The sequence below is a fragment of the Microbacterium sp. bgisy189 genome, assembly GCF_057707225.1.
Genome location: NZ_JBYIPT010000001.1, coordinates 1 through 54,757, shown reverse-complemented (window position 1 = coordinate 54,757; position 54,757 = coordinate 1). Strand labels below are relative to the sequence as shown.

General features: G+C 70.1%; 59 protein-coding genes (1 of these 59 cut by a window edge). 26 read left to right on the top strand and 33 right to left on the bottom strand.

All coding sequences use genetic code 11. The features are described from left to right. From resB to AC3ENX_RS00275, 5 genes are all read right to left on the bottom strand, one after another. Positions 1-342, bottom strand: partial view of a cytochrome c biogenesis protein ResB gene (gene resB, locus AC3ENX_RS00295; RefSeq protein WP_434809834.1) — the start only. 1,341 nt of this gene lie to the left of the window's left edge; only the first 342 of its 1,683 coding nucleotides appear in the window; it begins with the start codon at positions 340-342; its stop codon lies beyond the left edge, outside the window. A 1-nt stretch (position 343) separates the two neighbouring features. Then, a complete protein-coding gene (locus AC3ENX_RS00290; RefSeq protein WP_434809833.1) occupies positions 344-1,186 on the bottom strand; it encodes a cytochrome c biogenesis CcdA family protein in 843 nt (280 codons plus the stop codon). Further along, positions 1,183-1,779, bottom strand: a complete 597-nt coding sequence (locus tag AC3ENX_RS00285; protein WP_434809832.1) for a TlpA family protein disulfide reductase — start codon at positions 1,777-1,779, stop codon at positions 1,183-1,185. The genes AC3ENX_RS00290 and AC3ENX_RS00285 overlap by 4 nt, the downstream gene beginning before the upstream one ends. Continuing rightward, on the bottom strand, positions 1,779-2,408 hold the full coding sequence (locus AC3ENX_RS00280) for a histidine phosphatase family protein (RefSeq protein WP_434809831.1): 630 nt from the start codon (positions 2,406-2,408) through the stop codon (positions 1,779-1,781). Before AC3ENX_RS00280 ends, AC3ENX_RS00285 begins: the two co-directional genes overlap by 1 nt. A 64-nt stretch (positions 2,409-2,472) precedes the next feature. Next, a complete protein-coding gene (locus AC3ENX_RS00275; RefSeq protein WP_434809830.1) occupies positions 2,473-3,486 on the bottom strand; it encodes a DUF368 domain-containing protein in 1,014 nt (337 codons plus the stop codon). Positions 3,487-3,565: 79 nt separating this feature from the next. On the opposite strand from AC3ENX_RS00275, the gene aspS reads away from it, so the two are divergent. Then, entirely contained in the window at positions 3,566-4,924 is a 1,359-nt protein-coding gene (aspS, locus tag AC3ENX_RS00270; protein ID WP_434809829.1) for an aspartate--tRNA(Asn) ligase, read from the top strand. A gap of 26 nt (positions 4,925-4,950) precedes the next feature. Here the strand turns inward: aspS and AC3ENX_RS00265 are convergent, their stop codons facing one another. From AC3ENX_RS00265 to AC3ENX_RS00245, 5 genes are all read right to left on the bottom strand, one after another. After that, on the bottom strand, positions 4,951-5,250 hold the full coding sequence (locus AC3ENX_RS00265; protein WP_434809828.1) for a Dabb family protein: 300 nt from the start codon (positions 5,248-5,250) through the stop codon (positions 4,951-4,953). Then, complete coding sequence (locus AC3ENX_RS00260; RefSeq protein WP_434809827.1) at positions 5,247-5,501, bottom strand: glutaredoxin family protein; 255 nt, start codon at positions 5,499-5,501, stop codon at positions 5,247-5,249. The genes AC3ENX_RS00265 and AC3ENX_RS00260 overlap by 4 nt, the downstream gene beginning before the upstream one ends. An 87-nt stretch (positions 5,502-5,588) precedes the next feature. Beyond that, on the bottom strand, positions 5,589-5,687 hold the full coding sequence (locus AC3ENX_RS00255) for a 30S ribosomal protein bS22 (protein ID WP_003792170.1): 99 nt from the start codon (positions 5,685-5,687) through the stop codon (positions 5,589-5,591). An 83-nt stretch (positions 5,688-5,770) separates the two neighbouring features. Beyond that, entirely contained in the window at positions 5,771-5,962 is a 192-nt protein-coding gene (locus tag AC3ENX_RS00250; RefSeq protein ID WP_203189579.1) for a helix-turn-helix domain-containing protein, read from the bottom strand. A gap of 155 nt (positions 5,963-6,117) precedes the next feature. Then, on the bottom strand, positions 6,118-6,522 hold the full coding sequence (locus AC3ENX_RS00245; protein WP_434809826.1) for an ArsR/SmtB family transcription factor: 405 nt from the start codon (positions 6,520-6,522) through the stop codon (positions 6,118-6,120). A gap of 80 nt (positions 6,523-6,602) precedes the next feature. Between AC3ENX_RS00245 and AC3ENX_RS00240 the strand changes: the two genes are divergently transcribed. Both AC3ENX_RS00240 and AC3ENX_RS00235 read left to right on the top strand, forming a co-directional pair. After that, the gene (locus AC3ENX_RS00240; RefSeq protein WP_434809825.1) at positions 6,603-8,045 is read left to right on the top strand and encodes a TrkH family potassium uptake protein; all 1,443 of its coding nucleotides are present in this window, start codon (positions 6,603-6,605) and stop codon (positions 8,043-8,045) included. After that, the gene (locus tag AC3ENX_RS00235; RefSeq protein ID WP_434809824.1) at positions 8,038-8,709 is read left to right on the top strand and encodes a potassium channel family protein; all 672 of its coding nucleotides are present in this window, start codon (positions 8,038-8,040) and stop codon (positions 8,707-8,709) included. Before AC3ENX_RS00240 ends, AC3ENX_RS00235 begins: the two co-directional genes overlap by 8 nt. A 117-nt stretch (positions 8,710-8,826) precedes the next feature. Here AC3ENX_RS00235 and proC read toward each other — a convergent pair whose 3' ends face one another. After that, positions 8,827-9,660, bottom strand: coding sequence for a pyrroline-5-carboxylate reductase (gene proC / locus AC3ENX_RS00230; protein ID WP_434809823.1), 834 nt, complete (start codon positions 9,658-9,660; stop codon positions 8,827-8,829). 120 nt (positions 9,661-9,780) lie between these two features. On the opposite strand from proC, the gene AC3ENX_RS00225 reads away from it, so the two are divergent. Next, the gene (locus AC3ENX_RS00225; RefSeq protein ID WP_434809822.1) at positions 9,781-10,893 is read left to right on the top strand and encodes an alpha/beta hydrolase; all 1,113 of its coding nucleotides are present in this window, start codon (positions 9,781-9,783) and stop codon (positions 10,891-10,893) included. Positions 10,894-10,945: 52 nt separating this feature from the next. Here the strand turns inward: AC3ENX_RS00225 and AC3ENX_RS00220 are convergent, their stop codons facing one another. Further along, positions 10,946-11,860 carry a DUF808 domain-containing protein gene (locus AC3ENX_RS00220; protein WP_434809821.1) on the bottom strand — a complete coding sequence of 305 codons (915 nt, stop codon included), beginning with the start codon at positions 11,858-11,860 and terminating at the stop codon, positions 10,946-10,948. An 86-nt stretch (positions 11,861-11,946) separates the two neighbouring features. Continuing rightward, the gene (locus tag AC3ENX_RS00215; protein WP_434809820.1) at positions 11,947-12,420 is read right to left on the bottom strand and encodes a nucleoside deaminase; all 474 of its coding nucleotides are present in this window, start codon (positions 12,418-12,420) and stop codon (positions 11,947-11,949) included. A 50-nt stretch (positions 12,421-12,470) separates the two neighbouring features. Between AC3ENX_RS00215 and upp the strand changes: the two genes are divergently transcribed. Continuing rightward, positions 12,471-13,103, top strand: coding sequence for a uracil phosphoribosyltransferase (upp, locus tag AC3ENX_RS00210; RefSeq protein WP_434809819.1), 633 nt, complete (start codon positions 12,471-12,473; stop codon positions 13,101-13,103). A 35-nt stretch (positions 13,104-13,138) separates the two neighbouring features. Here the strand turns inward: upp and AC3ENX_RS00205 are convergent, their stop codons facing one another. Next, positions 13,139-16,621: a TM0106 family RecB-like putative nuclease gene (locus AC3ENX_RS00205; RefSeq protein WP_434809818.1), complete on the bottom strand. Its 3,483-nt coding sequence runs from the start codon at positions 16,619-16,621 to the stop codon at positions 13,139-13,141. 90 nt (positions 16,622-16,711) lie between these two features. Here AC3ENX_RS00205 and AC3ENX_RS00200 point away from each other — a divergent pair, with 90 nt between their 5' ends. Continuing rightward, the gene (locus AC3ENX_RS00200; RefSeq protein ID WP_434809817.1) at positions 16,712-18,802 is read left to right on the top strand and encodes an NAD(+) synthase; all 2,091 of its coding nucleotides are present in this window, start codon (positions 16,712-16,714) and stop codon (positions 18,800-18,802) included. A gap of 131 nt (positions 18,803-18,933) precedes the next feature. Here the strand turns inward: AC3ENX_RS00200 and AC3ENX_RS00195 are convergent, their stop codons facing one another. Both AC3ENX_RS00195 and AC3ENX_RS00190 read right to left on the bottom strand, forming a co-directional pair. Beyond that, positions 18,934-20,112: a carbohydrate-binding domain-containing protein gene (locus AC3ENX_RS00195; RefSeq protein WP_434809816.1), complete on the bottom strand. Its 1,179-nt coding sequence runs from the start codon at positions 20,110-20,112 to the stop codon at positions 18,934-18,936. A gap of 139 nt (positions 20,113-20,251) precedes the next feature. Then, complete coding sequence (locus tag AC3ENX_RS00190) at positions 20,252-20,794, bottom strand: 4'-phosphopantetheinyl transferase family protein (protein ID WP_434809815.1); 543 nt, start codon at positions 20,792-20,794, stop codon at positions 20,252-20,254. A gap of 97 nt (positions 20,795-20,891) precedes the next feature. Here AC3ENX_RS00190 and AC3ENX_RS00185 point away from each other — a divergent pair, with 97 nt between their 5' ends. Both AC3ENX_RS00185 and AC3ENX_RS00180 read left to right on the top strand, forming a co-directional pair. Continuing rightward, positions 20,892-22,361 (top strand): phytoene desaturase family protein, encoded by a 1,470-nt coding sequence (locus AC3ENX_RS00185; protein WP_434809814.1) that lies wholly within the window; start codon positions 20,892-20,894, stop codon positions 22,359-22,361. 4 nt (positions 22,362-22,365) lie between these two features. Beyond that, complete coding sequence (locus AC3ENX_RS00180; protein ID WP_434809813.1) at positions 22,366-22,926, top strand: phosphorylase family protein; 561 nt, start codon at positions 22,366-22,368, stop codon at positions 22,924-22,926. On the opposite strand, the gene AC3ENX_RS00175 is transcribed toward AC3ENX_RS00180, so the two are convergent. From AC3ENX_RS00175 to AC3ENX_RS00165, 3 genes are all read right to left on the bottom strand, one after another. Next, a complete protein-coding gene (locus AC3ENX_RS00175) occupies positions 22,927-23,106 on the bottom strand; it encodes a hypothetical protein (RefSeq protein ID WP_434809812.1) in 180 nt (59 codons plus the stop codon). Between the two features lie 109 nt (positions 23,107-23,215). Beyond that, positions 23,216-23,710 carry a hypothetical protein gene (locus AC3ENX_RS00170; protein WP_434809811.1) on the bottom strand — a complete coding sequence of 165 codons (495 nt, stop codon included), beginning with the start codon at positions 23,708-23,710 and terminating at the stop codon, positions 23,216-23,218. 61 nt (positions 23,711-23,771) lie between these two features. Beyond that, positions 23,772-24,893 (bottom strand): phosphotransferase, encoded by a 1,122-nt coding sequence (locus AC3ENX_RS00165; RefSeq protein ID WP_434809810.1) that lies wholly within the window; start codon positions 24,891-24,893, stop codon positions 23,772-23,774. A 90-nt stretch (positions 24,894-24,983) separates the two neighbouring features. On the opposite strand from AC3ENX_RS00165, the gene AC3ENX_RS00160 reads away from it, so the two are divergent. Together AC3ENX_RS00160 and AC3ENX_RS00155 are read left to right on the top strand one after the other, a co-directional pair. Further along, entirely contained in the window at positions 24,984-26,474 is a 1,491-nt protein-coding gene (locus tag AC3ENX_RS00160; protein ID WP_434809809.1) for a sensor histidine kinase, read from the top strand. A 1-nt stretch (position 26,475) separates the two neighbouring features. Then, positions 26,476-27,135 (top strand): response regulator transcription factor, encoded by a 660-nt coding sequence (locus AC3ENX_RS00155; protein ID WP_434809808.1) that lies wholly within the window; start codon positions 26,476-26,478, stop codon positions 27,133-27,135. Between the two features lie 8 nt (positions 27,136-27,143). On the opposite strand, the gene AC3ENX_RS00150 is transcribed toward AC3ENX_RS00155, so the two are convergent. From AC3ENX_RS00150 to AC3ENX_RS00135, 4 genes are all read right to left on the bottom strand, one after another. Continuing rightward, positions 27,144-30,125: an AAA family ATPase gene (locus AC3ENX_RS00150; RefSeq protein WP_434809807.1), complete on the bottom strand. Its 2,982-nt coding sequence runs from the start codon at positions 30,123-30,125 to the stop codon at positions 27,144-27,146. Beyond that, the gene (locus AC3ENX_RS00145; RefSeq protein WP_434809806.1) at positions 30,122-31,270 is read right to left on the bottom strand and encodes an exonuclease SbcCD subunit D; all 1,149 of its coding nucleotides are present in this window, start codon (positions 31,268-31,270) and stop codon (positions 30,122-30,124) included. Before AC3ENX_RS00145 ends, AC3ENX_RS00150 begins: the two co-directional genes overlap by 4 nt. 69 nt (positions 31,271-31,339) lie before the next feature. Then, positions 31,340-31,732: a (deoxy)nucleoside triphosphate pyrophosphohydrolase gene (locus AC3ENX_RS00140; RefSeq protein WP_434809805.1), complete on the bottom strand. Its 393-nt coding sequence runs from the start codon at positions 31,730-31,732 to the stop codon at positions 31,340-31,342. 26 nt (positions 31,733-31,758) lie between these two features. Then, on the bottom strand, positions 31,759-32,046 hold the full coding sequence (locus AC3ENX_RS00135) for a DUF2277 domain-containing protein (protein WP_434809804.1): 288 nt from the start codon (positions 32,044-32,046) through the stop codon (positions 31,759-31,761). 53 nt (positions 32,047-32,099) lie between these two features. Here AC3ENX_RS00135 and AC3ENX_RS00130 point away from each other — a divergent pair, with 53 nt between their 5' ends. Both AC3ENX_RS00130 and AC3ENX_RS00125 read left to right on the top strand, forming a co-directional pair. After that, a complete protein-coding gene (locus AC3ENX_RS00130; RefSeq protein WP_434809803.1) occupies positions 32,100-32,510 on the top strand; it encodes an alpha/beta fold hydrolase in 411 nt (136 codons plus the stop codon). Beyond that, entirely contained in the window at positions 32,511-32,996 is a 486-nt protein-coding gene (locus AC3ENX_RS00125) for an alpha/beta fold hydrolase (protein ID WP_434810364.1), read from the top strand. Positions 32,997-32,998: 2 nt separating this feature from the next. On the opposite strand, the gene AC3ENX_RS00120 is transcribed toward AC3ENX_RS00125, so the two are convergent. Beyond that, positions 32,999-33,298, bottom strand: a complete 300-nt coding sequence (locus AC3ENX_RS00120; RefSeq protein WP_434809802.1) for a GNAT family N-acetyltransferase — start codon at positions 33,296-33,298, stop codon at positions 32,999-33,001. Positions 33,299-33,719: 421 nt separating this feature from the next. On the opposite strand from AC3ENX_RS00120, the gene AC3ENX_RS00115 reads away from it, so the two are divergent. The 4 genes from AC3ENX_RS00115 (at position 33,720) to AC3ENX_RS00100 (ending at position 36,233) form a co-directional block, all read left to right on the top strand. After that, positions 33,720-34,433 carry a winged helix-turn-helix domain-containing protein gene (locus AC3ENX_RS00115; RefSeq protein WP_434809801.1) on the top strand — a complete coding sequence of 238 codons (714 nt, stop codon included), beginning with the start codon at positions 33,720-33,722 and terminating at the stop codon, positions 34,431-34,433. A 72-nt stretch (positions 34,434-34,505) separates the two neighbouring features. Next, entirely contained in the window at positions 34,506-35,471 is a 966-nt protein-coding gene (locus tag AC3ENX_RS00110; protein WP_434809800.1) for a DNA-3-methyladenine glycosylase family protein, read from the top strand. A 25-nt stretch (positions 35,472-35,496) separates the two neighbouring features. Beyond that, positions 35,497-35,970 carry a VOC family protein gene (locus AC3ENX_RS00105; protein ID WP_434809799.1) on the top strand — a complete coding sequence of 158 codons (474 nt, stop codon included), beginning with the start codon at positions 35,497-35,499 and terminating at the stop codon, positions 35,968-35,970. Between the two features lie 38 nt (positions 35,971-36,008). Then, positions 36,009-36,233: a hypothetical protein gene (locus AC3ENX_RS00100; protein WP_434809798.1), complete on the top strand. Its 225-nt coding sequence runs from the start codon at positions 36,009-36,011 to the stop codon at positions 36,231-36,233. Positions 36,234-36,258: 25 nt separating this feature from the next. Here AC3ENX_RS00100 and AC3ENX_RS00095 read toward each other — a convergent pair whose 3' ends face one another. The 4 genes from AC3ENX_RS00095 to AC3ENX_RS00080 all read right to left on the bottom strand — a co-directional run bounded on the left by AC3ENX_RS00095 (position 36,259) and on the right by AC3ENX_RS00080 (position 40,130). After that, positions 36,259-37,014: an iron ABC transporter ATP-binding protein gene (locus tag AC3ENX_RS00095; protein WP_434809797.1), complete on the bottom strand. Its 756-nt coding sequence runs from the start codon at positions 37,012-37,014 to the stop codon at positions 36,259-36,261. Further along, positions 37,011-37,955 (bottom strand): iron chelate uptake ABC transporter family permease subunit, encoded by a 945-nt coding sequence (locus AC3ENX_RS00090; RefSeq protein ID WP_434809796.1) that lies wholly within the window; start codon positions 37,953-37,955, stop codon positions 37,011-37,013. The genes AC3ENX_RS00095 and AC3ENX_RS00090 overlap by 4 nt, the downstream gene beginning before the upstream one ends. 79 nt (positions 37,956-38,034) lie before the next feature. Continuing rightward, a complete protein-coding gene (locus AC3ENX_RS00085) occupies positions 38,035-39,030 on the bottom strand; it encodes an ABC transporter permease (protein ID WP_434809795.1) in 996 nt (331 codons plus the stop codon). A 107-nt stretch (positions 39,031-39,137) separates the two neighbouring features. Beyond that, positions 39,138-40,130, bottom strand: coding sequence for a siderophore ABC transporter substrate-binding protein (locus tag AC3ENX_RS00080; RefSeq protein WP_434809794.1), 993 nt, complete (start codon positions 40,128-40,130; stop codon positions 39,138-39,140). Positions 40,131-40,233: 103 nt separating this feature from the next. On the opposite strand from AC3ENX_RS00080, the gene AC3ENX_RS00075 reads away from it, so the two are divergent. After that, a complete protein-coding gene (locus AC3ENX_RS00075; RefSeq protein WP_434809793.1) occupies positions 40,234-41,031 on the top strand; it encodes a siderophore-interacting protein in 798 nt (265 codons plus the stop codon). Positions 41,032-41,043: 12 nt separating this feature from the next. Here the strand turns inward: AC3ENX_RS00075 and AC3ENX_RS00070 are convergent, their stop codons facing one another. Continuing rightward, the gene (locus tag AC3ENX_RS00070; protein WP_434809792.1) at positions 41,044-41,850 is read right to left on the bottom strand and encodes a Cof-type HAD-IIB family hydrolase; all 807 of its coding nucleotides are present in this window, start codon (positions 41,848-41,850) and stop codon (positions 41,044-41,046) included. Between the two features lie 97 nt (positions 41,851-41,947). Between AC3ENX_RS00070 and AC3ENX_RS00065 the strand changes: the two genes are divergently transcribed. The 8 genes from AC3ENX_RS00065 (at position 41,948) to AC3ENX_RS00030 (ending at position 50,546) form a co-directional block, all read left to right on the top strand. Beyond that, positions 41,948-43,204: a sensor histidine kinase gene (locus AC3ENX_RS00065; protein ID WP_434809791.1), complete on the top strand. Its 1,257-nt coding sequence runs from the start codon at positions 41,948-41,950 to the stop codon at positions 43,202-43,204. After that, the gene (locus AC3ENX_RS00060) at positions 43,192-43,869 is read left to right on the top strand and encodes a response regulator (RefSeq protein ID WP_434809790.1); all 678 of its coding nucleotides are present in this window, start codon (positions 43,192-43,194) and stop codon (positions 43,867-43,869) included. The genes AC3ENX_RS00065 and AC3ENX_RS00060 overlap by 13 nt, the downstream gene beginning before the upstream one ends. Then, on the top strand, positions 43,866-44,708 hold the full coding sequence (locus AC3ENX_RS00055) for a DUF4097 family beta strand repeat-containing protein (RefSeq protein ID WP_434809789.1): 843 nt from the start codon (positions 43,866-43,868) through the stop codon (positions 44,706-44,708). The genes AC3ENX_RS00060 and AC3ENX_RS00055 overlap by 4 nt, the downstream gene beginning before the upstream one ends. Before the next feature lie 41 nt (positions 44,709-44,749). Further along, complete coding sequence (locus AC3ENX_RS00050) at positions 44,750-45,976, top strand: MFS transporter (protein ID WP_434809788.1); 1,227 nt, start codon at positions 44,750-44,752, stop codon at positions 45,974-45,976. A 9-nt stretch (positions 45,977-45,985) separates the two neighbouring features. Further along, a complete protein-coding gene (locus AC3ENX_RS00045; protein ID WP_434809787.1) occupies positions 45,986-46,606 on the top strand; it encodes a hypothetical protein in 621 nt (206 codons plus the stop codon). 222 nt (positions 46,607-46,828) lie between these two features. Continuing rightward, on the top strand, positions 46,829-48,532 hold the full coding sequence (pgi, locus tag AC3ENX_RS00040) for a glucose-6-phosphate isomerase (RefSeq protein WP_434809786.1): 1,704 nt from the start codon (positions 46,829-46,831) through the stop codon (positions 48,530-48,532). Positions 48,533-48,693: 161 nt separating this feature from the next. Next, positions 48,694-49,566, top strand: a complete 873-nt coding sequence (locus tag AC3ENX_RS00035; protein ID WP_434809785.1) for an aggregation-promoting factor C-terminal-like domain-containing protein — start codon at positions 48,694-48,696, stop codon at positions 49,564-49,566. Between the two features lie 2 nt (positions 49,567-49,568). Then, positions 49,569-50,546, top strand: a complete 978-nt coding sequence (locus tag AC3ENX_RS00030) for an aggregation-promoting factor C-terminal-like domain-containing protein (protein ID WP_434809784.1) — start codon at positions 49,569-49,571, stop codon at positions 50,544-50,546. A gap of 10 nt (positions 50,547-50,556) precedes the next feature. Here the strand turns inward: AC3ENX_RS00030 and AC3ENX_RS00025 are convergent, their stop codons facing one another. Then, the gene (locus tag AC3ENX_RS00025) at positions 50,557-51,264 is read right to left on the bottom strand and encodes an NRDE family protein (protein ID WP_434809783.1); all 708 of its coding nucleotides are present in this window, start codon (positions 51,262-51,264) and stop codon (positions 50,557-50,559) included. A gap of 43 nt (positions 51,265-51,307) precedes the next feature. On the opposite strand from AC3ENX_RS00025, the gene coaBC reads away from it, so the two are divergent. Further along, positions 51,308-52,513 (top strand): bifunctional phosphopantothenoylcysteine decarboxylase/phosphopantothenate--cysteine ligase CoaBC, encoded by a 1,206-nt coding sequence (gene coaBC, locus AC3ENX_RS00020; protein WP_434809782.1) that lies wholly within the window; start codon positions 51,308-51,310, stop codon positions 52,511-52,513. A 7-nt stretch (positions 52,514-52,520) separates the two neighbouring features. Here the strand turns inward: coaBC and AC3ENX_RS00015 are convergent, their stop codons facing one another. From AC3ENX_RS00015 to AC3ENX_RS00005, 3 genes are all read right to left on the bottom strand, one after another. Next, positions 52,521-53,186 carry a TetR/AcrR family transcriptional regulator gene (locus tag AC3ENX_RS00015; protein ID WP_434809781.1) on the bottom strand — a complete coding sequence of 222 codons (666 nt, stop codon included), beginning with the start codon at positions 53,184-53,186 and terminating at the stop codon, positions 52,521-52,523. Positions 53,187-53,404: 218 nt separating this feature from the next. After that, positions 53,405-54,052: a YdeI/OmpD-associated family protein gene (locus AC3ENX_RS00010; protein WP_434809780.1), complete on the bottom strand. Its 648-nt coding sequence runs from the start codon at positions 54,050-54,052 to the stop codon at positions 53,405-53,407. A gap of 195 nt (positions 54,053-54,247) precedes the next feature. After that, positions 54,248-54,526, bottom strand: coding sequence for a hypothetical protein (locus AC3ENX_RS00005; protein WP_434809779.1), 279 nt, complete (start codon positions 54,524-54,526; stop codon positions 54,248-54,250). Positions 54,527-54,757: the final 231 nt, after the last annotated feature.

The following is a 54,757-nucleotide window of genomic DNA, read 5'->3' as shown; positions in this document are numbered from 1 at the left end:
AATGACGCAGCCGATGAGCGAGATGAACAGCAGGATGTAGATCGCCGAGAACCATGCCGACGTGTACACGTCGAACAGCTGCATGGCGTCGAGGATCGGGAACAGGTCGGGATTGTCGCTGCGGTACTGGCTGACGCCGTTGGGATCGGCGCTGCGCTGCGGAACGATCGATCCGGGGATCGCAGCGATGGCCAGCAGCAGCAGCAGCACGAGTGCGGTGCGCATGCTGGTGAGCTGGCGCCACCCCCAGCGCAGCCATCCGACGAGACCGAGGCGCACCGGCGTGCCGGCGTCGTCGCCGGCACCGTCTGCGTGGTCGGACGGTCGCAGCGGATCGGTCACGTCAGAGCGGGAGCTGGACACTGCCGACCACCCCCGCCAGACGCGACATGAGCTCGGTCCACAGTCCCGTGACCATGAGCAGTCCGAGCACGATCAGCAGCACTCCTCCGACGATGTTGACGGCGCGGATGTGGCGCTTGAGGAACCCGACCGTGCGCGAGGCCCAGCCGAACCCGATGGCCAGCAGCAGGAACGGGATGCCGAGGCCGAGCGAGTACGCGATCGCGAGCACACCCGCCCGCCACGGGTCGGCCTGCGAGATCGCGATCGACAGGATCGCGGTAAGCGTCGGGCCGATGCACGGCGCCCAGCCGATGCCCATCGCGATGCCCAGCAGCGGTGCGCCCGCCAGCCCCAGGCCCTGCCGCAGCTGCGGCCGGAAGGTGCGCTGCGCGAAGCCGAAGACGCCGATGAAGACGAGCCCCATCGCGATGACGACGATGCCGAGGATGCGGGTGATCGCATCCTGGTAAGCGATGAACGCGCGGCCGAGGGTGGCACCGAACACGATCAGCACGAGGAACACAACGGTGAACCCCGCGATGAACAGTCCGACGCCCAGCAGCAGGCGACCCCGGGAGGCCGCCGCCGGCGTCACCGGATTCGGAGATTGTTCGCGGATTCGGATCGTGGAGCCCGCGGCATCCGAATCCGGCGACGATGTCCGAATCTGCGACGCCGAGGAACGGGCGGACGCCGGGGCGACGGCGCCGCTGATGAACCCGAGGTAGCCGGGGACGAGCGGCAGCACGCACGGAGACAGGAACGAAAGGAGCCCAGCGAGCACGGCGATCGGGATCGCGAGCCAGAGCGCACCGTCGAGGACGACGGATCCGGGGTTCACGAGTCCTCCGCGACGAGGTCGGTGACGACCGACCGCAGGATCGACTCGCTCTGCACGGCACCGATGAAGCGCGCGGCCACACGGCCCTGGGTGTCGAGCACGAGGGTCGTCGGCGCCGCCTGGATCGTCGTGAGCGACGCGAAGGTGAGCTTGAGGTCGGTGTCTTCACGCAGGAGCATCGACGGGTAGGTCACCCCGTACTTCTCCTCGAACGAGGTCGCCTGCTCGGGTCCGTCGTAGATGTTGACGCCGACGAAGTCCGCCCCGGCATCCTGCGTGGCCTGGAAGACGCTCTCGAGGATGGGCGCTTCGACACGGCAGGGGCCGCATGCGGCGTACCAGAAGTTGACGACGAGCACGTCTCCGGCGTAGTCGTCGCTCGAGATCGTCTCGCCGTCGACGCCGGTTCCGGTGAAGACGATGGGTTCCCCGCGGTCGGCGACCGCGATCTCTTCGACGGTGCCGTCGCCCGAGATGAAGCCCTGGTTGCTGCCCTCCCGATACTGGTCGGCGAGGTCGTCGTTCTCGCTCGTACACGCGGTGAGCGTGACGGCGAGCGCGAGCGCGGCGATGCCTGCGACGATGCGGCGCATCACACGGCTCCCACGTCGACGGCGCCGGCGGTCGAGGCCGGCTCGACGTATGACACTTCGCGCCACCGATCGCCAGACAGTTCGAAGCTCGTCACGGACGACAGCGCGCACCGGCGACGGCGCGGGTCGTGACGCAGCCGCTCCCCCTCGACCGCCAGGTGGGTGATCCAGATCGGCAGCTGGTGCGAGACGAGGACGACGTCGCCCGACGCCGCCGCGTTCCAGGCGTCGCGCATCGCCGCGTCCATCCGTGCGACGACGGCACGGTACGGCTCGCCCCAACTGGGCAGGTCGGGGTCTCGCAGGTGGAACCAGTTGACCGGGTTGCGCAGCGCGCGGGTCATCCGCTGCCCCTCGAAGACGTTGGTCGGCTCGATGACGCGATCTTCGGTCACAGGGTCGAGTCCGAACAGTTCGGTGAACGGCTCGGCCGACTCCTGGGCGCGCTGCAGCGGCGAGGCGTACAGCCCCGTCACGGGCCGGTCGAGATGCTGGATGTGCGCTGCTGCGGCGTGGGCCATGCTGCGGCCGTCGTCGGAGAGGCGGTACCCGGGGAGTCGCCCGTACAGCACGCGGCGAGGGTTGTGGACCTCTCCATGGCGGACGAGGTGGAGGCGATCGGCGGGCATACCTCGATCCTACGTGGGAGCCTCCTATGCATCGCCTGGATGCCGGGGCTCACCCCTGCACCGCTCAGACGGAGACGGGTACCGGCGGGTGCGCGGCGGCCGACCGCGCGTGCAGCCGCTTCTCGGCGAACACGAGCGCCGCGACGATCGCCGCACCGAGCAGGGCGAGCAGGATGGGGCCGAGGATGGGATCGGCCGGCGCCGCGAGCGCGCCGATGCCGTGTGACTCACCGGCCGGCATCGTCTGCCACGGCCACAGGGCGCGAAGCGACCCGAGCATGAGCCCCGCCATCGCGATGAGCGTGAGGCGCCGGTGGTGGTTGAGCAGCCACGTCATGACCTGCACGATCGTCACGAGCCCGACGAGGGCGCCCGCCGCGAAGACCGCGAGGTAGCCCAGATCGAGCTCATCGACGGCCCGCAACGTGGGCGAGTAAAGGCCGACCGCGAGGAGGAAGAACGACCCCGAGATGCCGGGAAGCACAAGCGCGCACACGGCGACCATCGCCGCCAGGAACACGGCCCACATCGGGGGCTCTGCCACGAGCGAACCGCTCGCCAGGTCGACGGCGAAGTATGCGGCGACCGCTGCCACGACGAACACGGCGACCCCGCCGATCCGGGCACCGACGCTGTGGCGTACGCGGGGCAGCATCATGAGGGGCACGGCGATGCTCGCGGCGACGAGGCCGAAGAACAGGCCGCGAGCCTGCTCCGGGTAGCTCGAGACGAGCCCTTCGACGATCCCTGCGAGGGTGAGCACCATGACCGCCATGCCGAGGATGAGTGGGATCACCAGCATCCATTCGACGCGGCGGATCTCGTCGCGGAAGCCGTCACGGCGGTCCGGTCCCGACGCGAGTCGACGCACCGCGCGCACGACGTGCGAGGCCGATCGGATGAGGCGCTCGTACACACCGGTGATGAGCGCGATCGTTCCGCCGGAGATGCCCGGAAGCAGCTCCGCGATGCCGATGAGCGCGCCGCGCAGGGCGTTCAGCAGGAGCGCGGGAAGGGTCCGCCAGGTGAGGGCGTGCCGAATCGGAGTGGTCGGCGGCGGCGTGGCGGGCGTCGTCATGGCTTCGACGTTACGGCGCGGAGATTTCCAGAACCTGTGCGTCGGCCATGAACAAGCACCCCACGTAGACTGGTCGATCGTGAGTGAACGCGTTCTCGTCAACCAGCTTCAGGGTCTCTCCGACGGACCGGTCTCTGTGTCCGGATGGGTCGAGACCGTCCGCGATCAGAAGAAGGTGCAGTTCGTCATCCTGCGCGATGAGACCGGCGCCGTGCAGCTCGTCAACCCGGCGACTCGTCCCGTGGAGACCTCCCCGGCGGTTGAGCCTGTTGAAACCCAGGATGCCGCGGCGCTCGCCCTCACCGACCTCATCTCGAACCTTTCGACCGGCACGTTCCTGACAGTGACCGGCGACCTCAAGCACGATGAGCGCGTCAAGCTCGGCGGCGTGGAGATCAAGATCGGCGCGCTCGACGTGTCGGCCGCAGCGCTCCCCGAGACGCCGATCGCTGCCGACAGCGGGCTCGACAAGCGCATGGACTGGCGCTTCCTCGACCTTCGTCAGCGTCGCAACAACCTCATCTTCCGCGTGCAGACCACCCTCGAGCACGCGATGCGCACCTACTGGATCGAGCGGGACTACATCGAGGTGCACTCCCCCAAGCTCATGGCCTCGGCATCCGAGTCGAACGCCGAACTGTTCGAGGTGCCCTACTTCGAGGAGCAGACCGCGTACCTCGCGCAGTCGCCGCAGTTCTTCAAGCAGATGGCACAGGTCGCCGGCTTCGGCAAGATCTTCGAGATCGCACCGGCGTTCCGCGCCGACCCCTCGTTCACGAGCCGCCACGCGACCGAGTTCACCTCGATCGACGCCGAGATCAGCTGGATCGACTCGCACGAAGACGTCGCCCGCATGCAGGAGGAACTGCTGCAGACGGCGATCCAGGCCGTCGCCGACAAGCACGGCGCCGAGATCGAAGAGCTCTTCGGCTTCGAGGTCGTCGTTCCGTCGATCCCATTCCCGCGCATCCCGCTGGCCGAAGCTCGCGAGATCGTCGCGGCACGCGGCTACGACATCCCCCGCACCGACGGCGACCTCGACCCCGAGGGCGAGCGGCAGATCGCCGCGCACGTGCAGGAGCAGTTCGGCCACCAGTTCGTGTTCATCACCGACTACCACCCCGAGATCCGCGCGTTCTACCACATGCGCGACGAGGCGACCGGGCTCACGAAGTCGTACGACCTGCTGTTCAAGGGCGTCGAGATCACGACCGGCGCGCAGCGCGAGCACCGCGTCGACGTGCTCATCGAGCAGGCCAAGGAGAAGGGGCTCGACCCCGAGCACCTCGACTTCTACCTCGACTTCTTCCGCTACGGCGCCCCGCCGCACGGTGGCTTCGGCATGGGTCTTGCGCGCGTCATGATGCTGCTGCTCGGTCAGGACTCGATCCGCGAGGTCACCTACCTCTTCCGCGGACCGACGCGTCTGGCCCCCTGACAACCGTCATCTGACCTCGCGCGAGGTCAGATGACGATGTCGACGGCGACGCGATCGCCGCGCACCGATCCGATGTAGGCGGCTGCGGCCTCGTGCGCGGGGTGGACGAGGTACGCGTTCAGGCCGTCCTCGTCGTCGAAGTCGGCGACGAGCGCGAGGTCCCAGTTCTGGCCGAGCGCCAGCACGTTGCCACCGGCCGTCATGGCGCGAAGGCTCGGCACGACACCGACGAGGGCGTTCAGCCGCGCAGCACCCTCGGCCGCGTGCGCGGCGCGCTCGGCGGCGTCATCGGATGCCATCGCGAACGCGACGATGTGGCGGATCATGCGGTGTGCTCCTTCAAGGCTGCGCGCAAGCGGTCGGGAGACACACGCCAATGCGCGTGCAGCCGGTCGTCGATCAGGACGACGGGGATCTTCTCCCACCACTGTTCGTACAGCGCGGGGTCGTCGAGGATGGAGGCTTCGCGCACGGCCACGGCGTCGTCCGGAAAGTCGGCGACGACAGCATCGACGATCTCTCGCGCCACGTCGCACAGGTGGCAGTCGGGCTTGCCGATGAGGGTCAGGGTCGTCACGATTCCATCCTTGCACCGGGCGAGGTCAGCGGGCGCACAGACACGAAGCGCCCATCCGGAAGGACAGGCGCTTGGTGTCGATGCCGCTTACTTCTTGTTGCGGCGCTGGTGGCGAGTCTTGCGAAGCAGCTTGCGGTGCTTCTTCTTCGCCATGCGCTTGCGGCGCTTCTTGATGACAGAACCCACGGAAAACCTCACTCAGTCGGGGGTCTGGACGCACAGGGTGCACGTCCGGGAACGGCCTCTACAGGAGAATGCCTCAGGAGAGTCTAGCCGACGTCGGCGATAGGGCGTTGCAGAGCCGCCGTCACAGCCGTCTCGGGTACGCGGTAGCTGCGACCGAAGCGCACCGCGGGCAGCTCGCCGGCGTGCACGAGTCGGTACACGGTCATCTTCGAGACGCGCATGAGGTCAGCGACCTCCGCGACCGTGAGAAAGCGCACGTCAGACAGTTCCGACATCGTGCCACCTACGTTCTTTCATGTTCCCCAGAAATGGTGGATCCAGCCTAGAGCCTGGCCGGGACGCGTGTAAACCTATGAGCCGCATGTGACTGACGTCAACGGCAGATCTCGCGAATTTCGACCGCCGCAGCGGTGCGCGCCGCTGAACGCGATCAGCGGCCGGGCAGCTTGCTCCACACGCTCGTCACGGCGTGCTTCGCAGACGCCGCCGCACGCCCGACGAGGTCGGCGGCGTGGACAGCCGAGTCGGGCAGCGATGCGACCACGGCATCCGTCTCGCCCTCGTCGATCAGGAACGGCACCAGCCAGTCGTCCACGGCATCCAGCGGCGCCGGCGACAGGCTGTAGTACCGGTGCTGGCCCTCCTCACGCACCGAGACGAGATCCGAATCCCGCAGCACCTTCAAGTGCTTCGACACGGTGGGCTGGCTGACCCCGAGCGAGCTGACGATCTGCGAGACGCTCGTGCCGTTCTGACCGCCCTGACGACGGGCAAGCAGCAGTTGCAGAATGTCCCGACGGGTACCGTCGGCGATCACGTCGAAGATGTCCGCCATGCCCATAGGTTAGCCGTGCCCGGTGCGGAGTACCATGACAACGGCCTGGCCGACAGGCGACGGCGACGAGAGGGGCGCGGATGACGGACGACTCCGTCCTCGCACGCGCGCGGCGCAGGGTCGTCGACATCTCCCACATCGTGCTCGCCGGGGCCCGCGATCTGGCGATGGCCTCCCCCTCGCGATTCGCGGTGCTCGTCTTCGTCACCCTCATTCTGGTCTTCACTGCCCTGCTGTCGTTGCCCGCGGCAGCGGCCGACGGACGACGCACCCCCCTGGCCGATGCCGTGTTCACCGCCGTGTCGACCATCTGCGTCACCGGACTCACGACCGTCAACATGGGGACGCACTGGTCACCACTCGGCCACGTCATCATCTACGTCGGGGTGAACGTCGGCGCGATGGGCGTGCTCACCCTTGCGTCGATCCTCGGCCTGGTGATCTCCAAGCGGTTGGGCCTGCGAGCGAAGCTCATCGCCGCGGGCGACACGAACCCGCTTCGCGCGCACGGTGGCCCGGTGAACGAGGGCCAGACCGTGCGGCTCGGTGAAGTCGGCCAGCTGCTGCGAACGGTCGCGCTGTCGACGCTGGTGATCGAGGCGGTCATCGCCGTCATGCTGTACCCGACGATGCTCGCCAGCGGCATCGCACCGCTCACGGCACTGTGGGAGGCGCCGTACTACGCGGCGATGGCGTTCACCAACACGGGCTTCACCCCGAACCCCGAGGGGCTCGAGCCGTTCGCGACGAACTACATCTTCTTGTCGATCCTCATGGTCGCCGTTTTCCTCGGCTCGATCGGCTTCCCCGTCATCTACACGCTCTGGCGGCACCAGTGGCGCTACCGGCTCTGGTCGCTGCACGCGAAGCTCACCATCATCACGACCGTCGTGCTGTTCTTCGCGGGAGCGATCGCCTTCCTCGCGCTCGAGTTCGACAACCCCGGGACATTCGGCTCGATGGATGCGTGGGACACGTTCTTCCAGTCCTTCTTCTTGTCGGCGATGACCCGGTCCGGGGGCTTCTCCGTCGTCGACATCTCCGAACTGCACGGCTCCTCACTCGTCGTGGGATCGATGCTGATGTTCGTGGGCGGCGGCTCCGCGTCGACCGCCGGCGGCATCAAGGTGACCACCCTCGCGATCCTCGCCCTCGCCGTCTGGTCGGAGGCCAAGGGACGCCAGTCGGTGCAGGCCTTCGGTCGACGCATCCCCTCCGACGTGCAGCGCGTCGCGCTGTCGGTCGTGGCGTGGGGCGCGACGATCGTCGCCCTGTCGACGATCATCATCGCCCAGATCACGAAGGCACCCATCGCCAACGTGCTGTTCGACGTCATCTCGGGATTCGGCACGGTCGGTCTGTCGACCGGGCTCACCGCGCAGCTGCCGGACCCCGCCGTGTACGTGCTGGCGTTGACCATGCTGATGGGCCGCGTTGGTACAGTGACTCTCGCCGCGGCGGTCGCCGCGACGAGCCGTTCGCAGCTGTATTCGCTGCCCGTCGAGAGGCCGATCGTTGGTTGAGCAGATCCGGGGCGACGCTCCCGTCCTCGTCATCGGCCTCGGTCGCTTCGGAGCCGCCTGCGCCGGCGAGCTCGATCGCCTCGACCGCGAGGTGCTCGCGATCGACGAGAGCCTCGATCTCGTACAGAAGTGGTCGGAGCGCGTCACCCACACCGTGCAGGCCGATGCCCGCAGCTTCGAGGCGCTCAAGCAGGTCGGCGCAGCAGACTTCCAGGTGGCCGTCGTCGCCGTCGGCTCCTCGATCGAGGCGTCGGTCCTCATCACCGCCAACCTGGTCGACCTCAAGGTGCCGCAGATCTGGGCGAAGGCGGTCTCGCAGTCGCACGGCAAGATCCTCGCCCGCGTCGGCGCGAACCACGTCATCTACCCCGAGCGCGAGGCCGGCGAGCGCGTCGCGCACCTCGTGAGCGGGCGGATGCTCGACTTCATCCGCTTCGACGACGACTTCGTGCTCGCGAAGATGTACCCGCCGCGGTTCATCCGCGGCGTCGGTCTGAACGAGTCGGGCGTGCGCACGAAGTACAACGTGACGGTCGTGGGTGTGAAGAGCCCCGGCAAGCCGTTCCGGTACGCCGAGGCGAACACGGTCGTCACCAACCACGACCTCATCATCGTCTCGGGCACCAACAGCGACATCGAACGCTTCGCTGGCCTCGACCGCTGAGCGGCGCGGAGGGCGCGGCCCCGGCATCCCACGCCGGCGTTTCGACTCAGCGCGCAGCTGGGCGAACGCCTCAACGCGCGCAAGTCCCCGCGTTCGTTGCGCCCTGGCGGGTGTGCGTCAGGCGCCGCGGGCGAGCTCGCGCGAACGGGCGAGGGCCGCGTCGGTCGCCGCGGCGAAGACCTCGTCGAGATGCGCGTCGTGCAACACGGCGATGGCGCGCTCGGTCGTGCCCCTGGGGCTCGTGACGCGGCGGCGCAGCTCGGCCGGATCCTCACCCGAAGCCTCCAGCAGTGCCGTCGCGCCGATGAAGGTCTGCTGCACCATGAGGCGCGCCTGCTCGTGGCTGAACCCCTTGCCGACGGCGGCCCGGGTGAGTTCCTCGATGAGCAGGAAGACATACGCCGGCCCAGATCCTGAGATGGTGCCCAGCGGGTCGATCTGCTCCTCCGGCACCTCGACGACCGCGCCGCACGTCTCGAAGACGGCGCGGACGAGCGCCATGACCTCGGCATCCGCATGTGTGCCCGCGGCGATCCCGGTGACGGCCTTGCCGACGACGGCCGGCGTGTTCGGCATGGACCGCACCACCGCGACACCCGCGGGCAGCACCGACTCGATCGTCGCGATCGTGACACCGGCCGCGAGGCTCACGACGACGGCGTCCGCTCGCAGGTCTCCGGCGATCTCGCGGAGCAGGTCCGGCACCATCGCGGGCTTGACGCCCACGAGCACGATACGGGCATCGCGCACCGCGGCACGGTTGCCGTTGGGCTCATCCTCGAGGGCGACCGAGTGCACGCCATCGAGACCGGCGAGCGTGTTCGCCTTCTCGCGCGTGCGATTCGTCACGACGACGGGGCCCGCAACGCCCGAAGCGACCAGGCCCTGGAGGATCGCACCGCCCATCGAACCGGCACCGAGGATGGCAAGAGCGGGAAGCGATTCGGTCATGCCCCCATCCTGTCACCCGAGGAGAACCTGAGAGTCGGTTCAGTTCGCTCAGGCTGCGGCGATATCATCGGGAGCACGGCGTGAGGACGCGCCGACGCACGCACCCGGAGGCACCCGCACATGACCCTCTTCGACGGAATCACCGCACGACTGGTCGAGACCGACCGACTCGGCGTGAACATCCTCGAGCGCGATCACGACGACCCGGCGACACCCGCCGACCGAACCGTCGTGCTGATCCACGGCAATGTGTCGTCGTCGCTGTTCTGGCAGGAGCTTATGGAGGACCTGCCGAGCGACCTTCGCGTCATCGCGATCGACCTGCGCGGGTTCGGCGGCAGCGAGCACCTCCCCGTCGACGCCACCCGCGGACTTCGCGACTTCAGCGACGACGTGCACGCGACCCTCACCACCCTGGGCATCGACGGCCCGCACCTGGTCGGCTGGTCGATGGGCGGCGGCGTCGCCATGCAGTACGCGATCGACCACCCGGTGCGTTCGCTCACGCTGCAGGCACCTGTGTCGCCCTACGGATTCGGCGGCACTCGACGTGACGGCAGCCGCCTCACCAACGACGACGCGGGCTGCGGCGGAGGCGGCGCGAATCCGGACTTCGTCCAGCGCCTCACCGACGGCGACACCAGCGCCGATGCGCCCACCTCACCCCGCTCGGTGCTGCGGTCGAGCTACGTCAATCCCGACTACGCGACCGAGCACGAGGACGTTTGGGTCGCGTCGATGCTCACCACCTCGACGGCCGAGGGCAACTACCCCGGCGACAGTGCGGCCAGCGAGCACTGGCCCGGCTTCGCGGCGGGCACCCGCGGCGTGTTGAACACGATGGCGCCCCGCTACTTCAACGCGTCGTCGATCGTCGATCTCGACCCGAAGCCTCCGGTGCTGTGGGTACGCGGCACGGCCGACGCGATCGTGTCGGATGCCTCGTTCTTCGATCTGAACCACCTCGGCGCGCTCGGCGTGATCCCGGGCTGGCCGGGCGAGGAGGTCGCACCGGCGCAGCCGATGATCTCGCAGACCCGCGATGTGCTCGACACGTACCGCGAGCGCGGCGGCGACGTGACCGAACTCGTCATGGAGGGCGTGGGGCACTCCCCGCACCTCGAGCGCCCCGCCGAGTTCCGGCGTGCGCTGCTGACCCGCATCGGCTACATCGGTCTCGCGCAGCACCCGGCGCCGCCGACCGAGGCGATCATCATCAGTTCGTCGGACTGACGCGGGTTCTCTCCGGTCGCCCGCGAGGAGCGCAGCGACGAGACGAAACGGCTCAGTGGTGCGCCGCTGCCGGCGATTCGCCGCCCTCGGTGAAGCTGGGACGCTTGCCGATGAGCTTGCCGATGAGCAGCACGACGCCGACGACCAGCAGCCCGAGCGCGAGTCCGGCGATCTCGGAGACGAGCGTGTCGCCGAGCCAGGCGACGAAGCCGCCGAGCGGTTCGAGCGCGTGTTCGATGGCGTGGATGAAGTCGCCGACCGGCGCGACCCCGACCTCGGCGAGGTTGTGTAGCACGAGGTGACCGCCGACCCAGAGCATCGCGACGGTGCCGACGACGCTGATCACGCGGAACACGGCAGGCATCGATCGGACGATACGCGCGCCGGTGTGACGCACCTTCGCCTCTCGGCTCTTGGCCATCTTCAGACCGATGTCGTCGATCTTCACGAGCAGGGCGACCGCGCCGTAGACGACGCCCGTCATCGCGAGGCCGATGACCGCGAGGACCGCGAGGGTCATCCAGATGCTCATGTCCTCGTCGAGGCTCGCGAGCGAGATGAGCATGATCTCGGTCGAGAGGATGAGGTCGGTGCGGACGGCACCGAGCACGAGCTTGCGCTCATCGCGGGCGCCCTCTTCGTGGCCGTGCGCGAACCCGAACCACTCCAGTACCTTCTCGGCGCCCTCGAAGCACAGGTAGGTGCCGCCGATGAGGAGCAGGAACGGCAGGATCCACGGAGCAAACGCCGTGAGCAGCAGTGCGATCGGAATGATGATCACGAACTTGTTCACGAGTGAGCCGAGCGCGATCTTGCCCACGACCGGCAGCTCACGCGCCGGGGTGATGCCCTGTACGTACTGCGGCGTCACGGCGGCGTCGTCGATGACGACGCCCGCGGTCTTGGCCGACGCTTTCATCGCCGCGCTGAGCACGTCGTCGACGACAGCGAGCAGTCCGACCGACATGGGGCCTCCTGGAGTGGGAACGGGATGCGAGAGTCCGCGGTGTCAGCGTACCGGCAGCCGCTCCGGCATCCGCTGATCGCGCCCGGTCAGGGGCGGCGGCGCGCGTCGAAGAAGGCCCGCAGGCGGGCGGATGCTTCGGCGTCGCGCACCCCGCCGACGACCTCGGCGCGGTGCGGCAGGCGCCGGTCGCGCAGCACGTCGTAGACAGATCCGGCCGCCCCTGCCTTGGCATCCCATGCCCCGAACACGACCCGATCGATGCGGGACTGCAGGATCGCTCCGGCGCACATGAGGCACGGTTCGAGTGTCACGATCAACGTGCAGTGCTCGAGGTTCCAGCCGTTGCCGGCGGATGCCGCGGCGCGCAGCGCGATGAGCTCGGCGTGCGCGAGCGGGTCGCCGTCGCGCTCCCGGAGGTTGCGACCTTCGCCGATGATGTTGCCCGCGAGGTCGGTGACGACGGCGCCGACCGGGATGTCGCCGTGCGCGGCGGCCTCGTCGGCGAGCTCGAGCGCGCGGGACATCGCGGCGACGTCGGTCTCGCGCGCGGGCAGGCTCACGCCCTCAGACTAGAGCAGGCGTTCGAGCCGCGCCCGGGTAGCCTTGACGCATGCGCGTGCACGTGGCCGACCACCCCCTCATCACCCACAAGCTCTCCGTCCTGCGTGACGAGGCGACCCCGTCGCCGGTGTTCCGTCAGCTGACCGAAGAGCTCGTGACCCTGCTGGCCTATGAGGCGACTCGCTCCGTGCGGGTGGAGCAGGTCGAGATCCAGACGCCGGTCACCACGACGATGGGCGTGAAGATCAGCGAGCCGCGACCGATCGTGGTGCCGATCCTGCGTGCCGGTCTCGGGATGCTCGAGGGCATGGTCAAGCTGCTGCCGACTGCCGAGGTGGGCTTCCTCGGCATGGCGCGCAACGAGGAGACCTTCGAGCCGACGACCTACGCCGAGCGACTGCCCGATGACCTCAGTGATCGGCAGTGCTTCGTGCTCGACCCGATGCTCGCGACCGGCGGTTCGCTGGGCGCGGCGATCGACTTCCTGTTCACGCGGGGCGCGCAGGACGTCACCGCCATCTGCATCCTCGCCGCCCCCGAGGGCGTCGCCGCGATCGAACGCCAGGTCGGCGACCACGATGTGACCCTCGTGCTGGGCGCCGTCGACGAGCGCCTCAACGAGAAGGGCTACATCGTGCCCGGCCTCGGCGACGCCGGCGACCGCCTCTACGGCACCGTCTGACGAAACTCGGCCCGCCGCGCATCCGGGCGTGACCGTCAGGCTGCGCCGACAAGGCGGGCGAAGGCGCTGAGGCGCACCACGCCGTCGGGCGTGCGGGGCAGGTCGTCGAGCAGGCCGGTGCCGTAGACGACGTAGGCAGTGTGCTTCGCGCGTGACACTGCGACGTTGAGCCGGTTCTGCAGCAGCAGGAACTCCAGCCCGCGAGGCGCGTCGCGACCCGAGGATGCCGCGAGCGACACGATCGACACCGCCGCCTCCTGCCCCTGGAACCGGTCGACCGTGCCGACGGCCACCTCGCCGAATCCCGCGGCGACCAGCGCCTCCTCCACGAGGAGCTGCTGCGCGTTGTAGGGCGTGACGACGATGATGTCGGACGCGGTCAGCGGTCTGGCATCCCCGTCGCCCGGATGCCAGGCACGACCGACGAGGCCCCGGACCAACTCGACGACCTGGGCCGCCTCTTCGGGCGACTGCGTGGCGTTGCCGGTGTGTGCGAGGGGCACCGTGACGATGCCCGCCGGGACGCCTTCGAGCACCCGATCACTCGTCGACGGGTACGCCGCGAGTCGTCCTTCATAGGACAGTTGCGAGACAGCTTCGGCGACCTCGGGACGCATGCGCCGGGTCTGCGCGAGGAAGTACCCGCGGTCGGCGTCGATCACCGATGCGCCGTCCATCACCCAGCCGAGCGCCGACGTGTCGACCGGCTCCGGGTGCGTGCCCTGCGAGACCTGCGGCAGCTGCTGCGGATCGCCGAGCAGCAGCAGACGGGGAGCGGCGACCGACACGGCGATGGTGGAGGCGAGCGAGAACTGGCCTGCCTCGTCGATGACGAGCAGGTCGAGTCCGCCGCGCGCGATGCGCCCCGGGTGACTGAAGTCCCAAGCGGTACCGCCGACGACGAACCCGGCCGACTGCGACCCGATGTACTCGGCCATGCCGTTCTTCGCGATCGGCGTGAACGACGGGTCTGCCGCGTCGCCGGTGGCCGACGACTTCGGCGCCTTGGCGACCTGCGCGCGCGGGACACCGGCATCCACGATCCGATCGAGCATGTGCTCGACGACGGCATGCGACTGCGCGACCACGCCGACGCGGAAGCCGCGTTCGGCGACGAGCCGCGCCACGACGTGCGAGCCGACGTAGGTCTTGCCCGTGCCGGGAGGCCCCTGCACGGCCAGGTAGCTGCGGTCGAGGGCGGCGAGGGATGCGGCGATGTCAGCGACGTCGTCTTCGCCGCCGCGCACGAGACCACCCGGCAGTCGGGGCGCACGGCGCAACAGCAGATCGGTCGCGGGGTCTTCGGGCAAGCCCGGGTCCGCAGCGATCACACCGTCGGCCCACTCGTCGATCGCCGCCTGCTGCGAACCGGCCTTCGGTGGCGCGGCCGGGGTGAGTGCGACGGGCAGCTCTTGCCACGTGAACCCCTGCACGGCGTACTCCTCGACGACGACACCGTCTTCGAGGACATCGACCACCTTGACCGTGCGTGGCACGTGGATCATGCGCGGATGCGGGGTCGCCGGGAACGGCGCAGGAATCTCGTACAGGGCGAACGGCTCCGCGCCATCGGAGAGCCGGGTGCCGGGCGCGAGCTGTCCGCGCAGCTCGACGACACGACGGTCGACCCTCGCGCCCTCGGGCCGATGCCAGTCGGTGAGGATGCGGCAGCGATCGCGATCGATGACGACGACGTCGCGGGTGTCTTCCCAGATCGACACGGGCTCACGCAGGCGCAAGAAGTGCGACGCCCAGAACGTCTTCGCCTCGCGGGGGTAGTAGTCGATCGCCGCCGAGCCGAGCCGGAGCGCCTGCGCCGAGATCTCGTCGTCGGTGGCCGTGGCGCGGCGGGCGAGGGTCTCGGCACGCACCGACGGCTCGTACGCGCCTTCCGGTGACTCGGGGTCGATCGAGGGCCGCAGGCCGGTCTCGCGGGCGCGCTCGACGAGCCAGTCCCGCAGTCGCCTCGTCGAGACGCAGTCGTAGCGGTTGTAGTCGGCGAGGTCATCGAGGATCGCGGCGCCGGCTGCCTCGTCGCCCGCCTCGAGCAGCGCCCGGGCCTCGACGTACTTCACGATCGAGTCGTCGCCGCGCTGCACGTCGCTCGTGCGCACGTCCTCGCCCATGTACAGCGGCTCGAGCTTCTTGATCGAATACGACCGCGACCCGACCCGCAGCGCGCGCCGCACGATCGGATACAGGTCCACGAAGACGCCGTCGGCGAGCAGCCGGTCGACCTCGGCTTCGCGCACACCGTGCCGCGCGGCCATCGCCAGCAGATGCGACGGCTCGTACGGCGCGTAGTGGTAGATGTGCATGCCGGGCTGCTCGCGGCGGCGCAGCGCGACGAGGTCGAGGAATCGTTCGAGCGCCTCGCGCTCCTCGGCGAACGAGTGCGCCCACAATGCCGAGTACGTGTCGCGGGTGTCGACCCAGCCGAAGAGGTAGTCGATCCCCCACTGCGTCGCCGGCCCCTCGGTGTACAGCGGGTCGCCTTCGAAGTCGAAGAAGATGTCGCCGTGGTCGGGGCGCGGCAGGGCGGCGATCGCCTGCGGCAGCACGACGTCGAAGGTCGGCACCGGGACCGGTTCGCCCTCGACGGCGGGCAGGACCCCACCAGCCGGGCTGTCGAGCTGCAGCCGGGCCTGCGTGCGGAGCCCGGCGAACGTGTCCCACGACATGCGCTCTGGCGCCTCGCGCGCGGCCGCGAGGTCGTCGACCGTGTGGATGCCGGCGGCCCGCATCCGCTCGCGCTGCACCGGCCGCATCCCCGCGACGAGCAGCAGATCGCGCTGCGCGACGACGTCGAGGTCGCATGTCGCGCATCGGCCGCACGCCATCACCCGCAGTGCGCCCCGCGCATCACCCCACGCGATCGGCGTGCCCGCGGAACCTGCGGACACATCACGGTCGGCGATGAGGGCGAGCAGGCGGGCGCGGCGCAGCCCGAACACCGGCAGCAGGTCACGCACCTCGTGGGTCGAGGTCGTGCCGTCTCCCAGGAGCAGTTCGACGCGGTCAGATCGGGGCACCCCGAGGCGGTCGAGCTGCGCGACGTATGCCGCGAGCTGCATGAGCGCCGTGACGCGGGCGTGACGGGCGAGTTTGGTGTCCTGCACGACCCACCGCTCCTGCTCGTCGCGCACGAGGAAGTCGGCGAACCCAACGAAGTCGTCGGTCGAGAACGCCGCCTGGAAGATGACGCGGGCATCCGACGCGAGCGCGTCGTTGGTCGCGGCGACGGCGGCCGCCAGTCCTTCGACGTCGGACGATCGGGTGTCGGGGATGACCACCACCCCGCCGCGGTGCGCCTGCTGGTAGGCCGCCAGCACCCTCAGCTCGTGCTGCGTGCCGAGCCGCCCGGCGCGCTCGAGCGTGAGGTCTTCGGGGTCGTCCACCGCGGGCACGCGCCCGAGCTTCGCGTCGATGGCGCGCAGCCAGGCGTACTCGCACTCGGCGGCGGCCTTCAGATCGCTCGCGCTCCAGACGATCCGGCCTTCGTCTTCGATGTATCGCATGGGTCCCTTCCCGCAACGACCCTAGCCGCGGGGTGCGACACCACCGGATCCGACCCGGGCAGACGGTCGCGACAGTGCCAGACTGGTGCCATGAGCCTGCCTTTCGACAGCGCATACCGGCACGGATTCGCGCGCGTGGCCGCCTGCACGATCCCGGTGGCGATCGCCGATCCCGACGCCAACGCGGATGCCGTGCTCGCATCGGCGCGTGAGTGCCACGACGAGGGCGTCGCCGTCGCGGTCTTCCCCGAGCTGTGCCTGTCGGGGTACGCGATCGACGACCTCGTGCTGCAGGACGTGCTGCTCGATGGCGTTCTCGCGGCCCTGGAGCGGATCGTCGAAGCATCCGTCGACCTCACCCCGGTGCTCGTCGTGGGCGCGCCGCTGCGAGTGCGCAACCGCCTCTACAACTGCGCCGTCGTCATCCATGCCGGCACCGTCATGGGCGTCGTGCCGAAGACGTACCTGCCGACGTATCGCGAGTTCTACGAGCGTCGCTGGTACGCCTCGGGCCCCGCCTTCGACGACAGCGTCGAGATCGCCGGCGTCGAGACGATGTTCGGCAGCAACCTGCTGTTCCGCGCGAGCGACCTGCCCGGGCTCGTGCTCGCGGTGGAGATCTGCGAAGACGTGTGGGTGCCGGTGCCACCGTCCTCGCGTGCCGCGCTGGCCGGGGCGACCGTCATCGTGAACCTCTCCGGCAGCCCCATCACGATCGCCCGCGCCGAAGACCGCCGCGCGCTCGTGCAGTCGCAGTCGCTGCGGTGCCTCGCCGCCTACGCGTATGCCGCTGCCGGCCAGGGCGAGTCGACCAACGACGTCTCCTGGGACGGTCAGACCATGATCTACGAGGGCGGCGCGCTGCTCGCCGAGACCGAGCGCTTCCCCGACGGTCCGCGCCGGTCGGTCGCCGACGTCGACCTCGACCGGCTGCGGCAGGACCGCATCCGCCAGGGCACTTTCGACGACAACCGGCTCAACGAGCTCGGCTCGACCGAACAGGTCGACGATTACGTCACCTACGAGTTCACGCTCGACCCGCCGCCATCCGACATCGGGCTGCGCCGGCCGCTCGACCGCTTTCCGTTCGTGCCCGACGACCCGGCACGACTCGACCAGGACTGCTACGAGGCGTTCAACATCCAGGTGTCGGGGCTCGAGCAGCGCATGCGCGCGATCGGCTCCCCCAAGCCCGTCATCGGCGTCTCGGGCGGACTCGACTCCACCCACGCGCTGCTGGTCGTCGCGCGGGCGATGGACCGGATGGGCAGGCCGCGCAGCGACATCCTCGCGTACACGATGCCGGGGTTCGCGACCAGCGACCACACCCGATCGAACGCGGTGGCGCTGGCCGAAGCGATCGGCGCGAGCATCGAGACGATCGACATCCGCCCCACCGCGACGCAGATCCTCGAGGGCATCGGACATCCGTTCGCGGGCGGTGAGCCGGTCTACGACGTCACCTTCGAGAACGTGCAGGCGGGCGTGCGCACCGACTTCCTGTTCCGGCTCGCGAATCAGCACGGCGGATTCGTGATCGGCACGTCCGACCTGTCCGAGCTCGCCCTCGGCTGGGCGACGTACGGCGTCGGCGACCACATGAGCCACTACGCGGTCAACGCGGGCGTGCCGAAGACGCTCATCCAGCACGTCATCCGCTGGGTCATCGCGCACAGCACCGACGACGAGTCGGGCACGTCGCTGACGGATGCCGCGAAGGACGTGCTGCAGTCGGTGCTCGACACCGAGATCAGCCCCGAACTCGTGCCCGCCGGCCAGGACGGCAAGGTGCAGTCCACCGAAGACACGATCGGCCCGTACGCGCTGCATGACTTCGCGCTCGCGCTCGCGCTGCGCCACGGCGCGCGGCCGTCGAAGATCGTCTTCCTCGCCGAGCACGCGTGGCGCGACCCTGCCGCCGGCGCCTGGCCGCCCGGGTTCCCCGAGTCCGACCGCTACGGCTACGACCGGGCCGAGATCGTCAAGTGGCTGCAGGTGTTCCTGAAGCGCTTCTTCGGGTTCGCGCAGTTCAAGCGCTCGGCGATCCCGAACGGGCCAAAGGTCTCCCCCATCGGATCGCTCTCGCCCCGCGGCGACTGGCGCGCCCCCTCCGACGGCAACGCCGAGGCCTGGCTCGCCGAGCTCCGCACCGCGCTGCCGGAACTCGCTGACCCGGCCTGACCTCGGCATCCACCCCCTCGCGTGCACAACTGCGGGGATCGTCGCCGACACGCCGAAGCGCGCCGGCAACACGCCGCAAGACGCCAGAAATCCCCGCAGTTGTGCACTGCGGGGGATCTCTGCGCCGGAGGTCAGGGACGCTGGCCGCCGCCACCGCCCATGCCACCGCCACCGCCCATCATCTGGCTCGTCAATTCGGTGACCTCGGAGCCGTTGACGATGAGGGTGCCGCCGGACAGAGTGCCGGTGCCGTCGAAGTCAGTGGCCGACTGCGCCGTGATGTCGATCGTGCCGCCGGTGATCGTGATGTCGCCGTTGCTGTCGATCGCGTCGGTGTCACCCGACCCCATGACGATCGTGATGTCGCCGCCGTTGATGGTGACGTTCAGGCCGCTCGTGACGATGGCGGATGCCGCGGCGTTGATGCCGTCGTCGGAGGCGTTGATCGAGATCGTGCCGTCGTCGATGACGATGACGGGCGCCTCGATGCCTTCGACCGACGAGACCACGTCGATCGTGCCGCCGGTGATCGTCACCTGCTGCTCGGCCTTGACCGCGTCGTCACCGGACGTGACCGTGATGTCGCCGCCCGAGATGACGAGCTGGCCCTCGCCGGCATCGGTGTCGTTGGTCGACTTGAGGCCGTCGCCCTCGGCATCCACCGTGATGGTGCCGCCGCTGACGGTCAGCGAGTCGGTGCCGCGGATGCCATCGTCGACGCTCGTCACGGTGATCGTGCCCGACTCGATCCACAGGTCGTCCTTGCCGACGATGCCGTCGGCGAAGTTCGCCGTCACGGTCAGTTCGCCGGTACCCGTGATGAGCAGGTCGTCTGCGGAGTAGATGGCGCCGTCGATCTCTTCGTCGGAGCGGGTGGCGGCGTCGGAGATCGAGTTGGTCGTGCCGTCGGCGAGCTCGATGACGGTGTTCTCTGCGCTGTCGACCTGGATGGCGGCGCCGTCGGCGCTGTCGAGCGTGACGCCGTTCAGGATGATGCGCACGTTGCCGTCGGTGTTGACGACGATCTGCCCGGTGGTCGAGCCGCTCAGCACGTAAGTACCGGGCTCGGTGATCGTGAGGCCTTCGTCGGTGAGCTCGACCTCGGTCGACGGCAACGCGCTCCAGTCGATGTCGCCGCTCGTGCTGCCGGTGTCGGTCGAGGTCGACGTCGAGGTGTCGGTCGTTGTCGTCGTGCTGGACGAGGCGGACTTGTCAGTGGTGGTCACGTCGGTGCTGAGGGTTGCAGCGCAGCCGGTGACCAGCAGCACAGAAGCGGCGAGCGCGGCGGCGGTGAGGGTGAGTCGTCTCATGATCGGGGTCCTTCGTGGTGGCGGATTTCCAGTGCACCGCGGACCCCTATGCGCCTCCTATGCGCGGTCTATGCTCCCCGCACGAGTTCTTGATCGCCTGCTGTTCACGCGGCGGGCAGGATGCCGGACGCCACCGTGATCACCCACCCGTCGCGCGACGCGTCGGTGAGGGCGTATCGCATCGATCGGTCCGGAATCCACCCGGTGCGCCGCCCCATGTCGAGCAGCACGTGGTCGGGCGCGACGCGCGGCCGTCGGCCTCGAGCACCGCCTGCACGCGCGTCCAGTGGCGCAGCAGGTCATCGAGGTCGTTCTCGTCGAACAGGTGCGAGTGCTTGCGCATGCGGTGCAACTCGGCAGGCTCGGGGTCGCGGTCACGGATGTCGATGCCCAGCGGGTGCCCTGGGTCGCAGATCGCGACGACGGTCGCAGCCCGAAAGCTCGCCGTGACGATCGCCAACGGCAGTTCCGCCCCGCCACGGGACGCGATGAGCCGCGTGTGGTATCCGAAGCCGCGAGGCTCTTCGCGCTCGATCTTCACCTCGGTGGTCTCGCACCCGAGACGATCGGCGATGAGTTCTTTGGCGATGAGGCGTCGGCGGTCGTGCACCGTCGTCGCAGGATCCCACCCGAGCCGCGCAGTGACGTGCTCGGGAGTGTCGAGAAGCACCGTGTTCAGCATGTCGCCCTCCGTGTCGTCCGTCTTCCCATCATGGCGCAGTGCGGGCCCGCCGTGGAGGGGTTCGGCGCGGACGGGTGCGGTCGGCGAGGATGGAACGGTGACCCCTCGCGCAACCGTGGTCGGCAGCGGCCCGAACGGGCTCGTCGCGGCCGTCTCGCTCGCGCGCGCCGGGTACGACGTGCGGGTGCTCGAGGCGGCTTCACGGCCGGGTGGCGGCATCCGCAGCGAGGCGATCACGGTCGACGGGTTCGTGCACGATCTGGCCTCGGCAGTGCATCCGCTGGCAGCCACCTCCGCGTGGTTCCGGGCGTTCGGCCTCGCCGACCGCATCGAGTGGCTCGTACCCGAGGCGTCGTACGCTCATCCGCTCGAAGACGGGCCTGCCGCCGTGGCGTGGCGCGATCTCGATCGCACGACGGACGAGCTCGGCGAAGACGGACGGGCGTGGCGGTGGATGCTGGAACCGCTGGCGGCCGATCTCGACAGCGTGCTGGCCGTGACCGGCGGATCGATCCTATCGGCACCGCGGCACCCACGTGCCCTCGCCCGGCTGGGCGTGCGCGTCGCCGCGACAGGGCTTGCCGGACCGCCGTTGCGCACAGTGCACGCGAGGGCGCTGTGGGCGGGTGTCGTCGCACACGCCCCCGCGCGCCAGCCGTCGCTCGCGGGCGCGGCGACGGGTCTGCTGCTGGCGGCGCACGCCCACACGGCGACAGGGTGGCCCGTGCCGCGGGGCGGCGCAGGGTCGATCGCCGACGCACTGCTGGCCGACCTGCGCGCACACGGCGGGGTCGTTGAGACTGGTGTCACGGTGCGCGATCTCGCGCAGCTGGACCGCGGAGATCCGGCGGCCGGTGATGTGCTGCTGCTCGCCGGGGCGCCGCGGCTGGCCGCGACCCTCCCCGGCGTGCCGGCCGCGTACGCGCGCGCGGTGCGCGGCTACCGCTACGGCCCCGCAGTGGCGAAAGTCGACCTCGCACTCAGCGAGCCGGTGCCGTGGCGCGACCCTCGGGTGTCGTCGAGCCCGACGGTGCACCTGGGCGGCACGTCGGCGCAGATCGCCGCCGCGGAACGCGCCGTCCTCAACGGGCGTCTCGCCCGCGACCCGTATCTGCTGCTGGTGCAGCCGTCCGTCGTCGACGACACGCGTGCACCCCAGGGCGGCGCCACGGTATGGGCCTACCTGCACGTGCCGCTGGGCAGCACGGTCGATCCGACAGACCTCGTGTTGCGCCGGATCGAGCGGTTCGCCCCCGGGGTGCGCGATCTGGTGGTCGGACGGCACGTCGCGCGAGCGGTTGACCTGGCCGCGTCGAATCCGGCGGCGATCGGCGGCGATGGCCTCGGCGGGTCGCTCTCGCTCACTCAGCTCGCCCGGCGCCCGGTGTGGTCGACGGCGCCGTGGCGCACCCCCGTGCCGGGCGTGTATCTCGCGTCTGCGGCGACCGCCCCCGGTCCCGGCGTACACGGAATGGCCGGGTGGCACGCCGCCCGCACCGTCCTGCACGATGCCGGTCGCCCGACGGGCCTGGGTGATCTGTTCGACCGCTCACGCCTGAGAGAATGAACCAGTGAAACTTCTCGTCGCCGCGCTGGACTCCGAAGTCGCCGCGTTCCCCGCATCCCTTCCCGGTTTCGATCGCCTCATCACCGGCCCCGGCAAACTGCGGGCCGCGTACGAACTGACCCGGGCGCTCGCCGGCGGCAACTACGACGAGATCGTCGTCGTCGGCACGGCCGGCGCGGTCGATGCGACGCTCCCCGACGAGGTGCACGACGTGACGGCCGCGATCCAGCACGATGTCACCGACCTCGACGGCATCGTCGGCCAGCACGTGTCGCTGCCGCCGCGGGTGACGACCGGCGCCGCGGGCGGTGTCACCATCGCGACCGGCGACAACTTCGTCGACGACGCTGCCGCCGTCGAGATCATCCGCACGCTCGGTGGGGCACTCGTCGACATGGAGACGTACGCCTACATCTGGGTGGCGCAGCAGTTTGACGTGCCGATCCGCGTGCTGAAGGCCGTCTCGGACAACGCGCAGGATGACGCGATCACCGACTGGCGGGCGGCCGTCGCCGCGTGCAGCGTGCGGCTGTACGCCCGGATGCGCGAACTGTACGGGGTCTGATCAGTCGCTGCGGCGCGCGAACATCGACCGCAGCGCGAAGAACACGACCGCGGCGATCACGACGACGAGGGCGACCTTCACGAGCAGGAACGCCAGCTTGAGGACGACGTCGAGCAGCACCCAGGCGATGACGACCGCCACGATGACGCCGACGATGGTCCACACGGAGCTCTTGGTCATGTCTCGAGCCTACCGATGCTGACCCCGCAGAACGCTGAAAAGCGAGGTCGCCCCGGCACCTGCCGGGGCGACCTCCTCCATCCCGTCCGGGGGGGGGTGACGCGGATGGTCAGTTCGACGCCGCCGAGGCGATCGAACCTGCCGACGCCGCACTGACCGGGCTGGCCGGGGATGCCGGTGACGCCGGAGACGCGGGGGTTGCCGGCGAGACGGGCGATGCGGGCGTCGCGGGCGAGACGGCGCTGACCGGCGATGCCGGGGTCGCCGCCGAGACCGGCGACGCGGCCGATGCCGGGCTGTGCTGCGTGACGGGCGAGACGACGCTCGCCGCCGTCCCCGGCGAACCGGGGGTCGCGGTGCTCGCCGCCGAGATCTGCGCCGGGGTCGGCGCGGTGACGACGGTCACCGACGTGTCGGTCACGCGCAGTTGCAGGGCCGGCTTGTCGAGTACCGAGCCGTCCTTGCCGGTGATGGCGCCGCCCGGGATGGTCTCACCGTCGGTCGTGCGCAGGTCCATGGTGGCGGCGGCGGCCGCAGCCCCGCCGGCGATGATGCCGAGGCCGACCACTCCGGTGACCCCGTAGGCGATCCACTTCTTGCTCATGTCAGCTCCTTGCCTGAATCCGCGATCCGGTGACCGCGTACCACCAGCCTGACGTCGCGGGCTAAGCCGCATCCAAGGCGTCGATGAGACGCCTCTTAGGCGTCGCCGCACTGTCGGCCCAGCGCAGCAACCGGTGCGCCCGCGCCCCGTCACCGGTCGACATGGCGCCGACGGCGTGACCGACGAGGTGGACTGCCGTGAGCACGGCGACACGGGGCGAATCGCCCCACCGCCGCGCCGCTTCGTGGGCGATTCCACGTGCACGCTCTGCCGGTCCGGCTGCCGAGGCGAGTGCGCTGGCGAGCGCGTGGGCGATGAACGCGGCGGAGTCGTCGCTCGGGTCGCCGGTACCCGCGGTATCGACGTCGATGAGCCCGCTCACCTGCCCGTCCGTATCGAGGAACAGCTGTCCGAGATGCAGGTCGCCGTGGATCGTGGCGGAGCCAGACTGTGCTTCGGCGCGGTCGACCGACGCTGCGACACGGCGGGCGACGACGGCGGCTTCGCGGTCCATGTCGCCGAGGGTCTGGGCGTACCAATCTGCGCGCGCGGCGAGCGACGTGCGTGCGGTGCCGGGCAACGCGACCCGTGCGAGGCCGGCGCGCAGGGCGTCGATCGCGTCGAGCAGGGCTGCGGGGTCGCCGTCGAGGTCGGTCGCCGGGGTTCCTGCGGCTGCCGACAGGACGAGCACGCCCAGGGGCGACCAGCCGAGCACCTCCGGCACCGGCATCCCGCCCGCCGTGAGGTGCCGATGCAGGTCGACGATGCGTTCGACGCGGCTCGGGCGGACGACCTTGACCCACGACGCCCCGGCCGTCGTCTCGACGCGCAGCACCGCACGCCGCCCCGGCCGGTAGCCGACCATCTCGGGCGCCCCCGCCGCCTCGATGCCGAGCCGAGCGAGCAGGATGCCGGCGGTCTCTCCGAACGCGACGGGCGCCAGGGCAGGCAGATGAGGGTCGGCAGGGTGGATCCAGATGCGCTCGCGTGCGCCTGCGTCGGCGACCCACCCCGTCTCTGCGGATACAGCGACCCCGGAGGTGTCGACGTAGGCGATCGTGTCGTCCGGGAGGGCGAAGCCCGTCACGGCGCCGTCGCCGAACGGTTCGCTGCTCAGCATCCGAGCCGTGTCGGGTTCGATATCGAGCGCGTCCGTCAGCAGGGCCGATGCGGGGTGGGGCATCCTCCGATTCCAGCACGTCGAGGCGCGCCGACCGATGAGACCTCTCTTAGTGTCCGGATCTGCCGGCGGCGCGGCCGGAATACTGAGTGCATGGACGAGCACGACGACGGGCGGCGATGGTGGCGCATGACCGTGCGCACCCGCATCGTGGCAGCCATCACCCTCGTCTCAGCGGTCGCCCTGCTCAGCGTCGGCATCTCGGCCTACCTGGTCGAGCGCTCACGCATCCTCGAGAGCATCGACGAGCGACTGGCCGCGAACCTGGAGTCGGCGCGACACATCGTCGAGGCCGGCGACGACGACCAGAACGGCGCCTGGACGAGCGCCGACGAGGCCCTTGCCGCCGTCGTGCAGCGGATGAGCCCCGATGACAGCACCGGCGCGCTCGGCATCGTGCGGGGTCAGCCGACGTTGGCCCCGCCCGTGCCCCTCGACGTCGACCTGCTGGAGGTGCCGGCGTTCGCGACCCATGCCGCCGAGGCCGCGTCGGCCGGCGAGCCTGTCGTGGGCACGTTCGCCGAAGGCGACGTCACGTGGCGGTTCCTCGCGGCGCCGATCGCCGTGTCGGGCGATGGTCCCGCCGAGGTCGTGTTCGCGATGGTCTACGACGTCGAGGGTGAGTTCGCCGAGATCAACGACGCGGCCAACGCCTACCTCATCTCGGCGGCGATCGCGCTGGTCGCGATCACCGCCGTCGCAACGATCGTCTCGACGCGGCTGCTGCGCCCGCTGCGCCGCATGCGAGAGACCGCCGACCGCATCACGGCACGGTCGTTGTCGGAGCGACTGCCGGTCGATGGTCGAGACGACGTGGCCGATCTGGCGGCGACGATGAACGCGATGCTCGACCGGCTGGATGCCGCACTCGACTCGCAGCGCGAACTGCTCAGCGACGTAGGACACGAGCTGAAGACTCCCATCACGGTCGTGCGGGGGCACCTCGAGGTGATGGATGCGCGCGATCGCGACGACGTCACCCAGACGCGCGAGCTGGCGGTCGACGAGCTCGAACGCATGGGCAAACTCGTCGACGATCTCTCTCGTGCTGCAGCCCTGCACGGCCCCGCCCCGATCGCGCCGCGCGAAGTGGATGCCGGAGACCTCGTGCGGGGCATCGTGCACAAGGCTGCGGCGATCGAGGGTGCCACCGTCGATGCGGTCGCGGTGGCAGATGTCGTTGCGTGGCTCGATCCCGACCGCATCACGCAGGCGATGCTGCAGCTGGCCCAGAACGCGGTGACGCACGGTGGTGGGCACGTGGCGATCGGCAGCGCGGTGGTCGACGACGCGCTGCATCTGCGGGTGCGCGACCACGGGCCCGGTGTTGCCGGTGCGGACCAGTCCATCGTCTTCGACCGGTTCCATCGCGGCGCCGCGGGCGGCAGCGGGTTGGGGTTGCACATCGTACAGGTGATCGCGCGGGCCCACGGCGGGGCGGCATCCGTCTCCGACGCGGTCGGCGGCGGTGCGATGTTCACGATCGTGTTGCCGGGTGCGGTTCGCGACGGTGGGTGGCGTGAGATCGACGGGGTGGTGGTGCCGCCGCGTCCACCGCTGCCGGTGACGGCTGGGGGCGCGTGAGTTGGCATCGATTCTGATCGCTGAAGATGAGGCGCGCATCGCGACCTTCGTCGAGAAGGGCCTGCGGGCGGCGGGCTTCGCGACGCGCGTCGCGCCGACGGGAACCGAGGCGCTGCATCTGGCGCAGAGCGACGAGTTCGATCTGCTCGTGCTCGACGTGAACCTTCCCGGCATCGACGGGTTCGCCGTGCTGGAGGCGTTGCGCGGCAGCGGTTCGCGGATGCCGGTGATCATGCTGACGGCGCGCGTCGAGCTGCACGACACGGTCGCGGGGCTCGAGGGCGGCGCCGATGACTACCTCGGCAAGCCGTTCCGTTTCGACGAACTGCTGGCCCGGATCCGGTTGCGCATGCGACGCGACGACGACACCGGGGCGGTGGTGACACTGCGGCACGGCGAGTTGGAGCTCGATGTGCGCACCCGGCGCGCGCGGGTCGGCACGCATTCGGTGGAGCTGTCTTCACGTGAATTCTCGTTGGCCGAGGAGTTCGTGCGCAATCCGGGGCAGGTGCTCAGCAGGGAGCAGCTGCTCAGTCGCGTGTGGGGGTACGATTTCGACCCGGGTTCGAACGTGGCTGACGTGTACGTCGGGTACCTGCGGCAGAAGCTCGGGGCCGGACTGATCGAAACCGTGCGCGGGGTCGGGTATCGCCTGGTCTGACGGCGCCGTCACCGCGCCGCGACGTCGTCCTGGTGGACGACGCTCGGACCCTCGGGGGTCGCCTCGACGGTGAGCTGCCCGGGGATCTGCTCCTTCATCGCTTCGACATGGCTGATGAGCCCGACGGTGCGCCCGCCGGTGCGCAGTTCGTCGAGCGTGTGCATCGCCAGTTCGAGGGTTTCGGGGTCGAGCGACCCGAACCCTTCGTCGATGAAGAGCGTATCGAGCCGGATGCCGCCGGCACGCGAGGTGACGACTTCGGCGAGACCGAGTGCGAGCGCGAGGGATGCGAGGAATGTCTCGCCGCCCGAGAGCGACTGCGGTGAGCGTCGGAGGCCGGTGTGGGCGTCGAGCACGTCGATGCCAAGTCCGGATGCGGCACCCCGCGCAGCACGTGCGTCGGAGTGGTGCAGGCTGTAGCGCCCTGACGACATGTCGGCGAGGCGCAGGTTCGCGGCGACGACGATCTCTTCGAGTTCGGCGGCGAGGACGAAGGTCTCGAGGTCCATCTTCTTGGTGTTCGGGGCACGCCCGGCGACGGTGTCGGCGAGCCGGGTGACGGCGGCGGCGTCGTCGGCAACAGCGGCCACTGCGGTGTGCGCGCCGTCGATCTGCTGGATGAGGTCTCGCAGACCCGACGCGAGATTCACGGCGTCGCGTTCTGCCGCGACCGCTTCGCTACGGTGCGCGTCGGCGGCCTCGTGCGCCGCCTCGGCAGCGACGACGTCGACGGCTGCAGGGTCGATGTCGACCGCTGCCAGTTCGAGGTCGAGCAGACGGGCCCGGGTGGCGGCGAGGTCGCCGTCGTAGGCCGCGAGGCGCTGGTCGAGTTCGTCGCGATCGGCCGGATCGCGCACTGCCGCCACGACCTGCTCCACGTCATCGAACGGCGATGCGGCGACCCGTTCGTCGCGCTCCGCCTCGGCCGTCTCGGCGGCGCGTCGGCGCTCACCGTGCTGCTCGTCGGCCCGCACGGCGGCGCGGGCGAGGTCGCGGAGCGATTCGGCTGCGGCGACGCGGGCGGCGACCGTTTCGAAGTCGCCGCGGGCTGCGTGCACCGCATCGCGCCGCGCGGCGACGGCGGCGTGCCGGCCGGCGTGGGCCTCTCGGGCCGCGGCGATCTGCAGCGTGAGCGCCTCTCTGGCGGTGTCGGCCGCCGCGGCGAGGTCGTCGAGTTCGGCGCGTTCGCCGGCGAGACGCTCGGCGTCGGCCGCCGCCGCGACGGCCCGGTCGACTGCTGCCGCAGCCGCGTCGCGGGCGGTCGCGAGTTCTTCGGGCTGTCGCCCACCCGCCGCAGCGGCTGCGGTGGCCGCGGCGCTTCGTGCTTCGCGCGCGGCGGCTTCGGCGGCGCGTTCGGCCTCTGCCGTACGGGTGCGCAGGGCCTCGGCGACGGCGATGTCGTCATCGGTGATCGGCGCACCGTGGTCGGCGGGTGCCGGGTGGGTGGTCGAGCCGCAGACGGCGCACGGGGTGCCGTCGACGAGCGCGGCGGCGAGTTCGCCCGCGTAGCCGTCGAGTCGGCGCCGCAGCAGGTCAGACAGCGCGGTTGCGGCCGCGGCCGCGACTTCGCTCGCGTCGGCGTAGGCGATGTCGGCCGCGCGTGCCGTGGTGGCAAGGCTTGCGGCCTGCTCGGCGGCGGTGTGCGCGTCGCGGAGTTCGCGCAGGTGCTGTTCGTGATGTTCGCGCGGTGCGGCGAGGTCGCGTGCGACGCGGAGCGCATCGTCGATCCGTTGCCGCTCGGCGGGGACGAGCGCGCCCTGCGCGAGCAGCTCGTCGCGTTCACCGGTCAGCCGGTCGATGTCTGCCGCCGCTGCCGCGAGCCCCGCTTCATCGGCGGGAAGCGCGAGTTCCTGTGCCAGGGCGGCCGACCAGACGGCGAGTTCGCCGGTGATCCGCTCGTCGGCGGCGCTCGCGGACTCATCGGGTGCGACCGCGCGCCATGCCGACGTGGCGCGTTCGCGTTCGCGTTCGGCCGCGGCGAGATCGTTGGCGGCGCGCTCGGCTGTCTCGATGGTGCCGCGGAGCACGTCGGCCGCACGCGCCGATTGGAGTGTCTTGCGGTCTTCCGCAATCTCGTCGGTGCGAGCGTCGAGCTGGGTCATCCGCTCCCGTGCGAGCGCGAGATCTGCCAGAGTCCGCGCCCGTGCGACATTGTCGGCGAGCGCCGCGGCTGCAGCAGTCGCCCGTTCGTCTGCGTCGCGACGGCCCTGCGCTGCGACTTCGGCGCGGTAGGCGGCACGACGTTCGGCTCGGGCGGCCGCCTCACGCCGTCCGGTCAGATCGTCGGGACGATCGGGATCGCCGTCGACGTTCAGATCGGCGGTGTCGATGCGCTGTTCGACGAGGTCGAGGAGGGTCGCAAGACGCTCCCCTGCCGTGTCGAGCGATCGCTGGGCCTCTCGGCGCCGCAGATCGAGGTCGTCCTTGTACTGCTCGAATCGGCGGGTGCCGAACAGGGTGCGCAGCAGTTGCTGCCGTTCGTTGTTGCCCGCGAGGAGGAACCGCGAGAACTTGTTCTGGGCGAGCAGGATGACCTGTTGGAACTGCTGCGCGTTGAGTCCGAGCACCTCATCGAGCAGGTGCGCCGCTTCGCGGGCGCGCGCGGCACAGCCGATCCAGGCACCCTCTACCAGCTCCTCAATCTCGACGTGCGCCGGTTCGACCGTCACACCGCCGCCCCGTTTGGCCGGCCGTTCGTAGTCGGGCGCACGCGTGACGCGCCAACGTGCCCCTCCGACGGTGAATTCGAGCCGCACTTCGGTCGGATCGTCGAGGTGGCAGTGGTCGCTTCGCAGTCGTCGGTCGCCGCCGTCGTAGCGGGGCACCGAGCCGTAGAGCGCGAAGCTCACACCGTCGAGGATGCTGGATTTTCCGGCGCCGGTGCGGCCGGTGATGAGGAACACGCCGTCGCCGTCGAAGGCGTCGAAGTCGACGACCTGCCGCTCACGGAACGGCCCGAACCCGGTCAGTTCGAGCCGGTGCAGCTTCACGCGTGCGCCTCGGCGAGCGCTTGCTCGTCGAGCAGGTCGCGCAACAGGTCGCTCTCGCGCTCGGTTGCACCCTCCCCGGCGCGCACATGCACGAGGAACGCCTCGATCAGTTCGCGATCGGTCTGCGCGGCCCGCACGCGCTGCACGTAGGTGCGGGCGTCATCGTGCTCCTGCTGTTCGGGCAGGTGCACGACCGACGCGCAGTGCGGAAAGCGAGCCTGCAGCCGGCGCAGCGGGTCGCGCTGCGGCAGGGTGTCGGTGTACTGTGCGCAGACCCACGCGGCTTCGTCGGCCGCGAACCGCTCGTCTGCGAGAAGGTCTTCGAGCGACGCGGTCAGCGTCACGAGTCGGCGCGGCACGGGAAGTTCGAGCCAGGTCGCCTCGCCGAAGCCTTGGGCGTCGATGTCGACGAGCCACGAGCCGCGCGGCTTGTCGCCCTCACCGAAGCTGTAGTGCAGCGGTGCACCGGCGTACCGGATGTGCGGCGCGAGCTGCTGCCTGCCGTGGATGTGGCCGAGCGCCATGTAGTCGACGCCGTCGAACGTCTGCAGCGGAACCACATCGAGGCCGCCCTGTTGGATGTCGCGCTCGAGGCTCGGCGTCGGAGCGACGCCGGCCGCGAAGCAGTGGGCGATCGCGACCGACCGGCCGCCCCGGGCCGCGAGGTCGGCGCGGACGAGGTCCATGGCGTGACCGAGCGCGGCGGCCTGCGTGCGCACGCCCGGCCACTGGTGGCGCACGAGCGCGGGCTCGAGATACGGAATGCCGTACACGTGCACGGGACCGTGCTCGTCGCTGAGGGTGATGGGGGTGCCCACCTGCTGGGTGTCGGTGAGGACGTGGATGCCGTCGCGCAGGAGTCCTGCCTGAAACCCGAGCCGAGCCGCGGAGTCGTGGTTGCCGCTCGTCACGACGACGGTCGCACCCGCGTCGCGGAACGCGGCGAGCGTGTCAGTGAGCAGCGGATAGCAGCCCGCAGAGGGGGTCGCCGAGTCGAAGACGTCGCCGGCGACGATCACGAGATCGACATCGTGGGTGCGCACCTGCTCGGTCAGCGCCTCGAGCACGCCGCGCAGCGCATCGAGCGTGGAGTGACCGTGGAAGGTCCGCCCGATGTGCCAGTCGGAGGTGTGCAGGATGCGCATGTCCTCACGGTACGAGCAGCCTCCGACATCCCTCCCCAGCCGGGTCGGCGCGTGGCCGAACCGGCGGTGTCAGTCCGCAGATTCCAAGACCTGCACGGTGGGCAGGTCTGCCGGCGCCCACGCCAACTCGCGCAGCCGCGCAACGGGGAGCCACACGAGCTCGGAGTGCTCTGAAGCGATCGGCTCACCCGCGATGAGCCTGCAGCGGTACGTCGTCAGCTCGATCGACACGTGCGGCGCGTCGTGCTTCGCTCCCGTCACCTGCTCGCCCACCGCGATGCGGCACGCGAGCTCTTCAGAGATCTCGCGGATGAGCGCCTCGGCATCCGCTTCACCCGGTTCGACCTTGCCGCCGGGAAACTCCCACCACCCGGCGAGCGGACCGCCGCCGCGACGCGCGCACAGCACCAGCCCGTCGCGCTCGATGACGGCGCCGACGACGGGAATGAGCGGTCGGGTCACCGTTGCAGACTACGCGCCGATTGCCGTCACGACGCGATGCGGGGCGCGTACCGTCCGCTCTTCTCGGCACGGGCGCGGGCCTTGGCCGCCTCTTCCTCGCGATTCTTCGGCGGGCTGACCGCCACGAGGCCCTCGAGCAAATGCCGCGTCGCGTGCGCGATCTCGGCGACGGCGTGGTCGAAGGCGGCCTGGTTCGCCTTCGACGGCTTGGTCGTACCCGCGATCTTGCGCACGTACTGCAACGCGGCAGCGTGCACCTCGTCTTCTGAGGCGGCGGGCTCGAAGTTGTGGAGCGTGTGGATGTTGCGACACATGCGGGCCACGGTACGCCGCGGACGCGGATCCGACCAGGCGTACGCTCGAATCCATGTCATCCGCCACCGATCCCGCGCGTCGCCTCGCCGAGATCCGCGCTGCGGCCGAGCGGATGCTGCGCGATGCGCGTTCGCAGGCGCAACGGCGGTTGCAGCGGCTCGGCGCCGACGCCGACCGCACGATCGACGTCCTGACCGGCGTCCCCGTCGTCGACGGTCCGATCGAGCAGTTCCGCCACGCCGGCGCGACGTTGATCGCCGAGCAGCGCGGCGACACCGCATCCGACACGACCTTCGTGCTCGTGCACGGCATCGGGATGGGGCGCAAGGTCTTCGCCGACCTGACGCACCGGCTGCAGTCCCACGGGCTCGTGATCGCCGTCGACCAGCCGGGCTACGGGGAGGCGCCCGAGCCGAAGCGCACCCCGACCATGGCCCGCACCGCCGACCTGCTCGCCGCCTAACTGCGACACGTCGACCGGGGCCCGGTCGTGCTGATCGGCCATTCGATGGGCGCACAGGTCGCGGTCGAGACCGCCGCACGCCACCCCGAACTCGTCGCCAGACTGGTGCTGGTCGCCCCGACCGTCGACCCGCGCGGTCGCCAGGCGCGCACGCAGTTGTGGCGGCTGGGCGTCGACCTGCTCGACGAGAGCCCGAAGGTGCTGCTACTGGGCGCGCGCGAATATCTGCGCGCCGGGCCTCACCTGCGTCGCAAGATGCGCGCCATGCTCGTCCACCGGCCGGAGGACGCGCTCGGTGCGATCACCGCGCCGACACTCGTCATGCGCGGCGAGCACGACCCCGTTTCACCGCGCGAATGGTGCGAGCAGATCGTCGCCGGCGTGGCGGACGCGAAGCTGTACGAGGTACCCGGGCGCGGCCACGAGACGCTCATCCGTGACGCCGCGCCGGCGGCATCCGTCATCGTGGGCGACGGCGAGCGCTGACGTCAGCCGGCGCGTCGTTCGACGAGGATGCCCGAGCGCTGCGGGTTGGCGGCGAACCAGTCGGCGACGTACCAGCAGACCGGACTGACCCGGCGCTCGCCGGCCTGCTCGAGGTGCGCGACGGCGCGGTCGACGAGTTCGCCCGCGTATCCGCTCCCCCGGAATGTCGGGATCGTGTAGGCGCGGGTGAGGGCGACCGTTCGCCCGTCGTCGCGGTAGTCGAGCACGCTCACGAGGTCGGAGCCGTGATGGAGCGTGTAGCGCGACGCGTCGGGTTCGTGCGCGAACTGCAGTTCCGTCATACCCACACCGTACGCCGCACGTCGGACCTTGCGGATGCCGACGCAACCCGATTGAGCACTCTGTCACATTCCGTCACGAATCCGCCGCGCCTGCTACGCGGTTTGACACGTTCAGACACGATTCGTCATAATCGTCCCCATGACTGACATCGCACGCACTCTGTCCGCCCGGGAGGCGAACGGAACCGTGGGCATCATGATGCCTGCGCGCGATGTCATGTGTTGCCGAATGTGTCGCTGACACGGTGATCCCCGCCGGGTCCTGCCGCTTCTGAACGCGCAGACCCCCGAGGCACCCGGATACGCCCGCGCACAACGCGGATTCCGGTTGCCTCGCACATCGGCCGCATCGGCCACCAGGCAACACCGCCCGAACCCGCTTCCGGCATTTCGCCCGGGTTCCGCCCCGAAGGACATCCTCATGTCGACCACCGCGCTTCTCTCCCGCCCCTCAACACCCCGTCACCTCCACGCCGTCGAAGAGGTTGCGGCCTCCGCAGCCGCGGCATCGCCCTCGTCCGGCCTGCCCACCGGAACCCTGCCTCGCGGCTTCGCCCTGTACGTCGGCATCGATGAGGTCAAGGCCGCCGCCGACGGTGTCAGCCTCTCGACCCTGGTCACCGCGCTGCGCCGCACACTGGCGGAGCTCGCCCCGCACGCCGAGTCCTACGCGACCGTCGCGCTCGCCCCGGCCGCCGCCGGTGGACGCGACGTCGACGTCGTGCGCCTCGCACTCCACGAGCCCAGCGCCGTGGCCCGCACCAAGCCCGAAGAGCCCGAGATCGACCACGTTCCCGGTGGCGTCACGATCGACATCTCGCGCCGCCGCGTGCACATCGACGGCGAGTCGGCCGCGCTCACCTTCAAGGAGTTCGAGCTGCTGCAGTATCTCGTGCTGCGCGAGGGCCGCACGATCGAGCGCACCGAGCTGGTTTCGTCGCTGTGGAGCCACGCGACCGACGAAGAGGTGCCCGGCGAGCGTACGATCGACGTGCACGTGCGTCGCCTGCGCTCCAAGCTCGGCCGCTACGAAGACATCGTGCGCACCGTGCGCGGCGTGGGCTACCGCTTCGACCGCCACGCCGACGTCGTCATCCGCTACGGCCACGGCACGCCGTCGCCCGACCGCTTCTGAGCGCCGACGCCGACATCGCCGAGCCCGACACGCGGGGTCGGCGATGTCGGCGTGACGGCGTAAGGTGACCGCATGACATGGATGGGGCGGATGCCGCTGGCCACAGCGCACCGACCCGCACCGCAGCACGAGCGACCGGTCGAAACCGAGTTCCGACCGCGACAGTCGATCGACGTGTGGCGGGCCGTCAGGCCGCAGCAGCGCGGCGGACAGGATCCGTCGCAGACGTCGACCGCCGGTGTCATCTGGCGAGCGGTCCGTACCCCGCAGGGGGTCGCGACGGTCGCGATCCGTCCGGAGCGCACGCGCACACGCGCGGCGGCGTGGGGACCCGGCGCCGACTGGGCACTCGAACAGCTCCCCCGTCTGTGCGGCGCCGACGACGATCCGACCGGCTTCGACGCGTCGCGGCATCCGCTCGTCGCAGCCGTGCACCGCCGCCACGGCGACCTTCGGATGGGGGCGACCGACCTCGTCTTCGACGCGCTGGCCTCGTCGATCTTCGAGCAGAAGGTGACCGGCATGCAGGCGTTCGGGGCGTGGCGCGCGATCCTCACGTGGTTCGGCGAGCGCGCGCCCGGGCCGACCCCGCGGCCGATGTTCGCGCCGCCCGGCGACTGGAATCTCGTGCCGAGTTGGGGGTGGCATCGTGCGGGGCTCGAGCCGCCGCAGTCCCGGACGGTGGTGGAGGCCGCACGCCGGCGTGCGGCGATCGAACGAGCCGCGTCGCAGGCGGAGACCGGGGCCGACCGCGACAGGGTGCTCACGAGCCTTCGCGGCGTGGGCGTGTGGACGGCGGCCGAGACCCGCATCCGTGCGTTCGGAGACGCCGACGCCGTGAGCTTCGGCGACTTCCATCTGGCGCACGAGGTCGGCTACGCCCTGACCGGCAGCCGCGTGGACGATGACGGAATGCGTGCGCTCCTCGAACCGTGGGCGGGGCACCGGCAGCGGGTGATCCGTCTCATCGGACTGAGCGGTGCACGCGAGCCCCGTCGCGCACCGCGGCTGCACCCAGAGGACCACCGTTCACGCTGACCCCGTTGCGGGTGTCGGAGGTCGGGTGGACACTGTTCGCGGCGGCGCACCGGGCGTCGACGCGAACGGAGGCATCACGGTGAACCTGAACCCGTACATCTCGTTCCAGGGCACGGCACGGGCCGCCCTGGAGTTCTACCATTCGGTGCTCGGCGGCGACCTGCAGGTCGACGACTTCACTGCGTTCCCCGACATGGGGATCGACCCGTCAGAGACGCACCTCGTCATGCACGGTCAACTGACGACCGACGACGGCCTCGTGCTGATGGCCTCGGACACGCCCAGCAGCATGCCCTACGCAGCCCCCGCCGGCATCTCGGTGTCGCTCAGCGGGGACGACGCAGATCGCCTGCAGGCGGCCTGGGACGGACTGTCGGCGGACGGCACCGTCACCATGCCGTACGAGACACCACCGTGGGGCGGCAAATTCGGCATGTTCCAGGACAAGTTCGGCATCGACTGGATGGTCGCGCTCAACGGGCAGGCCCCCGCATCCTGACCCGCCCCGCAAGGCCCGACGACGCCTAGGCTGGACACATGACGGGTCGAGACACAGGCTGGCCGCGCGGTCGCATCGGGTGGTTGGCTGGCACCGTTGTGTTGCTGGGGCTCGGGGTGCTGATCGGACTCATCCTGCAGAGCGTGTGGCTGGGCGTCACCCTCGCCGTCATCATCTCGATCGGGTGGCTCATCGCCTATGAATCGTGGCGGGGGCGCACCCCCGGCCTCGACGACCCGTTCGACGACGGCGCCCGCCTCTGACACCCGGACCGGGGCGGCCGCGGGGTCAGTAGTAGACGGCGAGGCGCCCGCGCGGGCCGTCGACGACGTCGACCTGGGTGTCGAAGATGTCTGACAGCACGTCACCCCGAATGATCTCGTCGGGCGTGCCGAAGGCGACGACCTTGCCGTCCTTCATGGCGCACACCCGGTCGGCGTAGTGCCCCGCGAAGTTGATGTCGTGCAGCACGACGACGATGGTGCGGCCGAGCTCTGTGGCGGCGCGGTGCAGATGGCGCATCATCTGCACCGCATGCTGGATGTCGAGGTTGTTGAGCGGCTCGTCGAGCAGCACGTAGTCGGTGTCTTGCGCAAGCACCATCGCGACATACGCCCGCTGCCGCTGCCCGCCCGAGAGCTCGTCGAGATAGCGACCCTCGAGCCCCTCGAGACCGAGGAAGTCGATCGACCGGTCGATGATCGCCTCGTCGTCGCGGGTGAGCCGCCCTTGCGAGTACGGGTACCGTCCGAAGCCGACGAGCTGGCGCACCGTGAGCCGTGTGACGAAGTGGTTCTCCTGCCGCAGAATCGCGACGACCTTCGCGAGCTCGCGCGACTTGGTCGACGCGATGTCGTGGCCGCCGACCGAGATGGTGCCGGCATCCGATTCGAGCAGGCGTCCGATCATCGTGAGCAGGGTCGATTTTCCGGCGCCGTTGGGCCCGATGAGTGCGGTGATGCCCCCGGCGGGCAGGTGGAGGTCGACGGGGCCGATCGCGACGTCGGTGCTGTAGCGCTTCTCGACGGCGGTGAGCGAGATCACAGGCGTCCCTTTCGCAGCAGGTGGATGAGGAAGAAGGTGCCGCCGACGATCTCGACGATGATGCCGACCGAGCCGGCCGCGTAGAAGATGTGCTTCAGCACGAAGTAGGCCCCGCCGAGCACGACGACACCCAGCAGCCACGCCATCGCGAACATGCGACGGTGATCGTACGTGTCGGCGAGTTGGTAGGTGAGCATCGCGACGAGGAACCCGAAGAACGTCATCGGCCCGATGAGCGAGGTCGAGACCGCCATGAGGATCGACACCATCAGCAGCGCCAGGATCGAGTCCCGCCGCTGCGAGACCCCGAGGTTCAGCGCGACCGGTCGACCGAGCGCGAGCACGTCGAGGCGGCGCCCGCCCCACCACAGCGCTGTGACCGCGAGCCCCGCCAGCGGCACGGCGATCGGCAGGTACGTGACGTCGGCGTTGGCGACGCTGCCGATGAGTCTGGCCATCAGCAGGTCGAACTCGGTCGGCGTGAGCATGCGCTGCAGGAACGTCGAGAATGCGGCGAGCGCGCCGCCGAGGATGATGCCGACCAGCAGCATGATCTGCACGTTCGCGTACCGGCCCGACAGCAGCCAGCCGTACAACAGCCCCGAGAAGGCGAGCATGACGAGAATCTGCAACAAGTAGGGACCGGCCCCCTGCACCATCAGCGCCCCCGCCGCACCGAAGAAGAAGATGGCGGCCGTGGAGATCGCGGTGTAGAGCGATTCGAAGCCCATGAGCGACGGCGTGACGATGCGGTTGCCGGTCACGGTCTGGAACGTGATCGTCGCGATCCCCTGGCACAGCGCCACCACGAGGATCACCGCGAGGCTCGACACCCGCAGCGCCGCGATGCGCCAGAACCCGTCGCTGCCGGCCGGGGCCGGGTTGTCCCACGCGAGGATGCCGACGGCGATCAGCACAGCGGCGATCGCGAGCAGGAGCATTGTGATCCGGTAGCGGCGGGCATGCGCAGGGGTCGGGAACGGACCCGACCAACGACGGGTGTGCGGGGCGGTACGCGCGTCAAACACGGCGACGCTGCCGGAGCAGAAGAGTGATGAACACGACCGAGCCGATCATGGCGAGGATGAGTGAGACGGGCACCTCGAAGGGCATGTTGATCACGCGCGCGACGATGTCGCACGCCGTGATCAGCGCGATGCCGCCGAGTGCGACCCAGGGCAGGTTCGAGCGCAGGTCGTCGCCGCGGATGAGCGAGACGACATTCGGGACGATGAGTCCGAGGAATGGCAGGTTGCCGACGACGACGGTCACCACACCGGATGCCAGCGCGATCAGCGCCGTGCCGATGAGAACGACGCGCTGATAGTTCACGCCGACGTTCGTGGCGATGTCCTGCCCGAGCCCGGCGATCGTGAAGCGGTCGGCGGCGATGAACACGGCCACGACGACGATCAGCACGGCCCACAGCGGCTCGTACTGCCCGCGCAGCACCGAGGTGAACGAGCCGGTGAACCAGATCGCCATGCTCTGCAGCATGTTCGTCGACAGCGCGATGAAGGTGGAGATCGCACCGATGACGGCGCCGAGCATCATGCCGACGATCGGGACGATGATCGAGGAGGTCAGCATGACCCGTCGGAGGAACGCGAAGAACAGCATCGTGCCGACGAAGGCCATCGCGACGGCGCCGATCATGCGGACCATCAGCGGCGAATCGGGGAACAGCAGCATGACGAACAGCAGCCCGAGGCCCGCCCATTCGGTGGTGCCGGTCGTGGTGGGTTCGACGAACCGGTTCTGCGTGAGCTGCTGCATCACCAAGCCGCACATCGCCATCGCCGTACCGGCGAGAATCAGGCCGACCGTGCGCGGGATGCGGGTGATGAGGAACATCTCGCCACCGTCTGCCTCGCCGACGACGTCGTACACACCGACGAACAGCGACACGGTGACGAGCGCGCCGACCCCGAGCACGCCGAGCAGCAGCGGCCAGGTGAACAGGCGGCCTCGGGCGCGGCGTGGTGTGGCGGTGGCGGTGGCGGAAGCGATGGTCATGGGTACCTCGTCGGGAGCGTTTCGTCTCGCTGCGCTCGCTCAACGACCGGATGCAGGGCCGGTCGTCGAGCGAGGAGCGCAGCGACGAGACGAAACGTCGAGTGGGCTCAGCCCTCGAGCGCGTCAGCGAAGGCGTTGAAGAACGCCGTGTACGTCTCGATGCCCTCGTTGAGGTACGTGCCTGCGGGCATGTACACGATGTTGCCCTCAGAGACCGCGGTGACGTTCTGCAGCGCCTCGGACTGGCCGATGAGGTTGTTCGCCGGCGTGTAGGCCTCGTCGGTGTTGGCGCTCACGCCGGCGTCGCGGTCCATGACCAGAATCCAGTCGGGGTTCGACGCGGCGATCGCCTCGACCGAGATGTCATCGCCCTGGTGCTCGCTCGAGCCTTCGACCTCGAGCGCCGGGGTCAGTCCGAGGACGTCGAACACCGGGCCGAGCGTGCGACCCGTGGTGGGTGCGGCGTAGTTGATCTCGCCGCCGGAGGTGATGACGGCCATGACCGAGTCGCCCGCGTCGTACGCAGAGGTGACGCGGTCGATCGACGCCTCGAAGTCGGCGACGAGCTGCGCGGCCTCGTCCTCCTTGCCGAAGATCTCGCCGAGCACGGTGACCTGGCGGATGAGCTCGGCGTCGAACGCCTCGCCCTCGCGGGGGTCGAGCTCGACGATCGTGGCGTCGGGCACGAGCGTCTGGAAGTCGGCGTAGTAGCTCTGGAATCGCTGCCCGTTGATGATCAGGTCGGGGTCGGCCGCGACGACGGCCTCGAGGTCGGGCTCGCCGTGGTTGCCGAGGTTGATGACGTCGGCGCCCTCGGCCTTGTACGAGAGGTCGGCCGGGAAGATGTCGAGGGGCGCTGCGACGATCTCGACACCCCAGCTGTCGAGCGTGACGATCGTGCGGTTGTCGGTGGCGACGACACTCGTCGGCGGCACGGTGACGGTCTGCGTGCCGTGGTTGTCTTCGACGGTGATGGTCGTCGGCTCGGCGGCTTCGGTCTCGGACGAGGCGGGCGTCGTTGCGCTGGCACAGCCCGCGAGGCTGAGCGCGAAGACGGTGCCGATGGCGAGGACGGCGGAACGGGAACGGCGCGAAGGCATGGATGGCCCCTCTGGTGACGGTGTGTGCTTCGGTGCGTGCCGGGTGTGCCGCTGCGACGAGCGGACGATATATCACCTGGCTTGTGTAGGTTAGCCTAACCTTATGAGCGATCCCAATTCGTTGCGTGCGACCACCTCTTTCCGGCTGGAGCGACAGCCCCTCGACCTGCGGTTCCGCAGCACTCGTCTCGCAGCGCGCCAGTGGATCACGCCGGGGTACGTGCGGATCCGACTCGAGGGGTCCGACCTGATCGGGTTCGACTCCCCCGGCAGCGATGACCACATTCGTGTGTTCTTTCCCGACATCGAGCCCGGCTCGGTCGATGAGCTGCGCGCCGCGCCGAGTCGCGAGTACACGCCGCTCGCGTGGGACGGCGAGGCCGGGTGGCTCGATCTCGAATTCGCGCTGCACGGCGCCGAGGGCGTGGCGGCGCCGTGGGCAGCGACGGCCGAGATCGGCGCGTTCGCCGGCGTCGGCGGTCCACGCGGATCAATGCTCATCACCGGGCGCCCGGACGCGTGGCTGCTCGCCGGCGACGAGACCGCCGTGCCCGCGATGCGTCGCTTCGCGCATCTGATGGACGAGGGCGCAGTCGGCCGCATCATCGTCGAAGTGGTCGACACCGAGCACGAACTCCCGATCGACGCCCCCGCGGGCGTGACGGTCGAGCAGGTGCACCGAGGTGGTGCCGCGTCCGGCACCGCCCTCGCGGCCCGGCTCGACACACTGACCGCCGCCGACCGCCCGAACGGCGACGTGTTCGGCTTCGTGGCGGCGGAGCAGGCGATCGTCAAGACGGGGCGTGCGCTACTGATCGACCGATGGGGGCTCAGCGCCGACCAGATCGTCGTGAAGGGCTACTGGAAGCGCGGCGAGAGCGAGTACCACGCGCCCCACTGAGCCCGCGACACCTCAGGACAGGAGCTCCTCGATGACCGTGAGCACACCGAGGTCTTCGTTGGACGGCGCCCGGAACCGTGCCGCGGCGACGACGTCGGGGTGGGCGTCGGCCATCGCGTACGACCAGTGGGCGGCACGCAGCATCTCGACGTCGTTCAGGTAGTCGCCGAACGCGGCGGTCTGCGCCGTCGTGATGCCGATCGCGCGCTGCAGCGCCCGCAGGGCCACCCCTTTGTCGACGCCTTGGTTCATGACGTCGACCCAGTGCGCACCCGAGACGACGACCTGGTGCGTCTCGCGCAGATCCGCCAACGCCGGGGCGGTGTGCTCCTCGCCGCCGTCGACGTCGTAGATCGCGATCTTGAGGATCTGGTCGTCGACGGCGCGCAGGTCGTCGACACGCTCCAGCGCCGCGTAGTATTTCGCCGCTTCGGCGTGGATCTGCGGATCGGGCGTCTGGATGTACGCCGACCGCTTGCCGCACAGCACGACACCGATGTTCAGCGACTCGCGCCCGAGTTCGTCGAGGCGCGTGAGCAGGTCGGCGACGAATGCGGCATCCATCGCGTCGCTGCCGACTTCCTCGTCGCCGCGGACGACGTAGGCGCCGTTCTCGGCGATGATGTCAAGCTCACCCTCGACGTGTCCGAACATGCCCCGCAGGGTCGCGAGCTGACGGCCACTGGCGGGCGCGAAGGCGATGCCCCGTTCGCGCAGTCGCTCAAGCAACGGCCACAGCCCGTCGGGGATCGTGCCGTCGGGAAGCAGAAGCGTGCCGTCCATGTCGACGGCGATGAGGCGGATGTCGGGTGCTGTCACGCCTCCATCGTGTCAGGCTCAGACCGGGGGTTATCCCCACCCCAGGTCTCCGGATGCCTCGGATGCCGCCGAAGACCGCCGAAAATAGCGTGGAGCCATGACCTCAGAACCCGTATCCCCCAAGCGACGACCCGGGCTGCTCACGCACCTCGGCGCGCTCGCGCAACTGGCGGCGCTCGGCCTGCTCGGCGCGCTCGCCTTCTCCCTCCTCGCAACGCTGCTCAGCGTCGGCATCAGCCTGCTGATCGTCGTCGTCGGCGCAGCGATCCTCGTCGCGTTCCTCTACGTGCTGTTCGCCCTGGCCTGGGTCGAGCACGAGCGGGTCGAGGGCCTCTACGGCTTCGGCATTCCCCGACTGCGACCGCGCAGCAGCGGCCGCCCAGGATTCGGCGGATGGCTGCGCACCCTGTGGCAGCAGTTCATCGACGGCGCGATGTGGCGCGGTGTCGCCAGCGCCGCCGTCGGCACCGTCCTCGGCTTCATCGTGCTGCCGACGATCGCGTGGCTGACGTCGAGCATCGGGCTGCTGTTCGCTCCCCTGCGCGGCACCGAGCCGGTCCGCCTTCCCGGCACCGGACTCATCATCGACAGCGGCTGGGCGCTCGCCGCCGGTGTCGCCGGCATCGTCGTCTCACTCGCCATCCTGCTGGGTGTCGCGCTGCTGCACGCTGTGCTGACCCGCGCGATCCTCGTGCCGTCGCGGGAGGCGATCCTCGCCGAGCAGGCGCGCGCCGCCTCGACGCAACGCGCCGGAGCCGTCCGTGCCAGCGAGGTGGAGCGCACCCGCATCGAACGCGACCTGCACGACGGCGTCCAGCCCCGCTTGGTGTCGGTCGCCATGACGCTCGGCCTCGCACAGCAGAAGATCGATTCCGATCCCGCAGCTGCGAAGGCGCTCGTCGACGAGGCGCACACCTCGACGAAGGCGGCGATCACCGAACTGCGACAGCTCGCCCGCGGCATCCACGCTTCGGTGCTCGATGACCGCGGACTGGATGCCGCCCTCTCGGCCCTCGCGGCACGCTCCCCGATTCCGGTGCAGCTCGACGTGCGCGTCGACGGGCGGTGCAGCGCCACCGCCGAAGCCGCCCTGTATTTCGCGATCGCCGAGTCGCTCACGAACGCGGCCAAGCACTCCCGCGGCTCGCAGGCCCGGGTCACGGTGCGACGCCGCGACGACGGCACCCTGTGGGCCCGCGTCGAAGACAACGGCATCGGCGGCGCCCACGTGCAGCCCGGTGGCGGCCTCGACGGCATCACGAACCGCGTGCTCGCCGCCGGCGGCACCGCCCGACTCGAAAGCCCGACCGGCGGCCCGACCGCCCTGGAGGTGAGCGTCCCGTGCGCATCCTGATCTGCGAAGACTCCGCGCTCCTGCGGGAGGGCCTCGTGCGCGTGCTCGAAGACGCCGGCCACGACGTGGTCGCCGCGCTCCCCGACGCGACACACCTGTCGGACACGGCCACCGAGACCTCGCCCGACCTGTGCATCGTCGACGTGCGACTGCCGCCGACATTCACCGACGAAGGCATCCGCGCCGCACTCGCGCTGCGCACGGCCGACCCCGACCTGCCGGTGCTCGTGCTCAGCCAGTACGTCGAGGAGCGCTACGCCAGCGAGCTCATCACGAGCCACGGCGCCGCCCTCGGGTATCTGCTGAAGGACCGTGTCGCCGATGTGAAGGACTTCCTCGCATCGATCGACCGGATCGCCGCGGGGGCCACGGTGCTCGACCCCGAGGTCGTCGCACAGCTACTCACCCGACGGGCACGCGACGAACGGATGTCGCGCCTGACCGACCGCGAGCGCACCGTGCTCGCCCTGATCGCCGAGGGCAAGAGCAACCAGGCGATCGCACAGACCCTCTTCATCACCGAGGCCAGCGTCGAAAAGCACATCACGTCGCTGTTCCAGAAGCTCGACCTCGAACAGGACGAGCACGGCAACCGCCGCGTCCTGGCGGTGCTCGCCCACCTCGAACACGGCGGCGGCCAGCCGCAGAACGGAGCAGCGCGATGAGCGCCACGATCACACCCCCGACGCCCGAGCAGGTTCCCCCGACCCCGGCGCCGCAGCCCCGCGGCTCCGCAACAGCCATCGCGATCATCGCGATCGTGATCGGCGCGGTCCTCATTCTCGGCACGGTCGTCTTCGGCATCCTCGGCGCCCTGCGCACCGCCGCCACCCAGACGATCGAGCGGTCGGCGAGCGCCGACGATGTCGAGTCCGTGGAGACGTCGACGTCAGCCGGTGAACTCGACGTCGTCTTCGAACGCGTCGACGAAGCCACCCTCACCGTCGAAGGCCCGGGAGCCGACGACTGGCAGCTCGACCGCTCCGGCGACCAGCTGACGGTGTCGGTGGACCGCGGCTGGTTCGGCGGCTGGAGCTGGTTCGGGTCAGAAGGAGATCGCGCCGTATTGACCCTGCCGATGGAACTCACCGGCATCGACGCGACCTTCGACGTGAGCGCCGGCTCGGTGGAGGCCTCGGGCGCGTTCGGCGACGTACGGCTCGAGCTGAGCGCCGGCGAGATCGACCTGTCGGGCGTCGTGGCATCGCTCGATACGCACGTGAGCGCCGGCACCGTCAACCTCGACGTCGACGCACCTCGCACGGTCGTGATCGACGTCAGTGCCGGCACGGTGAAGGGCCAGTTGACGGGAGCGCCCTCGGATAGCCTCGACATCGGCGTGAGTGCGGGCTCGGTGCACCTGGCCCTCCCCGACGGCACCTACCGGGTCACCTCGGACGTGTCGGCCGGCACGTTCGACAACAACCTCGACACGTCTTCGGGCGCCACCTCGACCGTCGACGTGCGCGTCTCGGCCGGCGAGGTCGTGCTGCGACAGGACTGATCCGGCATCCGCGTGCACCCTTCCACCGTTAGCGTGGGAGGGTGCACGCGTTCACCGGCCATCTGCCCGGCAGTCGCGAGTACCGGCGCCTGCTGGCGGGGCTCTTCTTCGCCGGGATCGCAACGTTCGCACAGCTGTACTCGACGCAGGCGGTGCTGCCGTTCATCGCCGAGGAGTTCTCGGCCTCGCCCGCCGATGCCGCACTGTCCGTCTCGGTGACGACGCTCGGGCTCGCGGCATCCGTCATCGGCTGGTCGGTGGTCGCCGACCGGATCGGGCGGGTGCCGGCGATGACGGTCGGCATCGTCGCGGCGACCCTGTGCGGCCTGGTCGCGCCACTTTCGCCCACGCTCGAGCTCCTCCTGCTGGCGCGGGGTCTCGAAGGCGTGGCACTCGGCGCGGTGCCGGCGATCGCGCTGGCCTACCTCGCCGAAGAAGTGGATGCCGGGCACACCGCCGCCGCGGCGGGCAGCTACATCGCGGGCACGTCGATCGGGGGGCTCGCGGGCCGGCTGGTCGCGGGACCGTTCGGCGACATCGGGCAGTGGCGGTGGGGCGTGTTCGCCGTCGCCGCCGTCTGCGTGGTCTCAGCCGTTCTGTTCTTGACGCTGATCCCGGCGGCGCGCGGCTTCGAGCCCGGCATCCGTCGCGGCGGGCCGTCATTGTGGGCGCGGCTGCGGATGAACCTCGGCGACCGGCGTCAGGTGGCGCTCTATGCGCAGGGATTCCTACTGATGGGCGGGTTCGTGGCGGTGTACAACTACCTCGGGTTCCGTTTGCTGGCGCCGCCGTTCGCGCTGCCCCTGTGGGTCGTGTCGTTCCTGTTCCTCGCCTATCTGGCGGGCACCGTGGCTTCGCCGTGGGCGGGCCGTCTCGGCGCACGCTCCGGGCGACTGCCGGTGCTGCTCGCCTCGACGGCGGTCATGGCGGGTGGGCTCACCCTCACCCTCGTCGACACGATCTGGGCGGTCGTGATCGGGCTGCTCGCGATGACGGCCGGCTTCTTCGCGGCCCACGCCATCGCGTCGGGGTGGGCACCGGTCGCGAGCGCCCCCGAAGCACGCGCGCAGGCCGCGTCGCTCTACTATCTGGGCTATTACGGCGGGTCGAGCCTGTTCGGCTGGCTGCTCGGCTTCGCGTTCGCAGGGTTCGCGTGGCCGGGAGTGGCGGGCGGCGTGCTGGTCATGGTGGCGATCGCCGCGGGGCTCGCGGTCGCGTGGCTGCGCGCAGACGGACGGCACGCCGCGCCCGCGGGGCCCGCTCAATAGGGTGGGCGCATGGACCTCATCGAAGCGGTCGGCTGGCTCGGCTCTGCCATCCTCGTCGTCTCACTGCTGCAGACCCGGGTCGCGCGGCTGCGACTGATCAACCTCGTCGGGTGCCTCGTGCTGATCGGCTACAACGCCGTCGTCGGCGTCTGGCCGATGGTCGGCTTGAACGTCGTGCTCGCCGTCATCAACATCGTGTACCTGTTGCGCATGCTGCGGCGCCGGCATGACGAATCCGCGTACACGGTGCTCGAGGTCGACGGCGACGACCGCTACCTGCAGCACGTCCTCGCCGTGCACGCGGGCGACATCGCCCGGTACAACCCAGGCTTCGCAGGCGAACGACTGCCGGCCGATGTCGCCTACCTCGTGCTCGACGGCGACGAGACCGTCGGCGTCGTACTGGCCCGCGACGCCGGCGAGGGCACTGTCGAGATCGTGCTCGACTGGGTGACGCCGCGCCGCCGCGATCTGTCGCCGGGCGAGTTCGTCTTCCGCACCTCCGACGTGTTCTCGCGTCGCGGGTTCACCCGCATCCTCTCTCCCGCCGGCATGAAGGACCCGTATTACGGCCGCATCGGCTTCACACCCGTCGGCGACCGGTGGGAGTTGGCAGTCCCGGCTGCATGAGTGGATTCCTGAACGCTCCCTATGCGTCCGTTATGGGTCCAGCCGAGAGCATGGCGGTCGTTACCGTGCCGTTATACAGTCGAGTCATCGCAGTTCCCCCGACTGCGTAAGACACAGATTCCCCCCTCTGTGTGCGATTCTCTGGTGCAAGGGATGACAGGGCCGGTCGGATGGTTTCCCCGACCGGCCCTACTCTTTGCGTCATACGGGTGAACGGCCCGCATGCACCCGACTAGCGTGTTGCTCGTGACCACGCCGATCGATGCCACGACCACGCCCGCCTGGAACGACCTGACCGCGCTGCGCGACGGGTTCTCTCCCGATCTGCGGGGTTGGTTCGACACCGACCCCGGCCGCGTCGAGCGGCTCACTTTCGACCTCGCCGACCTTCGCGTCGACCTGTCGAAGAACCTCGTCACCGACGAGATCGTCGCAGCGCTCGTGCGCCTCGCCGAACAGACCGGCGTCGCCGAGCGGTACGCCGCGATGCTCGCGGGCGAGCACATCAACACGACCGAAGACCGCGCAGTGCTGCACACGGCGCTTCGCCGCCCCGCCGGCGCGAGCCCCGCGCTCGTCGTCGACGGACAGGACATCGACACCGACGTGCAGCAGGTGCTGGATGCGATGGACGCGTTCGCCGAGCGTGTGCGCGGCGGCGACTGGGTCGGTGTCACCGGCAAGAAGGTCACGCACGTCGTCAACATCGGCATCGGCGGCTCCGACCTCGGCCCGGTCATGATCAGCGAAGCGCTCGAGCCGTTCGCCGACGCCGGCATCCAGGCGCGCTTCGTGTCGAACATCGACCCGTTCGACCTCGCGCACAAGACGAAGGATCTCGACCCCGAGACGACGCTGTTCATCGTCGCATCGAAGACGTTCACGACGCTCGAGACCCTCACCAACGCGCGCCTCGCACGCGACTGGCTGTGGGCTGGCCTGCAGGCCGTCGGCGCGATCGACGACTCCGACGCGCAGAAGACGGATGCCGTGGCGCACCACTTCGCCGCCGTGTCGACCGCGCTCGACAAGGTCGCGGCCTTCGGCATCGACACCGCCAACGCGTTCGGATTCTGGGACTGGGTGGGCGGCCGCTACTCGGTCGACTCCGCCATCGGCCTGTCGCTCGTGATCACCGTCGGTCCCGCCGCGTTCCGCGAACTGCTCGCCGGATTCCACGCGGTCGATGAGCACACGGCATCCACTCCGCTGGCACAGAACGTACCGGTGCTGATGGGTCTGCTCAACGTCTGGTACACGAACTTCCTCGGGTCGCAGTCGCACGCTGTGCTGCCGTACGCGCAGCAGCTCAGCCGGTTCGCCGCCTACCTGCAGCAGCTCACGATGGAATCCAACGGCAAGAGCGTGCGCTGGGACGGGACGCCGGTCACGAGCGACACCGGTGAGATCTTCTGGGGCGAGCCGGGCACCAACGGCCAGCACGCCTTCTACCAGCTCATCCACCAGGGCACCCGGCTGATCCCCGCCGACTTCATCGCGTTCGTGAACCCCGCCTACGCGCTCGCCGACGACGGCCGCGACGTGCACGGCCTGTTCCTGGCGAACTTCCTCGCGCAGACGAAGGCGCTCGCGTTCGGCAAGACCGCCGAAGAGGTCGAGGCCGAGGGCACGACGGGCGCCCTCGTGGCCGCCCGCACCTTCGCGGGCAACCGCCCGACGACCTCGATCTTCGCGGCAGATCTGACCCCGCGCACCCTCGGTGAGCTGGTCGCGCTGTACGAGCACATCACCTTCACGCAGGGCGTCATCTGGGGCATCAACTCGTTCGATCAGTGGGGTGTCGAGCTCGGCAAGCAGCTCGCGCTGCAGATCGCGCCGGCCATCGAAGGCGACCAGGATGCCGTGGCCGCGCAGGACGCCTCGACCCAGGCGCTGCTTGCCTACTATCGCGAAAATCGCCGCTGATCAGGACTGCTGGTCGGAGCCCGGTCATAGCGGGCTCCCACCGGTCGTCCAGGGTTTCCTGCTGAACCGTCCAGACTGACGGTTCAAGGTAGGGGGTCGCGTCTCACCCGAAGGGGCGCGATGCCGACGCGCTTGTGCGCGCCGACGAAAGGACCCCCCGCATGCCCGAAACCTCCGAGCTCACCCCTGCCCGCCGGCGCCGCGACTCGCGGCGCCGCACGCAGCACCCGCTGCGTCGCGTGGGCATCGCGGTCGCGATCGCGACGGCGCTCAGCGGTGCGGCCGCCCCCGCCTACGCCGCCACGGCCGCAGCCATCGTCACGGCGACACCGACCTTCGACCAGGCTGCGTCCGACGCAGAGTCGGCCGTCACGGCCGCCGAGCAGACCCTCGCAGACGCGCAGGCGCTCACCGAGGCGGCTGCCGCATCCGGCCTGCCGCTCGGCGAGGTCGACGCCACGATCGACACGTCCGCACTCAGCAGCGCCCTCGCCGAGGTCGAAGACCTCGATCTCGTGCCGTCGCTGATGCTGCCCGAGCGCACCGAAGACGTGCTGGTTGCCACGGCCGTCGTCGCGTCGGCCGCAGACACCCTCGAAACCGCACTCGCCGAGGCCGAGGCCACCGAGGCCCAGCGCATCGCCGAAGCCCTTGCCGAGCAGAAGGCCGCCGCCGAGGCGGAACGCGAAGCCGCTGCAGCGGCCGCCGTCCTCGCCGAAGGCAACACGGTCGCCGGCGCCAAGGCGACCGCGGCATCCATCGCATCGTCCGACTACGGCTGGGGCAGCGACCAATTCTCGTGCCTCGAGTCGCTGTGGAACAAGGAGTCCGGCTGGGACTACCAGGCCTACAACGCGTCCAGCGGCGCGACCGGCATTCCGCAGGCGCTGCCCGGCAGCAAGATGGCGTCGGCCGGTTCGGACTGGCAGACCAACGCCACCACCCAGATCATCTGGGGCCTCGGCTACATCTCATCGGTGTACGGCACCCCGTGCTCCGCGTGGGGCCACTCGCAGTCGGTGGGGTGGTACTGACCATGAACACCCTCGAAACGCATGAGGCACCGACGCGGTCCTCGCTGAAAGCGCGGAACACGCACCACCCGCTGCGCCGGCTCGCCGCCGGCGCCGCCGTCGGCGTCGTCATCGCCGGCGCGGCAGCCCCTGCGTACGCCGTCGCTGTCGCCAGCGCCGCCACCGAAGCCCCGACCTTCGCCCAGGCCGCGTCCGACGTCGAGTTCGCGCTCGTGCAGGCAGAAGCCGCGATCGACGACGCCGCGGCCGTTGAAGCCGAAGTCAAGGCATCGGAACTCGACCTTGGCGCGGCCGACGTCACGATCGACGTCGACGACCTCGAGGCGGCGATGGACGAGCTCGAACAGCACGAGCTCATTCCGTCGCTGATGCTGCCCGAGATGACCGAGGATCTGCTGGTGGAGGTCTCGCTGACCAACGCCGCCTCCGGTGAACTCGCCGGCGCCCTGGATGCCGCCGAGCAGGCGGAGGCCGAACGCCTCGCGGCCGCAGCGGCCAAGCGCAGGGCAGCCGAAGCCGCCGCGAAGAAGAAGGCGGAGGAAGAAGCGGCCGCCGCGGCAGCCGCCGAAGCCGAGGCTGCGGCCGAAGCAGCCGCCGCCGAAGAAGCCGCCGAGTCGTCCTCGGGCGGCTCGTCGCTGTCGGCCGGTTCCGCCGCATCGTCGGGTGACAACTCGGTCGCCGGCGCGCAGGCGACCGCGCGTTCGATCGCTTCGTCGGAGTACGGCTGGGGCGACGACCAGTTCTCCTGCCTCGTCGACCTGTGGAACCGCGAATCGGGTTGGAACTACCAGGCCTACAACGCGTCGAGCGGCGCCTACGGCATTCCGCAGGCGCTCCCCGGCAGCAAGATGGGCTCGGCGGGAGCCGACTGGGAGACCAGCGCGACGACCCAGATCATCTGGGGCCTCGGCTACATCTCGTCGCGCTACGACACCCCGTGCGGCGCCTGGTCGCACTCCGAGTCGGTCGGCTGGTACTGATCGCGCCCGCTCAGGCGGGGTGGATGCTGTTCCACCGGCCCGGCTCGGCAAACTCCGCGTAGCGGACGTCCGCACCGTCGGGCCCGACCTCGGCGGTGCACACCAGCAGCGACAGGGTCGGGTAGCCGTGCGGACGATTGTCGCGGATGATGGCGCGATCGTCGGTGGGTGTGAGCTCGGCGCTGCGCGCGAGCGTCGCCAGCCACTCCTCGCGCCAGTCGGCCCCGGCATCCACTGCCTGCGAGGCGAACACGCCCTGCCAGTGCACGATGCGCGGGGTCTGGGCGTCGTCGACGTCGTCGTGGGCGATCATGTGGACGCCGGGGGCGAGCGCGATCGTCCGCACCGACGCGCCGTCCCACATCGTCACCTCGACACCATCGGCCGTCACCTGCACGAGGTTGAAGCCGTGGGTGCGGGGCGGGTCGGGAATCGGACGACCGGCCACCGCATCCAGCACGATCCGACCCCGCGATGCCGGCGCGTCGTCGAGCACATCCGCACGGTTCAGCACGACGGCGAGCCGGCTCCGGGCGGGATCGGCCGCCAGCCACGCCCCGCCGGCCCGCGCATCGCGCACCCCCACGACGCCGGGCAGTTCGTCAGGCCACCACGGGCCGAGCCGGTCCCACGATCGGGTCGGGTCCTCGTCGCGCACGGCGAGCAGACGAACCGACGCACCGGGCTGTTCGGGCACGCGCACGATGACGGTGCACATCGGCGGCTCCTGTCTCACGCCTCCCGCATGGGAGGATCGGGGCATGTTCGTTGTCGTGGGTGTCAGCGGCGGCATCGCCGCCTACAAGTCCGTGCAACTGGTGCGGGGCCTCGTCACCGCGGGGCATGAGGTGCATGTCATCCCCACCGAAGACGCGCTCCGCTTCGTCGGCACGACCACCTGGGAGGCGATCAGTCGCCATCCTGTCACGACCAGCGTGCACGACGACGTCGCCGACGTGCGGCACGTCTCACTCGGCACCCGCGCCGACCTGGTGATCGTCGCGCCCGCCACCGCCAACACGCTCGCGCGCATGGCTGCCGGCATCGCCGACGACCTGCTCGGCGTCACCCTGCTGGCGACGACCGCGCCCGTGCTCGTCGCGCCCGCAATGCACACGGCCATGTGGGAGCACCCCGCCACGCGCGAGAACATGGCCGTGCTCCGCGCGCGCGGCGTGCAGGTGATCGGCCCCGAAGACGGCCCCCTCACCGGCGGCGACAGCGGCCCCGGCCGCATGAGCGAACCCGACGACATCCTCGCCGCGGCGCTCGCGATCGTTCCGGATCGCACCGATCTCGCCGGACTCACCGTCGCCGTCTCGACCGGCGGCACCCGCGAGCCGATCGACCCGGTGCGCTTTCTCGGCAACCGCTCCAGCGGCACGCAGGGTGCCGAAGTCGCCGTCGCCGCCGCAGACCGCGGCGCGCACGTGCGCCTCGTCGCGGCGTACGTCGACGAGGGCGTGCTCGCTGCGGCGCTGCGCCACCCGCGCGTGACGGTCGTACGGGTCGCGACGGCGGTCGAATTGCGCACCGCGATGCTCGCGGCATCCGCCGACGCCGACGTCGCCGTCATGGTCGCCGCCGTCGCGGACTATCGTGTCGCGGAGGTCTCTGACCACAAGCTGCGCAAGGAAGACGGCACCCCGACCCTCGACCTGGTCACCAACCCCGACGTGCTGGCCGAACTGGTCGCACAGCGACAGGTCGGGCAGACGATCGTCGGCTTCGCCGCTGAGACGGCCGCCGACGACGCCGAGCTGCGCGAGCGCGGGCGCCGCAAACGTGCGCGCAAGGGCGTCGACCTGCTCGCCGTCAACGCGGTCGGCTGGGATCAGGGGTTCGGCGCGGGCGAGAACGCAGTCATCGTGCTCGACGCCTCCGACGGCGTGCGCGCCGAGGTCGCGGGCGACAAGCGCGCCGTTGCGGATGGCCTGTGGGATGCCGTCGCGAGCGTGCGGGGCTGATCGAGCGTCAGGAGCGCGCAGCCTCGGCCACAAGGGCGGCGAGGGAACGGTCGAGCCCGTCGACGATGAAGCCGAGCCCGATGTCGAACTGCTCGATGACCGAACCCTGAGGCTGGGCGATGTTGCTCGCGACCGCAGCTGCGACGAGCGGATAATCCGCGATCGCCGGCGCCAGGTCTGCAACGAACGCGTCGACGTCGCGCCTCGACTCGCCGACGAGGGGAACGCTGCGGGTCATCGTCGCGAAGCCGAGCACGTACGAATCGATCGCGTACAGCGCGCTCGACGCGAACGCCGTCGGAAAGCCGTGCACCGACAGGTAGCGGAACATCGCCTCCCAATGCCCCAACTGGAGAGGACCGGGGTCGGGCGCCCCGAAGACATCGCGGATCCAGGGGTGCCGTTTGGTGTCGTCGAGCAGGGCCCAGGCGCGTCGCCGCATCCCTTCACGCCACGGTTCGGCATCGTCGGGAACGACCATCGCGCCGTAGGCGCCGTCAGCGAGCAGAAACAGCAGCGCGTGCTTGTTGGCGACGTGGTGGTACAGCGACATCGCCTGCACGTCGAGTTCTGCCGCGACGGTGCGCATGCTGACGGATGCGAGCCCGCCGCGGTCGGCGACCGCAGCGGCAGCCTCGATCACGAGCTGCTGGGTCAGTCCACGATGTGCCATCGCTGCATGCTCCTCGGTCGCATCCCACTGGTGCCGGGTGTTGCACACCATACAGCCGTACATCTACCATGGCCGTACGCCTTACGGGAGTAAGGCGGCTGTCCCCGTTGTGTACACCGCACGGCGAAGCGCCTCGGCGCCAGGCCCGGGAGAACGGCATTCGGGTGGCGGCCGTCGCACCCCCCGCTCCGCGGCCGCCACCCCACACTCGAGGCTTCTCAGCCGCGCGCAGCCTCGGCGGCCGCCGCGGCGCGCTGCAGCCATGCAGGCGTGTCGCCATACCGCTGCGGCGGGATCAACCGCCCGGCGGCACTGTCGGAGATGAGCGTCGCGAGTCGGTCGATCCGCGTCTGCTCGCGCTTGGCGGACTGCACCCAGTGGGTCGCCATGCGGCGGTATGTCGCGGTCGCGGCCTCCCAGAACGCTGCCGCCGCGGGGTCGGCGTCGAGCGCCGCCTGCTGTTCGGCGTCGAAGCCGATGGGGCGCTCATGCGAGTACACGCCGGTCCGATCGGCGCTGCGGCGCTCGTACGCGGCGATGCCGGCCGGCATCATCCGGCCCTCCGCAGTGAGTCGTTCGACGTGTGCGATGTTGACGTCACTCCAGATGCTGGTCGCTTTGCGCGGCGACCAGCGCTGCCGCCGCGAGGTCTCGTCGATGCGTTGACTGACCGAGTCGATCCAGCCGAAGCAGAGCGCCTCGGGCACGGCATCCGCCCAGGTCAGCCCTTGCCGCGGGTCGCCCTTGCGGTACAGGCCCATCCACAGCTCGGTCGCCGACTCGTGGTTCGCCTCGAGCCACGCCCTGAACTCGGTCGCGTCGTCGAAGAACACCGCTGGTCGTTCGGTCGTGCCGTCCTCGTGCATGCCGCGACTCTACGCGGCGGCGCCGACACTCGGCCGCCTCCCCGTGCCGGCGGGCGCCCGTGCCCCCGAGGGGCGGAGCCGACATGCGGCGACGGCGCCACCCTCGCAAGGGTGACGCGTCGCTCGGCCGGGCTCGGCGATGCAGGCCCGCCACAGGTGGGCGTGGTGGTGATGGCCACGCCCACCTGTGGTCGCTCAGGAGCGGGCGAAGAACATCTGGTTGACGGACTTGTTCGCACCCCAGGCGGAGGTGGGGCGGGCGCCCTTGCCGAGCTCCCACGCGATCGTCACCGAGCGACCACGCGTGATGGAACGCAGGCGCGAACCGGTGTGCACGTCACCCACACGCGAGGACGTCTTGGCGTTGATCACGGCCATGACCTGCGCCTTGCTCGCGTCGGCGGGCACCCGCACCGTCACGAACTGCCAGTTGTTCGCGCCCCAGAGGGCGCGGTCATCGCGGTAACGCAGCACGCCGTTCGTCGTCGAGGCGCGCCACGACCCGGGCCTGAGCCGCGGTCTTGGGCATGTACCGGTCCACCTGGAAGGTGCGCTGCACCGCCTTCACTGCGGGGACGCTCGGACGGGTCGTCGGGCGCGTGGTGGGCGTGGTCGTGGGGCGCGTCGTCGGCGCGGGCACCGTAGTCGCGAGCGACGTGGGCCGCGGCGTGATCGCCGGGACCGAGGTCGTCGGCGCCGGGCTCG

What these genes read in the sequence shown, in the direction of transcription:
- AC3ENX_RS00285 (WP_434809832.1), bottom strand. Translation starts at nt 1,779, where the DNA reads ATGCGCCGCATCGTCGCAGGCATCGCCGCGCTCGCGCTCGCCGTCACG.
- AC3ENX_RS00280 (WP_434809831.1), bottom strand. Translation starts at nt 2,408, where the DNA reads ATGCCCGCCGATCGCCTCCACCTCGTCCGCCATGGAGAGGTCCACAAC.
- AC3ENX_RS00275 (WP_434809830.1), bottom strand. Translation starts at nt 3,486, where the DNA reads ATGACGACGCCCGCCACGCCGCCGCCGACCACTCCGATTCGGCACGCC.
- AC3ENX_RS00265 (WP_434809828.1), bottom strand. Translation starts at nt 5,250, where the DNA reads ATGATCCGCCACATCGTCGCGTTCGCGATGGCATCCGATGACGCCGCC.
- AC3ENX_RS00250 (WP_203189579.1), bottom strand. Translation starts at nt 5,962, where the DNA reads ATGTCGGAACTGTCTGACGTGCGCTTTCTCACGGTCGCGGAGGTCGCT.
- AC3ENX_RS00245 (WP_434809826.1), bottom strand. Translation starts at nt 6,522, where the DNA reads ATGGCGGACATCTTCGACGTGATCGCCGACGGTACCCGTCGGGACATT.
- AC3ENX_RS00240 (WP_434809825.1), top strand. Translation starts at nt 6,603, where the DNA reads ATGACGGACGACTCCGTCCTCGCACGCGCGCGGCGCAGGGTCGTCGAC.
- proC (WP_434809823.1), bottom strand. Translation starts at nt 9,660, where the DNA reads ATGACCGAATCGCTTCCCGCTCTTGCCATCCTCGGTGCCGGTTCGATG.
- AC3ENX_RS00225 (WP_434809822.1), top strand. Translation starts at nt 9,781, where the DNA reads ATGACCCTCTTCGACGGAATCACCGCACGACTGGTCGAGACCGACCGA.
- AC3ENX_RS00220 (WP_434809821.1), bottom strand. Translation starts at nt 11,860, where the DNA reads ATGTCGGTCGGACTGCTCGCTGTCGTCGACGACGTGCTCAGCGCGGCG.
- upp (WP_434809819.1), top strand. Translation starts at nt 12,471, where the DNA reads ATGCGCGTGCACGTGGCCGACCACCCCCTCATCACCCACAAGCTCTCC.
- AC3ENX_RS00205 (WP_434809818.1), bottom strand. Translation starts at nt 16,621, where the DNA reads ATGCGATACATCGAAGACGAAGGCCGGATCGTCTGGAGCGCGAGCGAT.
- AC3ENX_RS00200 (WP_434809817.1), top strand. Translation starts at nt 16,712, where the DNA reads ATGAGCCTGCCTTTCGACAGCGCATACCGGCACGGATTCGCGCGCGTG.
- AC3ENX_RS00195 (WP_434809816.1), bottom strand. Translation starts at nt 20,112, where the DNA reads ATGAGACGACTCACCCTCACCGCCGCCGCGCTCGCCGCTTCTGTGCTG.
- AC3ENX_RS00190 (WP_434809815.1), bottom strand. Translation starts at nt 20,794, where the DNA reads ATGCTGAACACGGTGCTTCTCGACACTCCCGAGCACGTCACTGCGCGG.
- AC3ENX_RS00175 (WP_434809812.1), bottom strand. Translation starts at nt 23,106, where the DNA reads ATGACCAAGAGCTCCGTGTGGACCATCGTCGGCGTCATCGTGGCGGTC.
- AC3ENX_RS00170 (WP_434809811.1), bottom strand. Translation starts at nt 23,710, where the DNA reads ATGAGCAAGAAGTGGATCGCCTACGGGGTCACCGGAGTGGTCGGCCTC.
- AC3ENX_RS00165 (WP_434809810.1), bottom strand. Translation starts at nt 24,893, where the DNA reads ATGCCCCACCCCGCATCGGCCCTGCTGACGGACGCGCTCGATATCGAA.
- AC3ENX_RS00160 (WP_434809809.1), top strand. Translation starts at nt 24,984, where the DNA reads ATGGACGAGCACGACGACGGGCGGCGATGGTGGCGCATGACCGTGCGC.
- AC3ENX_RS00145 (WP_434809806.1), bottom strand. Translation starts at nt 31,270, where the DNA reads ATGCGCATCCTGCACACCTCCGACTGGCACATCGGGCGGACCTTCCAC.
- AC3ENX_RS00135 (WP_434809804.1), bottom strand. Translation starts at nt 32,046, where the DNA reads ATGTGTCGCAACATCCACACGCTCCACAACTTCGAGCCCGCCGCCTCA.
- AC3ENX_RS00130 (WP_434809803.1), top strand. Translation starts at nt 32,100, where the DNA reads ATGTCATCCGCCACCGATCCCGCGCGTCGCCTCGCCGAGATCCGCGCT.
- AC3ENX_RS00120 (WP_434809802.1), bottom strand. Translation starts at nt 33,298, where the DNA reads ATGACGGAACTGCAGTTCGCGCACGAACCCGACGCGTCGCGCTACACG.
- AC3ENX_RS00115 (WP_434809801.1), top strand. Translation starts at nt 33,720, where the DNA reads ATGTCGACCACCGCGCTTCTCTCCCGCCCCTCAACACCCCGTCACCTC.
- AC3ENX_RS00110 (WP_434809800.1), top strand. Translation starts at nt 34,506, where the DNA reads ATGACATGGATGGGGCGGATGCCGCTGGCCACAGCGCACCGACCCGCA.
- AC3ENX_RS00100 (WP_434809798.1), top strand. Translation starts at nt 36,009, where the DNA reads ATGACGGGTCGAGACACAGGCTGGCCGCGCGGTCGCATCGGGTGGTTG.
- AC3ENX_RS00090 (WP_434809796.1), bottom strand. Translation starts at nt 37,955, where the DNA reads ATGCTCCTGCTCGCGATCGCCGCTGTGCTGATCGCCGTCGGCATCCTC.
- AC3ENX_RS00085 (WP_434809795.1), bottom strand. Translation starts at nt 39,030, where the DNA reads ATGACCATCGCTTCCGCCACCGCCACCGCCACACCACGCCGCGCCCGA.
- AC3ENX_RS00080 (WP_434809794.1), bottom strand. Translation starts at nt 40,130, where the DNA reads ATGCCTTCGCGCCGTTCCCGTTCCGCCGTCCTCGCCATCGGCACCGTC.
- AC3ENX_RS00075 (WP_434809793.1), top strand. Translation starts at nt 40,234, where the DNA reads ATGAGCGATCCCAATTCGTTGCGTGCGACCACCTCTTTCCGGCTGGAG.
- AC3ENX_RS00065 (WP_434809791.1), top strand. Translation starts at nt 41,948, where the DNA reads ATGACCTCAGAACCCGTATCCCCCAAGCGACGACCCGGGCTGCTCACG.
- AC3ENX_RS00055 (WP_434809789.1), top strand. Translation starts at nt 43,866, where the DNA reads ATGAGCGCCACGATCACACCCCCGACGCCCGAGCAGGTTCCCCCGACC.
- AC3ENX_RS00045 (WP_434809787.1), top strand. Translation starts at nt 45,986, where the DNA reads ATGGACCTCATCGAAGCGGTCGGCTGGCTCGGCTCTGCCATCCTCGTC.
- pgi (WP_434809786.1), top strand. Translation starts at nt 46,829, where the DNA reads ATGCACCCGACTAGCGTGTTGCTCGTGACCACGCCGATCGATGCCACG.
- AC3ENX_RS00035 (WP_434809785.1), top strand. Translation starts at nt 48,694, where the DNA reads ATGCCCGAAACCTCCGAGCTCACCCCTGCCCGCCGGCGCCGCGACTCG.
- AC3ENX_RS00030 (WP_434809784.1), top strand. Translation starts at nt 49,569, where the DNA reads ATGAACACCCTCGAAACGCATGAGGCACCGACGCGGTCCTCGCTGAAA.
- AC3ENX_RS00025 (WP_434809783.1), bottom strand. Translation starts at nt 51,264, where the DNA reads ATGTGCACCGTCATCGTGCGCGTGCCCGAACAGCCCGGTGCGTCGGTT.
- coaBC (WP_434809782.1), top strand. Translation starts at nt 51,308, where the DNA reads ATGTTCGTTGTCGTGGGTGTCAGCGGCGGCATCGCCGCCTACAAGTCC.
- AC3ENX_RS00015 (WP_434809781.1), bottom strand. Translation starts at nt 53,186, where the DNA reads ATGGCACATCGTGGACTGACCCAGCAGCTCGTGATCGAGGCTGCCGCT.
- AC3ENX_RS00010 (WP_434809780.1), bottom strand. Translation starts at nt 54,052, where the DNA reads ATGCACGAGGACGGCACGACCGAACGACCAGCGGTGTTCTTCGACGAC.